The organism is Peribacillus alkalitolerans (assembly GCF_010882125.1).
Classification (GTDB): Bacteria; Bacillota; Bacilli; order Bacillales; family DSM-1321; genus Bacillus_BN; species Bacillus_BN alkalitolerans.
Genome location: NZ_JAAGVZ010000007.1, coordinates 57,421 through 115,091 on the forward strand (window position 1 = coordinate 57,421; position 57,671 = coordinate 115,091).

Genomic DNA, 57,671 nt, shown 5'->3' on the forward strand with positions numbered 1-57,671 from the left:
AAAAGCTGGCAGTGGCTTTAAATGTTCAAAAGGACAAGATTTATAAACAAATAACTTTACAAGAGGTAAATGTACGAATTAAAGAAGGTAGAAAGATATCTCATGAAAAAGCGAAAGAAATAAAAGCTTTGGAACTAAAAGGTGTATATATTGCCGAGGATTCTAAACGACATTACCCTTACGGTGAATATTTATCCCATGTTCTAGGATTTACAGGCATCGATAATCAGGGGTTAATGGGGATCGAATTATCCTATGACGAGCAATTAAAAGGTGAAAAAGGCTATGTTCAGTTCTATTCCGATGCGAAAGGAAAAAGAATGGAGAATATGGCAGATGATTATGTAGCTCCTAAAGACGGAGCTAATTTAAAACTGACAATCGACAGCAAAATCCAAACGATCATGGAAAGGGAATTGGATATTGCTGAAGCTACCTATAATCCAGATGGTATCATTGGAATCGCGATGAATCCTAATAATGGTGAAATCCTTGCTATGAGCAGTAGACCGACCTTCCATCCGTCAAAATATCAAAATGTACCTCAAGAGATATACAATCGGAACCTTCCTGTTTGGAGTACCTATGAGCCTGGATCGACATTCAAAATTATTACGCTTGCTGCAGCCTTGGAAGAAAAAAAGGTTAGCCTAGAGCATGATCATTTTTACGATTCAGGTCGTGTAGAAGTAGCGGGTGCATCCCTTCGCTGTTGGAAGAGGGGTGGTCATGGAAGCCAAACCTTTCTAGAAGTTGTTCAAAACTCATGCAATCCTGGTTTTGTTGAATTAGGTAACCGTGTAGGGAAAGAAAAACTATTCGAATACATTAAAGACTTCGGTTTTGGTCAAAAGACAGGTATTGACTTACAAGGAGAAGGTACAGGTATCATGTTCGATATGAAGCGAGTAGGCCCAGTTGAGCATGCCACCACTGCATTCGGTCAAGGTGTATCAGTGACTCCGATTCAGCAAGTGGCAGCTGTTTCGGCAGCCGTAAATGGTGGTACACTTTATACGCCATATATTGCTAAGGAGTTAGTAGACTCAAAAACTGGGGAAGTTCTGATGAGAAAAACACCAGAAGCGAAAAGAAAAGTCATTTCCGAGGAAACTTCAAAAAAAATACGCTTGGCTTTGGAGTCAGTGGTTGCAAAAGGTTCGGGTAAAGGAGCCTATATCGATTCCTATCGTGTAGGTGGGAAGACCGGAACGGCTCAAAAAGTTAAAGACGGTCGGTATATGGAAAATAACCACATAGTTTCTTTCATTGGATTTGCCCCTGCTGATGATCCTCAAGTCGTCATATATATTGCGGTTGATAATCCAAAAGGAACTGTTCAATTTGGTGGGGTCGTAGCTGCTCCAATCGTTGGTAATATCATGGAGGATTCCTTACATGCATTAGGGGTTAAGCCTCGAAAAAACCAAATTGAAAAAGAAACTACTTGGCTAGATCCTATCATGGTGGAAGTGCCGGAGATGGTAGGCATGACTACAAAACAACTACAGACTCAATTATATTCCTTGAAATTAGATATTGCAGGAAGTGGTACAAAGGTGGTTAAACAAGCCCCAGAAGCAGGTGTTAAAGTGAAGGAAGGTTCGACAATAAGAATATATCTTGGCGATGAATAATAATCAGTATAGAATAGTACTCGAATGTAAAAGCGGCTGATTGTAAACCAGCCGCTTTGTTTCAATTTATGAACCCAGGGGAATGTAAAATGTTAGTGCGGGATTAAATATGTTACTCCTATCACATAGCACTCTGACTATTTTTGGGGTAAAATATAGAATGTACGAAAGTGCCCATGTTGAAAGGAATTGAAAGAATGAAGTTACATACGTTATTAAAAGCCCTTCCTTCGTTTAAGGATGAGATTGTTGAAAATCCAGATATCATTTCTGTTGAAAACGACAATCGAAAGATAAAAGAGGGCAGCTTATTTATTTGTATTAAAGGGTATACAGTTGATGGGCATCAATTTGCCGCTGATGCAGTTAAAAAAGGTGCTGTGGCAGTTGTTGCAGAAAGACCAGTGGAAGTGGATGTCCCTGTCATTATCGTTAAAGATACGATGAGAACAATGGCTATACTTGCAGATACGTTCTATCACCATCCAACCCAAAGATTACGTCTAATTGGAATAACAGGAACGAATGGAAAGACTACGACCAGTCACTTGATTGAAAAGATCTTCAATGATCATCATCAGAAAACTGGCTTAATCGGTACTATGTATACAAAGATTGGTGAGAGTATTAAAGAAACAAAAAATACGACACCAGATAGCGTTACATTACAGAAAATCTTTGCAGAAATGATCGATGAACAAGTAGAAACAGCTATTATGGAAGTATCTTCACATGCTTTAGAGCTAGGGAGAGTCCATGGCTGTGATTATGATATAGCAGTGTTTACAAATTTAACCCAGGACCACCTAGATTTCCATAAAACAATGGAACGGTATAAGTTTGCAAAATCGCTTCTTTTTTCCCAGCTTGGTAACACATTTGTGGATGGAAGGCAAAAATTTGCTGTCTTGAATGCTGATGATCCTGCATCAGAAGATTTCAAAAAATGGACTGCTGCACATGTCTTGACGTACGGAATAGATAATGATGCAGATGTATTGGCTAAAAACATATTGATTACTTCTAGTGGTACACAATTTTCGTTGGTTACACCATTTGGTGAGTTAGACGTAAGAATGAAACTTATCGGTAAATTTAGCGTCTATAATGTACTGGCGGCTATTTCTGTGTCAATATGCTCTGGTTTACCCCTTGCTTCAATTGTGCAATCGATTGAAGATGTAAAAGGAGTGTCAGGGAGATTCGAAGCAGTGGATGCTGGTCAAGATTTTTCAGTAATTGTAGATTATGCCCATACGCCCGATAGTTTGGAAAATGTACTTCGTACTGTTAAGGACTTTGCGAAAAACCGCATCACAGTAATTGTTGGATGTGGAGGGGACAGAGATAAAACAAAGCGTCCATTAATGGCACAAATCGCATGTGAATTTGCAGATAAAGCAATCTTCACATCCGACAATCCAAGAAGTGAGGATCCACTAGAGATTCTGAAGGATATGGAAGCCGGAGTACAAGGAAAGCCTTATCAGCTGATTCCTGACAGAAAAGATGCCATATTCCATGCCATCAATGGAGCTCAAACAGGAGAAGTCATTGTCATTGCAGGGAAAGGCCATGAAACCTATCAACAAATAGGCGATAAAATTTTTGACTTCGATGATAGAGTCGTTTCATTAGAAGCCATAAAGAATAAAAAATCTAAATAAATATTACAAAATAGAACGAGTGTGAAAATTACATGTATATAGAGATTATGAATGAACAAAACAATAGATTTGCAGCTGTGGAGAAAGGTGGGGAATTACTATGTTAGAACAAGTGATGTTTTTTACAATCATTGCTGGATTCCTCATTACAGTGTTACTTTCTCCTATTTTCATCCCCTTTCTAAGGCGGTTGAAATTCGGTCAAAGCATAAGGGAGGAAGGGCCTAAATCCCATCAGAAAAAGTCGGGTACCCCAACCATGGGTGGTATCGTCATCTTAATATCAGTAACGGTATCGACATTAGTGATGATTGGGAAGTTTTCTGAACCTTCCACTAAAATGTACCTATTACTCCTTGTTACATTAGGATTTGGTTTATTAGGATTTTTAGATGATTTCATTAAAGTCGTTTTGAAGCGGAATTTGGGTTTGACTTCACTACAGAAATTGATAGGTCAAATTATTATAGCAATTATTTTTTATTGGATTTATAAGGATACTGAAGGGTTTTTACCTCATATTGGGATTCCAGGCACTGATCTAGAATTCAATATTGGATGGCTTTATGTCGTATTCATCATTTTTTGGCAAGTGGGCTTTTCAAATGCAGTCAACTTGACTGATGGGTTGGATGGATTAGTTTCGGGTACTGCCGCAATCGCATTTGGTGCCTATGCTGTGTTAGCTTGGAATCAAGCGCAATACGATGTAGCACTCTTTTCAGTTGCTGTTGTAGGTGCAGTTTTAGGTTTCTTAGTATTTAATGCTCACCCAGCAAAAGTATTCATGGGTGATACTGGTTCCCTAGCTTTAGGGGGAGCATTAGCTACCGTAGCACTATTAACAGATTTAGAATTATTACTTGTGATAATCGGTGGTGTATTCGTCATCGAAACTCTTTCCGTTATGTTACAAGTTGCTTCATTTAAAATGACAGGAAAACGCATTTTCAAAATGAGCCCCTTGCACCATCATTATGAATTAGTAGGGTGGTCTGAGTGGAGGGTCGTCGTTACATTCTGGACAGTCGGCCTATTATTTGCTGTTTTAGGAATCTATTTAGAGGTGTGGTTATAATTGAAAGAAACTACTAAATTTCTACGAAAAAAAGTATTGGTACTAGGTCTGGCAAAGAGTGGGGTATCTGCTGCTTCACTTTTACATAAGTTAGGTGCTTTTGTGACAGTAAATGATAAAAAGCCTATTTCTGAAAATCCTGAAGCTCAAGGTCTGCTTGAGCAAGGGATAAAAGTGATTTGTGGTGATCATCCAATCGAACTGTTGGACGAAGGGTTTCAATTTATCGTTAAGAATCCAGGTATCCCTTATACCAATCCGTTGGTTGATGGCGCAATCAAAAAGGGAATTCCAGTTTATACGGAAGTGGAATTAGCTTATCTAATAAGTAAAGCTCCGTTTATAGGAATTACTGGGACGAATGGTAAAACAACCACGACCACTTTAATTCATGAAATGTTGGAACGGGGAGGAAAGAACCCATTAATTGCAGGTAACATTGGGACTGTTGCTTCAGGTGTAGCTGAAACGGCAGAATCATACAACAATATTGTCATCGAACTTTCTTCTTTTCAATTAATGGGAATTGAAGAATTCAGACCTTCCATTGCTGTATTAACCAACCTTTATGATGCCCACTTAGATTATCATTCCAGCAAGCAGGAATATGCACAGGCTAAAGGGAAAATAACGGTAAACCAGACAGAAGAAGATTATGTTGTGTATAATGCCGACCAATCAGATGTCAGGGAACTAGTAATCCATTCAAAAGCAGAGCATGTACCATTTTCAACAGAAACCATTTTAGAAAATGGGGCATATGTACAAGAAGGCTATGTGATGTTCCGTGGAGAAAAGATCTTATCTGTAAGGGATATTGCATTGCCCGGAAAACATAATCTTGAGAATATCTTAGCTGCAGTTGCAGTCAGTAAATTAAAAGGCGTTGACAATAGAGCTATTTTAGAAGTGCTGCAAACCTTCCATGGTGTAAAGCACAGACTTCAATATGTAGCAACGATTGCGGATCGTAAATTCTTTAATGATTCCAAGGCTACTAATATACTAGCAGCTACAAAAGCCCTTACTTCATTTGAGGAACCCGTGATCCTACTAGCAGGTGGCCTTGACCGTGGAAATGAATTTGATGAACTCAAGCCTGCTTTAGCACATGTAAAAGCAATTGTTACATTTGGCCAGACTGCAAAAAAAATTGAGAGAGTAGCAAAAGAAGTAGGAATAACGAACATAAAATATGTCGATAATGTTGAAAAGGCTGTTCCAGTCGCTTTCGAACTTTCTGATCCAGGGGATATAATTCTCTTATCACCAGCTTGTGCAAGCTGGGATCAGTATAAAACTTTTGAAGTTCGGGGAGACATGTTTATGGAGGCTGTGCATAAACTGAACTAAGAGCTTGTATTAGAAGACGGACGAACGTCCGGGGCAGCAACAGTTACTAGAGACTAAACAGTTAAAACATGTCTCTTATTCATTCAACAAGAAGGCAACCAAGATAGAGAAGCTGACCCAGCAGTGTTTAAATCCCACATACCATCAGAGTAGATTAGTCTTTGATGGATCAGGTGTTTCTACATTGTGTTGTGTCCGCTTCTTTTTGTTTTTTCTTATACTTAGAACAAGCTCTAATCTAGACTAGAGGTGTAACGGTCGTGCCCTTAAAAAAATCAAACCCAGATTTTATATTAATCATCGTCACTTTGTCCTTACTATCGATCGGACTAATCATGGTCTATAGCGCTTCCGCAATATGGGCTACCTACAAATTTGACGATTCCTTCTTTTTTGCGAAAAGGCAAGTCCTCTTTGCAGGTGTTGGTATACTGGCGATGTTTTTTATCATGAACATTGACTATTGGACTTGGCGGACTTGGGCAAAGGTGATTATCATCATCTGTTTTATCTTACTAGTCCTAGTTTTAATACCCGGCATTGGGGTTTGGAGAAATGGTTCTAGAAGCTGGATTGGAATAGGAGCTTTTGCAATCCAACCTTCTGAATTCATGAAGTTGGCCATGATTGCTTTTCTGGCAAAATTCCTTTCTGAAAGGCAAAAGTACATTACCTCATTTAAGAAAGGGCTAGTTCCTTCGCTTTCTTTAGTATTTTTAGCATTTGGAATGATTATGTTACAACCGGATTTAGGAACTGGAACAGTTATGGTTGGAACATGTGTAGTCATGATCTTTATCTCGGGTGCCAGAATTAGTCACTTCGTAGGATTAGGATTAATTGGGGTTGTAGGTTTTATTGGACTAATCATATCAGCCCCATATAGGATAAAGAGGATTACATCATTTTTAGATCCGTGGGAAGATCCGCTTGGTAGTGGTTTTCAAATGATCCAATCGTTATTGGCCATTGGACCTGGGGGGCTATTCGGGCTAGGACTAGGGCAAAGTAGACAAAAATTCTTCTACTTGCCCGAACCTCAGACGGATTTCATATTCGCCATATTGTCAGAAGAACTTGGTTTTATTGGTGGTTCTTTCGTTATCTTATTGTTTGCCTTATTGTTATGGCGTGGAATTCGCATTGCTCTTGGTGCCCCCGACTTATATGGTAGTTTTTTAGCGGTAGGAATCATTGCGATGGTAGCGATTCAAGTAATGATTAACATTGGGGTTGTAACTGGATTAATACCGGTTACTGGAATCACATTACCATTCTTAAGCTACGGGGGATCATCCTTGACTCTTATGCTGATGGCGGTTGGGGTATTATTAAATATCAGCAGGTATGCCAGATATTAATGGAACCCAATAATTAAAGAATTCAGCCTCCTAAGAGGGTGACTCAAAAGGTTGCTTAAGTCGACTTTTTGAGCACTCTTTTTTCTTTTGGCTATGATACTAAGATCTTTTTCCAGAAAATTATCTTTTTAATTAGTCCTATATTTTAGTTAATAAAGACTTTTCTAGTTCCAAATGTCAAAGACTATCTTCTCTTGTATTAAACTTTTCGATGGTATATTGATATAACTTGTTAGCTTGTGACTTCTTCATTATTTTTGTCATACCACTAGTAGGAATCTAAGAATAAAGTGGAATAATAATACGGTTTAGAATATAGTAGAAGAGGGTAAATCCTAGTTTGCATGGGTGTTATCTATCATGTTCCAGACGTTATTGTCCTATATTTCAGATAAAGAAGAATACGTCTATTAAAGAGGTAGTTCATTATTTCAGGGGTGACAAAATGAGAATCGTTGTTAGCGGTGGTGGAACAGGTGGCCATATTTATCCAGCACTTGCATTAATTAGAGAAATTCAAAAAAAACATAGTGATTGTACGTTTTTATATATCGGTACTGAACAAGGTCTTGAAAGTAAACTTGTTCCTATGGAAAATATTACCTTTAAATCGATACATATAACAGGGTTTAAACGTAAGCTCTCTTTTGATAATATAAAAACCATTGTCCGCTTTGTTAAAGGTGTTTCTGATTGTAAAAAAATGCTAAAGGATTTCGGTGCGGATGTAGTGATTGGAACAGGTGGCTATGTATGTGGTCCGGTTGTATATGCAGCTGCGAAATTAGGTATTCCAACTATCATACACGAGCAAAATAGTGTACCAGGACTTACCAATAAATTTTTAAGTAAATATGTGTCCAAGATTGCCATTTGTTTTGAAGAGGCAAGGAAATATTTCCCTAAAGAAAAGACTGTTTTAACTGGAAATCCTCGTGCTTCTGAAGTATTGGATCAAGATGGTATTAAAGGTATGGAATCCGTTGGATTGGATCCTAATCGAGCAACGGTGCTTATCGTTGGAGGTAGCAGAGGGGCACGTCCAATTAATGAGGCAGTGTTAAAGGTAATGGCAGAATTAGGTGAAAAACCGTATCAAGTTCTCTACGTTACTGGCGATGTTCATTATGAAGCGGTCGCAAAAGAAATTGATCTAATTGGAAATCCCGAAAATGTAATTATCAAGCCCTTTGTCCACAATATGCCAGAAATATTGGCTGGGGTTGATTTAACTGTTGCGCGTGCAGGTGCAACAACATTAGCGGAATTGACAGCACTAGGCATTCCAAGTATTTTGATTCCAAGTCCGTACGTAACGAATAACCATCAAGAAAAAAATGCCCGTGCATTATCCGAACACGGAGCTGCAAAATTGATATTAGAACAAGACTTAACAGGGAAACAATTGGTTACTACCATTGATTCCATCCTAATGAATAATGAAGAATTAAATCAAATGAAGGAAGCGGCTAGAGCCCAAGGCATTCCAGATGCAGCAGATAGGGTGCATTCTTTGATTAAAGAAATCAGTAAATAGATTTGAATACGCGCGTTTCTTAAAAAGAATGAATATCATATCCTAACTTTCGAAAAGATTAGGGGAGGTTACTATGAAAGAAGTAATTATAGAATTAAAAGAATTAGAAGTAGGCAAGGTATTAGAAAACGAGCCTTTAGCCAGCCATACTACAATGAAAATCGGAGGACCAGCGGATCTATTGGTCGAACCCTCCTCGATTGAAAACTTAGAAAAAACCATGAAAGTCATCAAAAAATATAATCTTAAATGGCGTGCTATTGGCCGTGGCTCCAACCTTTTAGTTTCAGACGAAGGAATAGAAGGTGTCGTAATAAAATTAAGTGCTGGGCTTGACCAACTTGAAATAAATGAAAATCAAATCCGAGTAGGGGGAGGGTTTTCATTAGTTAGTCTTGCTACCCAAATAAGTAAAAAAGGCCTTTCAGGCTTAGAGTTTGCAGGTGGTATCCCAGGTTCAGTAGGTGGGGCTGTCTATATGAATGCAGGGGCACATGGCTCTGATATTTCCAAAATCCTTGTAAAAGCACATGTCCTTTTTGAAGACGGTAATTTACAGTGGTTAGCGAATGAAGAAATGGAATTCTCCTACCGTACTTCTGTCCTTCAAAAGAACCGTCCAGGTATTGTTATAGAAGCAATCTTTGAACTTCAACCAGGAAATAGAGAAGAAATCGTTGCTAAAATTCAGGCAAATAAGATGTATCGAAAAGACACGCAACCGTATAACTTCCCGTGTGCTGGAAGTATATTTCGTAATCCGCTACCACAATATGCTGGAAGACTTGTTGAAGATGCCGGTCTTAAAGGACATCGAATTGGGGGAGCGATGATTTCTGAAATGCATGGGAATTTTATCGTCAATGCTGGTGGGGCTACTTCTGAAGATGTATTAGCCTTAATTCAGCATGTCAAAGATGTAATTTTAGAAAAATACGGTGTTGAAATGGAAACTGAAGTAGAAATTATTGGTAGAAAGGCTAATTAATGACCAAGAAAATTTCGAATTGTGTTACAATATATAAACCTAGAGCTAAGAATTACCTAGGTATTGCCTAAATAAAGCCTAGAAATAGGCTTTATTTTTTACCAAGGGTGCTTTACGTAAAGTTTGTTCCATTATAGTGTAATTTAACAATAACTATCTGAGTTGATTGTAGCGGACGGCACTTGACTCCTCGAAAATGCATTCGCTTTTCCTTCGTGCGGTATTTATTCGAGGAAGCTTATTCAATGTCATTCGGGAAAGGGAGGGAAGTAGGAGACCCCACAGGCGGTAACGCCGAGGAGGCCCTATCCCTCCCAGCGGAAAGCAAGTGCCTCTCGCTGCATTCAACGGACAAATTTTATAGTCTTAAAACAACAATCTATGTAAAAAGAACTTTTAATAAAAAGCACGAATCATTGAAGAGGTGTCAAGGGTGGAAAGAGGAACAATTGTATCAATAGAAGAACGGATTCCTAAATTGAAGCAAATGCGTAAAAAAAAGGCGAATAGAAGGTTGATTGGATTATTGGCTTTTTTCTTTTTATTGATTATTTGCGTTCTGTACTTTATTTCCCCCTTAAGCCAGATCAAGCATATCGTGGTAAAGGGAAACAAGTATATCCATGACGAAAAAATCATAGAACTTTCTGGAATACAAAAGAATGATAGTATGTGGAAAGTGGATAAAGAAAAAAGTGTGGAGAAAATAAAGAAATTCCCTGAAATTAAAGCTGCATCAGTTAAAGTGACGCTCCCAAATACAGTTGAAATCACAGTTGAAGAATATAAAAGAGTGGCGTACTTAGTTAAGGATTCAAAGTTTTATCCTGTGCTTTCTAGCGGAGAGATATTACCTGTCCTGAAAAATGGAGATATTCCAGTATATGCGCCAGTATTAATTGGTTTTGTCAAAGGACTGGAATTGAATCAAATCATAGAAGAATTGGACAAGCTACCAGAAGAAATTTCAAATTCTATTTCTGAAGTGTATTTTGAACCTAAAGAAACTGATAAATATCATATAAGAATTTATATGAATGACGGATATGAAGTGCTGGCCTCTTCACGAACCCTTTCTGAAAAATTAGTCCACTATCCATACATTGTCAATCAATTAGATCCAAAAGTAAAAGGGGTTATTGATTTAGAAGTAGGCTCCTATTTTAGGGCTTATGGAGTGGAAGAACCGACGTTAGAAGGTGAGGAAAAAACAGAAGGTGAACAGAAGAATCAAGAGGAGGGTGATGAAGAGACCAATGAAAGTGATGAGTAAACATGTTATTCTTTCAATCGTCTTCCTAGTTTTAGGTTTTATGATCGCATTTTCGTATAAAATGACAAATAGAGATGAAACTCCTAAGAAATTGGTTGATAGAAGCTGGGAAAGAGAGTATGAACTTCGACAGCAACTGATTAACCAGGAAGAAAAAAATAGGAAGTTACAAAACGAAATATTGAAAAAACAAGAAAAAATCACTGCGATTGAACAAGATTTAGCGAAGGAAAAGCAAGTGTTCTTCAATATGGCTGAGGATACCGAAAAATATAGGATGTTCCTTGGGAAAGTGAAAGTAAAAGGAACAGGTGTAGAGGTTGTACTTTCAGATGGAGAATATGATCCATCCACTGAAAACATTAATAATTATATTGTTCATGAGCATCATGTGTTCAGTGTAATTAACGAATTATATATATCTGGAGCAACTGCCATAGCCATCAATGGTCAAAGGCTAGATCATAAATCCTATATCGTCTGTAATGGACCTGTCATTACTGTGGATGGGAATCAGCATCCTGCTCCTTTCGTTATTACAGCGATTGGGGAGCCAGATGTATTAACTCAAGCCCTTAATTTAAATGGCGGAGTTAAAGATCAGCTTTTAAATGAAAACATCATTTTTTCTATGGAAAAGAAAGATGAAATCGTACTTGAACCAATTATTGGGAGTTAATATTGCTTTGACAGAAGGCTGGTGTGGTTGTGACTAGGAAAAACAAAATTGGATTTACGGCAGTCACCATCATTATTGGGTTTATGCTAGCCATTCAATTTGAAACAATCAATGAAGAACCCATCATTCGTGATACGCGTGATACTTGGGAATTAAGATCTGACTTGCTGAATGAACAACAGCTTCAATCTAATTTAATCAAAGAAGCAAGAAATCTTGATGAAAAATTGGCCAGCTATGAAACAGAAAGAACGCAAAGCAAAGAACAGATCTTGCGTGAAACATTGCTTGAGTTGAAAAAGGAAGTCGGACTGACTAGTGTTGAAGGTAAAGGGATAATAATGACAATCGAGCCTATTGCAGAAGAACTATCCTTTAATACAAATGACACGAATATTTCCCCGGATATGTTGAGACGACTTATTAATGAATTAAATATGTATGGTGCTTTAAATATCTCTTTAAATGGTCAAAGGATTATAAATACATCTGTCATACGTGATATCAATGGGGTAACAAAGGTGGATGGATACCCATTGAATAGGTTCCCGATTGAGATAAAGGTTTTAAGTGATCAACCTGGAAAACTATACGACAGGATTAAAGTAGCACAAGTGGTTGAGGATTTCTTCATAGATAATTTGACGATTACTATTTCCTCTCCGCAAGAAAATGTGAAAATACCAGCTTATCAGGATAGCATCCGGATTAAAAACATGGAGACAGTTACTGAACTAAAAGGAGGGGATTCTTGATGTGGCTTCCTATTTTTGGGTTATTGATTGGAGTTTTTTTAGGACTCATGTCAGATTTTAGTATCCCGACAGAATACAGTAATTATCTCTCAATTGCAGTGTTAGCGGCACTGGATACGTTATTCGGGGGAATAAGGGCTCATTTGCAAAATATCTATGATGAAAAAGTTTTTGTTTCTGGTTTTTTCTTCAATATTGTATTGGCAGCAAGTTTAGCTTTTCTAGGGGTTCATCTTGGTGTAGACTTGTATTTAGCGGCAGTTTTTGCTTTTGGAGTAAGGCTTTTCCAAAACATCGCTGTGATTCGTAGAATCTTGATTTCTAAATGGTCAGAACCTTCCAGACATACAAATTGAAAAATTCCATAGTTCTTTATAAATATCCTTGTATTTTAAAAAAATTTTTCTTATTTAAAAAGGGAAAAAAGGGGCTATGACGAATAGTTTTTGTATAGTATTCTGTGTATAACTATACTATTCTTCTAAAACTTCATGAAGAGTTATAAATAATAGTCTTATAATAATTGTTATAGAGGTTAAATCGATTTTGGGGAGGTGCCACGGTATGAACAACAATGAAATTTATGTAAGTCTTGACATCGGTACATCCAATGTAAAAGTCATCATTGGAGAAATGGTCAATGACACTTTAAATATCCTTGGCGTAGGGAATGTAAAATCTGAAGGATTACGTAAAGGTTCTATTGTAGACATCGATGAAACGGTTCATTCAATCCAAAAGGCTGTTGAACAAGCAGAGCGTATGGTTGGTATGGAAATTAGAAGAGTTGTCGTTGGAATCAGTGGCAACCATGTAATGCTTCATCCGTGCCATGGTGTTGTGGCAGTCTCTAGTGATAATAAGGAAATTACCGAACAGGACGTTGCACGTGTAAGGGATGCTGCTGAACTTATGACATTGCCTGCAGACAGAGAGATTATTGATGTCATTCCTGTTTATTATAAAGTGGACGAGCTGGATGAGATTAATGATCCAAGAGGAATGATTGGTGTTAGACTCGAGATGCGAGGCATAGTACTTACTGGATTACGTACCATTTTACATAATACCTTACGCTGTGTAGAGAAGGCAGGATTAGAAATTGCTGAAATAGCACTTCAACCAATGGCAGCCGGTTCCCTTGTCCTTTCAAAGGATGAAAAAGAACTCGGCGTTGCGATGATCGATATCGGTGGAGGCAGTACAACACTTGCTCTCTTCGAAGGTGGCCATTTAGCGGCAACCACTGTCATACCAATTGGTGGAGATACAATTACAAAAGATTTATCCATCGTTCTTCGTTCAACGATGGAGAATGCCGAAAAGATAAAAATTAAACATGGACATGCTTTCTATGATGAAGCGTCTGAAGATGAAATGTTCAACGTTCCTATCATTGGCAGCGATCAAATGCAGCCTTGCAATCAATTAATGCTTTCTGAAATCATTGAAGCTAGGATGACCGAGATATTTGATCTAGTCCAAGACGAATTGTTGAAACATGGTTATCACGATTCTGTCCCTGGGGGATTCGTACTTACAGGTGGCGTAGTAAAAATGCCTGGAACTCTTGAATTGGCACAATACATCTTCCAAAATCGAGTTCGAACAGCAGAGCCAAATTACATAGGTGTTAGAGAATCTCAATACACTACAGCAGTAGGGTTAATAAAACACGCTTGTAAAAAAGCTAGATTCCAAGGAATTTCTCTTAGTAACTCCTCGGTTGTTGCACCTCTGCCTGTGAAAAACGAAAAACATCCAGTAAAACAATCAGAGCAGAATCAAGTAAAAGAAAAAACAGAAAAGAAATCAGGCGAACAAGGAAAACTCAAAAAATTAGTACGATATTTCTTTGAATAACAACCATAAAGGAATTATGTATAAACTAGGAGGATTATTATGTTAGAGTTCGATTCTAATTTAGACCAATTAGCTACCATAAAAGTTATCGGGGTTGGCGGTGGAGGAAACAACGCAGTCAACCGAATGATTGAGCATGGTGTACAAGGTGTAGAATTTATTGCGGTGAATACGGATGCACAAGCATTGAATTTATCCAAAGCCGAAGTGAAAATGCAAATCGGTGGTAAACTTACTAGAGGGCTTGGTGCAGGGGCAAACCCTGAAGTTGGTAAAAAAGCTGCTGAAGAAAGTAAAGAACAAATTGAAGAAGCGCTTCGTGGAGCAGATATGGTATTCGTAACTGCTGGTATGGGTGGCGGAACTGGTACTGGAGCTGCTCCTGTCATTGCCCAAATCGCAAGAGATCTTGGAGCATTGACTGTAGGTGTAGTTACACGACCTTTCACTTTCGAAGGTAGAAAACGTGCAACTCAAGCACAAGGCGGAATTTCTTCCATGAAAGAATCAGTTGATACACTGATTGTCATACCAAATGACCGACTATTAGAAATTGTTGATAAAAGCACACCGATGCTTGAAGCGTTCCGTGAGGCTGATAACGTTCTACGTCAGGGTGTACAAGGTATCTCAGATTTGATTGCAGTACCTGGTTTGATCAACCTTGACTTTGCGGACGTTAAGACAATCATGTCGAATAAAGGTTCTGCATTGATGGGTATTGGTGTAGCATCTGGAGAAAATCGTGCGGCTGAAGCTGCGAAGAAGGCTATTTCAAGTCCACTACTTGAGACGTCTATTGATGGGGCACAAGGTGTGTTAATGAACATCACTGGTGGAACAAACTTGAGCTTATTCGAAGTGCAAGAAGCAGCTGATATTGTTGCAACCGCTTCAGACCAAGAAGTAAACATGATTTTCGGTTCTGTTATCAATGAATCATTGAAGGATGAAATCATTGTTACAGTAATCGCTACAGGTTTCAATGAAACGGAAGCTCCCCTTAGTAGACCGGTTCGTCCGAGCTTCGGTCAACAACAACAGCAGCAACGTACAGTTCAACCAACAACAACAACCGTAAAACGTGAAGTGAAAAGAGAAGAGCCTGTCGAAGTCCAACGCGGTGGAAACTCTGCAGATGATACTTTAGACATTCCTACTTTCCTTCGTAATAGAAATAGACGTAGATAAAATCAAAGAGGATGACCCATTGGGCATCCTCTTTTTAATATGAGTGGTAAAAAAATAACAATCTTTTAGAAAGGCTCTTTTCGCATAGATAGTCGTTTGTTTATATACTAAAAAATTTGTCCGTTGATTTCCGCTCCAGGACACTTGCTTTCCGCGGGGAGGGTGGGAGCCTCCTCGGCGTTACCGCCTGTGGGGTCTCCCACTTCCCTCTACTTCCCGCAGGAGTCAAGTGCCCTCCGCTTCAATCAACTCAGACTTTTACCATTAATTAACTAAAAATCAACAAAGTTTACGAAAACAGCATTTAGAAAAGAGCCTTTTGATATTTATATTTTTCCCTCTTAAACTCTCCTTTAAGAATAGAACATACAGCGGCATCACAAAAACGTCCTTTTTCAAATGCAGACTTCCGTAAGGTACCTTCATATATAAATCCAGCCTTCTCCAAACTACCTTTAGAAGCGATATTTTCAGGATCATAATATGCCTCAATCCTGAATAAGCCCATTTCATCAAATCCGTATTGTAACACCTTTTCCAAAACCTCTGTAATCACTCCTCTGCGCCAATATGCAGGAGTAACTTCATACCCAATTTCAGCTTTAAAATGTTCCTTTGACCAGTTGTGATATCCACAACTTCCAATTAGTTGGTTGCTTTCTTTTAAAGCAATTCCCCACCTATATCCTTGATGATCCTCAAAGCGTTTGTCCCAACGTTTAATCAATTCAATGGCTTGTTCAATGTTTGTAAATGATTCTAAATCATAATATTTGGTTACTTCATCTTTAGAAAAATACTCAAAGATTTCCTGTGCATCACTTTCCTCTATTTTACGTAGTATAAATCTCTCTGTATGTAAAACGGGAAAATTGATTTTTTTAGTTGTAGAAATATTCATAAGTCTATCCTTTCAAATTTTTAATATCTATTTAAATATTCCATAGTATCTCTAATTATCCTTTTCACTGAAATAATAAAGGCTCTTTTCTAAAAGGTTGATGTTTTTTTATTGGTTTTGTTAAAGGAAACGATTAATAACCAGTGGAAGGTGCGAGATCCTCTTAAATGCATTCGCATTTCCTTCGTACGGTGTTTATCTGAGGATGCTTATTCAATGTCCTGCGGGATGCAGCTGGACAGGTGAGATTCCACAGGCGTAAATTGCCGAGGAGGCTCACAGCCCGCCCCTCGGAAAGTGAGCATCCTCTCTCTGCAATCAACCACGCTATTGTAAAATAGCAACAAAGTTTACGAAAACAGCAAAACTAAAAATGAATGACTAAATAAAGCATAGATTTGGGTATGTAAAGCGAAAAAATTTGACAAATAACGTGAAAAAAACTGAAAAATTCTGAGGGAATCGTTACAAATAGTGACACACTTCCCGATGAAGGGTGCGCTATACTTTTTTGTAACAGTAGGAGGAGCGAAGGGAGGATTTTCACTCTATTGTATGTAGATTTAATTTGGACATTGAATGTATTGTTTGATTGTCTTCTTCTCTATTGGACTTCAATCCTTCTGAAAAAACCAATTAAGAAAACCAGGATACTTATAGGAGGCCTTTTAGGGTCTATCATCATCGTATTGATGTTTAGTCCTTATTATGCCTTAGCGAATTCAGTCCTAATAAAAATACTCTTCTCAATTCTGATGATTATCGTAACATTTGGATTTACTAGAATTAAAACCCTTGCAAAACAATTGATGATGTTTTATATGGTTACATTCCTTTCAGGAGGTATTCTGTTAGGAGTCCATTTCTTATTCCAATATGAATTGAATGTTTCACATGCGACGATGTTATATGGTCCCAAAACTTTTGGAGACCCAATTAGTTGGATGTTTGTATGTATAGGCTTTCCTATCGGCTGGCATTTTTCCAAAAAGAATCTAGAGAACCTTGAAATGACATCAATAGTCTATGATCAGATGGTCAAAGTCATCGTAAAGATAAAAGATTATGAAAGTGAATGGATGGGGCTCATCGACAGTGGAAATCAATTATACGATCCTATTTCAGGGTCACCCGTTATGATTATCTCGATTGGTAACGCGATGGACGCACTTCCAATCCCATTGAAAACCCTTATGGACCGTCAAGAAGAAATTTTGTCAGAAGGAAAATTCATCGAAACGGATTGGTCGGAAAGAATACGGCTGATTCCTTGTAAAGTGGTTGGAAATGACCATGGAATGCTCCTGGGATTACGACCCGATTGGATAAAAATTGTTAAAGGAGAAAATCTTTATACAGTTCGAAAAGGATTAATATCCTTTACTTTCCAACAACTCTCATCTGACCGATCATATGATGCCATCGTGCATCCCCATATGCTAACAGGTGTATCGGAAAAATCAGCTTCATAAACAAAAAATGCTTTAGTAATCTATACTCTCTTTTTTTAGAATTAGAAGGAGGAACATACCATGAAAAAAATTATTTTCAAGATAAAGTTTTATTGGAATAAGCTCCTACTCAAAATGGGATTAAAGACGGACGAAGTATTCTATATTGGTGGGAGTGAGGCTTTACCACCTCCTTTGAGCAAGGAAGAAGAAGAAATCTTAATCAATAAGCTTCCTAAAGGTGATGAAACCGCAAGAACCATGCTTATTGAGCGGAATTTAAGATTAGTAGTTTACATAGCAAGGAAGTTCGAAAATACAGGTATCAATATTGAAGATTTAATAAGTATTGGAACAATCGGACTTATTAAAGCTGTTAATACATTCAATCCTGAGAAAAAAATAAAATTGGCGACTTATGCTTCCAGATGTATAGAAAACGAAATATTGATGTATTTAAGAAGGAACAATAAAATTCGTTCAGAAGTATCCTTTGATGAGCCATTAAATATTGATTGGGATGGGAATGAACTTTTACTATCAGATGTGCTAGGTACAGAGGAAGATATTATCACTAAAGACTTAGAGGCGAATGTAGATAAAAAATTACTGACAAAAGCATTGCATCAGCTAAGTGATCGTGAAAAACAAATTATGGAACTTCGTTTTGGATTGATAGGCGGGGAAGAAAAAACCCAAAAGGATGTTGCGGATATGCTCGGGATTTCCCAGTCATATATTTCGCGTCTTGAAAAAAGAATTATAAAACGTCTTCGAAAAGAATTTAATAAAATGGTGTAAAAAATTTTTCTAAGAAAGTAATTGATAAATAAGGATTTCTTCTTCCATACATTCACATTCAGGTGTCATGTAATGGAAGGATGTGCATATTTTTCCCTCCGCAGGAGATACTGTATTTTGTACAGCAGCCCTGTAAGGAGGGAATAATTTTGTCTCGTAATAAAGTAGAAATCTGCGGTGTGGATACTTCAAAGTTGCCAGTCCTCAAAAATGAGGAGATGAGAAAGTTATTCAAGGAAATGCAGGAGGGTGACATTTCTGCAAGAGAAAAGCTTGTTAATGGGAATTTAAGACTTGTCTTAAGCGTCATCCAACGCTTTAATAACCGAGGAGAGTTTGTAGATGATCTATTTCAAGTAGGCTGTATAGGTCTAATGAAAAGTATAGATAATTTTGATCTCAGTCAGAATGTAAAATTTTCTACGTATGCTGTACCAATGATTATTGGAGAAATAAGAAGATATCTACGTGATAATAATCCAATTAGAGTATCTCGTTCTCTAAGGGATATTGCTTATAAGGCCCTTCAGGTGAAGGAAAAACTTATGAGCGAAACCTCCAGAGAGCCTACAGCTGAAGAAATTGCAAAAGTTCTTGAAGTCACTCATGAAGAAATTGTCTTTGCTTTGGATGCTATACAAGATCCTGTATCGCTATTTGAACCCATTTATAATGATGGTGGTGACCCAATCTATGTGATGGATCAACTAAGTGATGAAAAAAATAAAGACAGTTATTGGATTGATGAAATAGCTCTTAAAGAAGGTATGCGTAGATTGAATGAACGTGAGAAACTTATCATACGGAAACGATTCTTCCAAGGAAAAACTCAAATGGAAGTCGCTGACGAGATTGGAATATCTCAAGCTCAAGTATCCCGATTAGAAAAAGCAGCTATTAAACAAATGAATAAGAATATACAACAATAATATTTTAGGCCGAACCACTTAACTGAGGTTTGGCCTTTTAATGTTTTATTTCATTCTCCATAATAACTAGCCTCACATGATACGTATGAATGAAGCATATATTGAAAAAAAGGTGTTGGGGTGATGTAAAGTGGTAAGAATCTCGGAATTCCAAGTGAAAGACATCGTTAATATTGGTGATGGAAAGAGATTAGGGACCATAGTTGACCTAGATATCGATGCGGCAACTGGAAAAATAGCTGCAATCATTGTCTCGGGCTCAGGAAAATTATTAGGTTTGTTTGCTAGGGAAGAAGATATGGTCATTCCGTGGAATAAAATAAAAAAGATCGGGACTGATGTTGTACTAGTTGAATATACTGGGAATTACACTTCCGTGCCAAAAGAATAGGAATTATACCTGTCGGTCGAATTGTATTAGGAAAATATGGTACACTGTGGGAAAGCTAACAGTAAAGGGTCGATAGAATGTCTGATATATTCTCTCCGTTTACCGAACGGATATTAATGATTAATAAGTGGACTAGTCAATATGAAGGGCTTGTGGCTGGATTTACCACTAAAAATGGCGGCGTAAGTCTTGAAGAGTTTTCAACGTTAAATACAGGATTTCATGTGAAGGATAATAATCATGCAGTAATTCGAAATAGGGAACTTATAGCAAAAGATGTAGCATTCCCTACTTCTTCATGGGTTGGATGCGAACAAACGCATGAAGTGAACATTTTAAAAATCGAAAACCATCATAAAAATAGAGGTGCCCTTGACTATGAAAGTGCCTTAAAGGGCATTGATGGTATATATACAAAAGAGTCAGGAATATTATTGACACTATGCTATGCAGACTGTGTGCCACTCTATTTTTTAGCCCCTCAGCATAAAATGATAGGCATCGCACACGCAGGATGGAAAGGGACTGTTGGTGGCATTGCTGAAAACATGGTTGAATGTTTTAAAAAAGAAGGGATAGCGCCATCTGACATTACGGTTGTAATTGGCCCCTCTATTTGTGGAGATTGCTATGTAGTAGATGACAAAGTCTTACAATATGTGCAAAATAAAGTGGAAGATGAAGTCGAAAAACCATATAATCAAATTAGTGAAGGTCAATATAAGCTTGACTTAAGACTACTGAATGCTCAAATTTTAAGAAAAGCGAATGTGAGAATTATTGAAGTGACCAGCCTTTGCACAAGTTGCCATGAAAATCTTTTTTTCTCTCACCGGAGAGATAAAGGGAAAACAGGCAGGTTAATGAGTTTTATTGGCTGGAAGGAGGACTCGTCGTCTTGAAAGTGTCAGACAACCTAGTACATATACAAAAGAGAATTGACAAAGTTTGCAATAAAATCGGCAGGAATTCAAATGAAGTAAAGATCATTGCAGTCACTAAATATGTTTCGATTGAGAGAGCTGCAGAAGCCATTGAGGCTGGTATCAATCATCTAGGTGAAAACAGGGATGATGGGTTAGTTTCCAAATATGAGACCTTAGGCAATAAATCTGTCTGGCATTTTATTGGGTCATTACAGACAAGGAAAGTAAAGAATATCATAGATATTGCGGATTATATCCACTCACTTGATAGAATTTCATTAGCCGATGAAATCCAGAAAAGAGCATCTCAGATAATGAAATGTCTGATTCAAGTGAATGTAGTAGGTGAGGAATCCAAGCATGGGTTATCACCTGAGGAAGCTTTAATGTTTGTACAGGCTTTACGTGAAAAAAATTACGATAAAATAGAGATTGCTGGATTAATGACTATGGCACCTTATACTGATGATGTGTCATTGATAAGGAAATGTTTTAAAGGGTTAAAGGATTTACAGCAACAAATTCAGGAAATGGATATTCCCTCGATGCCCTGCACAGAGCTTTCCATGGGAATGTCCAATGATTATGAAATAGCCATTGAAGAAGGTGCCACGATGATCCGTATTGGAACAGCACTCGTGGGAAATGAATCTTAAGGAGGTAGCCAAGCCATGATATCTAAATTTAAATCATTTTTTGCACTAGAAGATGAATATGAGTATAAAGAAGAAATTGTAGAAGAAAAAGAAGTAGAACAGAAACCTGTGAAGGCTACTAATATGAAAAAACAAACTTCTCCTCAGGGTGGAGGACAGAATGTTGTGAGTATCCAAAGCTTACAGAAATCTTCAAAGGTCGTATTATTAGAGCCGAGAGTATATTCAGATTCTCAGGAAATAGCTGACCATTTAAAAAATAAAAAAGCTGTAGTTGTAAACCTGCAGAGAATATCTCACGATCAGGCAAAGAGAATTGTAGATTTTTTAAGTGGTACTGTCTATGCCATCGGTGGAGATATTTCTAAGATTGGTCCAAATATTTTCCTTTGTACGCCTGATAATGTAGATGTTACCGGTACAATCACAGGTGTTGGCTATGAAGAAGAATATGAAGATTCGAGGTGGTAATAGTTAATGTCAGTTTTGCTAAATGTCATTTATTATTTACTTGAGATGTATTCATGGGGTTTAATAATCTATATTTTAATGTCATGGTTCCCAAATGCTAGAGAATCTTCATTTGGTCAAATCTTGGCTCGTATATGTGAACCTTATTTAGAGGTTTTTCGTCGGTTCATCCCACCAATCGGAATGATCGATATCTCGCCAATTGTTGCAATTGTTGTACTGAACTTTTCACAAAGAGGTCTCATCGCACTATTTGCATGGATGATGTAATTTACAAAAGGGAAGGCTCCAAATTGGGGCCTTTTTATACTTTATGAAAGTATATTGATGAAAGGATTTATAGACATTTATGAGCATTTATCAACATTTTAGAGCCGAAGAGAAAGAATTCATCGATCAAGTAATGGAATGGAAAGAATACGTTACATCGACTTACACCCATAAATTAACAGATTTCCTGGACCCAAGGGAACAACAAATCGTTCAATCATTAATTGGAAAAGATGATGAGGTACGTGTCATATTTTATGGTGGATCCGAAAACTCGGAGAGAAAACGAGCAATCATATATCCAGATTATTTTCAACCTGAAATTGAAGACTTTGCCATTACAGTTTTTGAAGTGAAATATCCTAAGAAATTTGTAACTCTTGAACATCGACAGGTTCTTGGGACCATTATGTCACTTGGTTTAAAAAGGGAAAAGTTCGGGGATGTCATTTTACAGGGTGAAAGAGTCCAATTTATTGCGGCTGCTGAAATTGAGAGTTACGTTGAAAATAATCTAGACAAAGTTGGAAAAGCGGGAATCTCATTAGAAAAAATACCTGTAAATTCAGTCTTACAATCGGTGCAGCAATGGCAAGAGCTCGTATTTACCGCTTCTTCCATGAGGCTAGATGTATTAATTTCATCCATAACCAATCTTTCAAGGCAAAAGTCCCAGATGCTAATTGAAGGAAAAAGGGTTAAAGTAAATCATAAATTGATCGAAAGTACGTCATTTGAGTGTGGAGAAGGGGATGTATTTTCCGTTCGTGGATTTGGGAGGTTCAAGATTTTATCGATAGAAGGTAAGACAAAGAAAGATAAATGGCGAATTCAGGCAGGAAAACAAAAATAATTAAAGAATTTGGAGGATTTACAAATCTCCTGTCGAAAAGTAGTATAATACTATATATATAGAATATTGTTTGGAGGTGCGGTTATGCCATTAACTCCGCTGGATATACATAACAAGGAATTCAATAAAGGATTCCGAGGATATGACGAAGATGAAGTAAACGAATTCTTGGATCAAATTATCAAAGATTATGAATTAATATTACGTGAAAAGAAAGAATTAGAAGAAAAGCTTAATGATGTCCACGAGAGACTAGGACATTTTACTAATATTGAGGAAACGCTCAATAAATCGATCGTGATTGCACAAGAAGCTGGTGAAGAAGTAAAAAGGAACGCACAAAAGGAAGCGAAGTTAATCCTTAAAGAAGCGGAAAAAAATGCAGATCGCATAGTGAATGATTCCCTTTCAAAAGCAAGAAGAATTGCACTTGAAATAGAGGAACTTAAAAAGCAATCGAAAGTTTTCCGTACTAGGTTCAAAATGCTGATAGAAGCCCAATTGGACTTATTAAAAAATGATGATTGGGATCACTTAATGGAATTCGAAATCGATGCAACTGAATTAGAATTCGAAGAAAAGTAATCAGCATGCGTGGATTTTTTAAAGAATCCAATCGCCTTCTTGACTCTTTGCCAACTGTTAGCATATAATTTCAACAAGAATCTTTTACTTATCATATCTAAAATCATGACCATGATGGGGACAGTACAATTACTCAAGTCTTACCTTAGCGAGTCGGGGATGGTGAAAGCCCGATATAAGCGAGAAATTGGAAAATCACCCCGGAGTTTCCTGCTGAACAGTTTATAAAGTCAGTAAGCAGGGCGTCACATCCGCGTTAAGGATGCTCAGAGTGGATATTTTCATTATGAAGATATTTATTAGGGTGGTACCACGGGAACAAAGCCTTCTCGTCCCTTTTTAGGGATTAGAAGGCTTTTTTTATTTCTCTCCGTAACTAATCCATTTAATGATAAGTAACAAATTAGGAGGAATGTAACATGGAATTAAAAGATACTCTTTTAATGCCGAAAACTGAATTCCCAATGCGTGGGAATTTGCCAAAAAGAGAGCCTGAAATGCAAGAGCAATGGGAAACGATGAATATCTACCAAAAGGTACAGGAACATACTAAAGGAAAACCAATGTTCGTTCTACATGACGGACCTCCATATGCAAATGGAGATATCCATATGGGGCATGCCTTAAATAAAATCCTAAAAGATTTCATTGTTCGTTTTAAATCAATGAGCGGATTCAATGCACCTTATGTCCCTGGATGGGATACTCATGGTTTACCGATTGAAACGGCTTTGACAAAAAATAAAAAAGTAAACAGAAAAGAAATGAGCGTTGCGGAATTCCGTAAGCTTTGTGAAGAATATGCTTATGAGCAAATCAATAATCAACGTGGTCAATTTAAACGTCTTGGAGTACGTGGAGATTGGGAAAACCCATATATCACTTTAAAGCCAGAATACGAAGCACAGCAAATTAAAGTGTTCGGTGAAATGGCGAAAAAGGGCTACATTTATAAAGGTTTAAAACCAGTTTACTGGTCTCCGTCAAGTGAGTCAGCTTTAGCCGAAGCAGAGATTGAATACCATGACAAACGTTCTGCATCCATTTATGTAGGATTTGAAGTGACAAATGGAAATGGAGTTCTTGAAGAAGGGACTCAAATCGTAATTTGGACGACGACACCATGGACGATTCCAGCCAACCTTGGCATTGCGCTTCATCCTGATTTGGAATATGTAGTCGTAGAAGCAAATGACAAGAAATATCTTGTAGCCAATGAGTTGCTTGAAGCTGTCAAAAAGGCAGTAGGATGGGAAGAGGCGAACGTTCTTAAGTCTGTTCAAGGTAGTGACTTGGAAAGAGTCGTTGCGAAACACCCACTTTACGACCGCGAATCCCTAGTAGTACTTGGTGACCACGTTACAACAGAGGCAGGAACTGGCTGTGTCCATACGGCTCCAGGTCACGGGGAAGATGACTTCATCGTAGGACAGAAATATGATCTAGGTGTACTTTGCCCAGTTGATGAAAAGGGCTATATGACTAATGAAGCTCCTGGTTTTGAAGGACAATTCTACGATGAAGCCAACAAGCCAATCACAGAAAAATTAAAAGAAGCAGATGCTCTACTTGCGCTTTCATTCATTACACACTCCTACCCACATGACTGGAGAACAAAAAAACCAACAATCTTCCGTGCTACTGCTCAATGGTTTGCTTCCATTAAAGATTTCCGTGTAGATTTGTTAAAAGCAGTAGAGGAAACAAAATGGGTTCCTGCATGGGGAGAAACAAGATTGTTCAATATGGTCAGAGATCGTGGAGATTGGTGTATTTCTCGTCAACGTGCATGGGGAGTGCCAATTCCAGTGTTCTTTGCTGAGAATGGCGATCCAATCATCAATGATGAAACGATTGATCACGTATCTAATCTGTTCCGTGAGCATGGCTCAAATGTATGGTTCGAAAGAGAAGCCAAAGATTTATTACCTGAAGGATTCACACATCCAGGAAGTCCTAATGGTAAGTTCACTAAAGAAACAGATATCATGGATGTTTGGTTCGATTCTGGATCATCCCATCAGTCCGTTTTAGAAGAGAGAGAAGACCTACAGCGACCGGCAGACCTTTATTTAGAAGGATCAGACCAATACCGAGGTTGGTTTAATTCATCCCTTTCTACAGCTGTGGCGGTAACTGGTAAAGCTCCTTACAAAGGCGTTTTAAGCCATGGTTTCGTGCTAGATGGTGAAGGCCGTAAAATGAGTAAATCATTAGGTAACGTAGTTGTACCAGAAAAAGTCATGAACCAACTAGGTGCTGACATCTTAAGGCTGTGGGTAGCATCTGTAGATTATCAATCTGACGTTCGCGTTTCTGATGCAATCCTAAAGCAAGTAGCAGAAGTATATCGTAAAATCCGTAATACTTTCCGTTTCTTGTTAGGAACACTTGATGGCTTCAATCCAGAAGTTGACAGGGTTGAGTACAACAGCTTACGTGAAGTGGATCAATTTATGTTGGTTAAACTAAATAAGCTAATTAAAAACGTGAAAAATGGTTATGAAAACTATGAATTCGCTAGCATCTATCATCAAATCAATAATTTCTGCACATTGGACCTAAGTGCATTCTACTTGGATTACGCTAAAGATATCCTTTATTGCGAAGCACCAAATAGTCCAGAAAGAAGAGCGATTCAGACTGTTTTATTTGATACATTGCTTTCATTAACAAAATTAGTTTCACCAATCCTATCACATACAGCTGATGAAGTTTGGGCATTTGTACCGAACGTTAAAGAAGAAAGTGTTCAATTAACAGAAATGCCTACTTATACTGAATTGCCTAATGCTGAAGTGCTTGAAAACAAATGGAATGCGTTCATGAAGCTTCGTGATGATGTGTTGAAGGCGCTAGAAGAAGCACGTAATCAAAAAGTGATTGGGAAATCATTAAATGCGAAAGTAACACTTTACTTAAAAGATTCTTCAAAAGAACTATTAGCAAGCATCCATGAAAGTCTTGAGCAATTATTCATTGTGTCGGCTGTTGAAGTGGCAGGTACGATGGAAGAGGCTCCTGAAAGTGCATTAAAATTGGAAAATGCTGCGATTGTAGTAAGTAAGGCGGACGGTGAAATCTGTGAACGTTGCTGGAACGTATCTACAGAAGTAGGAAATGATCAAAATCATCCTACTCTTTGCCCTCGTTGTGCTACAGTAGTTAAAGAACAATATCCAGAAGTAACTCAATAATAGATCATAGAGGATGATCCGTTTTGGATCGTCCTCTTTTCTTATAGTTGAAATTGATAATATTCAAAAAGGGCTGTTTTGTAGTTGCGTTTTTAGTGTAATTTAACTTTAATAATCTGAGTTGATTGTAGCGGAGGGCACTTGACTCCTGCGGGAATAAGAGGGAAGTGGGAGACCCCACAGGCGGTAACGCCGAGGAGGCTCCCACCCTCCCTGCGGAAAGCAAGTGCCTCTCGCTGCAATCAACGGACAAACTTTAACAACCACTATGTAAACAGAGTCTTCAAAAAAGAGACTACATTTTTCACATAAAGGGTAGTAACGTACCATAGTATCTTCATTGTATTTAAATTTTAGGATATGCTACAATTCAAGGGTACATATGAGTATAGAGTTGGGGGAAGCTTGAGTGTATTATTACATAATTGCATTACTTGTGATTGCTTTAGATCAATGGACAAAATGGTTAATAGTGAAAAAAATGGAGCTTGGAGAAAGCGTTGAAGTAATAGGAAATTTCTTGTACATTACTTCCCATCGCAATCGTGGGGCCGCATGGGGGATTTTGCAAGGTCAAATGTGGTTTTTTTATATTATTACAGTGATCGTAATTATTGGCCTTGTCTATTACATCCAAAAGATGGGCCGTGAGCATTATATGTTAGGAGTAGCATTGAGCTTAATGCTTGGAGGGGCAATAGGTAATTTTATTGATCGATTATTTCGTAAAGAAGTTGTCGATTTTGTTAATACTTACCCGTTCGGATACGACTTTCCAGTGTTTAACATAGCGGATGCTGCTTTGTGTGTAGGGGTCGCTATGCTCATGATCTACATGTTATTTGAAGAAAAGTTGAAAAAGGAGAGAAGTAATGAATAAACAGCAATTCACCATAGAAGAACAACAGGCAGGAGACAGACTGGATAAAACGCTCTCTACATTGAATGATGAATGGTCACGTACCCAAATTCAAATATGGATAAAAGATGGTAACGTTAAGGTTAATGGCGCTTCTGTCAAAACGAACTATAAGGCAGCGACTGGAGATGAGGTAGTGATCGAAATCCCAGAGCCTGAGGCACTTGATGTTGTACCCGAGGAAATGGACCTTGATATTTATTATGAGGATTCAGACGTATTAGTAGTCAATAAACCGAAAGGCATGGTTGTACATCCTGCGCCAGGTCATACGACTGGAACTCTTGTAAATGGATTGATGGCTCATTGTAAAGACCTTTCAGGTATCAACGGTGTCATGAGGCCCGGGATTGTCCATCGTATAGATAAGGATACATCAGGACTATTAATGGTCGCAAAAAATGACCTAGCACATGAAAACCTTGTTCAGCAATTGGTGGACAAGACGGTTAAGCGTAAATATAAAGCCATTGTACATGGAAATATCCCACATGATTATGGGACCATAGATGCGCCGATTGGTAGAGATAAAAAAGATCGTCAAAGTATGACAGTTACGGAGGAAAACTCCAAAAATGCAGTGACCCATTTTCAGGTGTTAGAACGTTTTAATGATTTCACCTATGTTGAATGTCAATTGGAAACTGGGCGTACTCATCAAATTAGAGTCCACATGAAATACATTGGTTATCCTTTGGCAGGAGATCCTAAATATGGTCCGCGAAAAACTCTCGATTTAGATGGACAAGCTTTGCATGCGGGCATTCTTGGATTCACTCATCCAAGGACGAAGGAATTCATAGAGTTCGAAGCGCCGGTACCTGCCTATTTCGATGAATTGCTAGATAAACTTCGAAATAATCGTTGACAATTGGGCTAGTGAACATGTATGATAACTATAGTTGAATAAGAACCTTTAACACAGTCCAGAGAGACTGAGAAGGAAACGGATGATGGATATTCTTTAGGAATATCAGTTTGAACACGCCATCTTTGTATCCTCTCGTCATGGACGAGAGGATTTTCTTCGTTTCTGGGTATATGTAAAGAAAGGGAGGCACAATTATGGACGAAAAAGCACTAGTTCTTGATGAACAAGCTATACGAAGAGCATTAACTAGAATTGCTCATGAAATCATCGAGAAAAATAAAGGAATTGAAGACTGTGTCCTCATAGGAATCCGCACAAGAGGGATTTTTCTTGCAGAAAGATTGTCAGAAAGAATTAAGCAGATTGAAGGCAAGAACATCCAAGTTGGTGAATTGGATATCACACTTTATCGTGATGACTTAAGCACAAAAACAAATGATGGCCAACCTGTTGTAAAAGGATCTGATATCCCTGCAGAAATTACGAATAAAAAAGTGATTTTAGTAGATGATGTTCTTTTTACAGGAAGAACCGTAAGGGCGGCAATGGATGCATTAGTCGATATGGGAAGACCATCCCAAATCCAATTGGCAGTCCTAGTTGACCGTGGTCATCGGGAATTACCGATTCGGGCGGATTATGTTGGGAAAAATATTCCAACTTCTCAATCGGAAAAAATCGTAGTGAAATTAATGGAAGTTGATCAATTGGATCAAGTAAGTATATTTGATAGATAAGATAGACCCTTTTAATGGTAGTCCCGAGAGGCTAAAAAGGGGGGAAGGTGCGATGAAGCACCTTTGTAAGTAGAATTCTGCATGAATGAAGAATTCTACTCTCCTCCAGTAGCCCTCGCATAGACGAGGGTTTTTAATTGGAAAAATTAGATAAACTCTAGGAGGAGAATAATATGGAACAAGTAAAAAGAGATGTTGTTCTGGATGTACAAGAAGTACCAAAAACTGCACAGTGGATTACCTTAAGTTTACAGCACTTATTCGCTATGTTCGGAGCTACTGTATTAGTGCCATTCTTGGTTGGATTAAGCCCAGGTGTTGCATTAGTATCTAGTGGACTTGGAACACTATCATACTTATTGATTACAAAAGGACAGATTCCAGCATACTTAGGATCTTCCTTCGCTTTCATCGCACCAATCATCGCTGCAAAATCGATGGGTGGACCTGAAGCTGCAATGTTCGGTTGCTTTTTAGCAGGTATCGTATACGGAATAGTTGCATTACTAATAAAAAGTATCGGCATAAAATGGCTGATGAAAATACTACCTCCAGTAGTAGTCGGCCCAGTCATCATGGTAATTGGTTTAGGATTAGCGGGTACAGCAGTCAATATGGCCATGTATGCAAACCCTGGAGCTCCAGCTGGAGAATTGGTGTACAGTAACACACATATTCTAGTTGCACTAGTAACATTAGGGGTAACAATTATTTGCTCGATTTTTGCAAAAGGGTTTTTGAAGCTGATCCCGATTTTAATCGGAATCATCGCTGGATATCTTACAGGGCTTGCAGTAGGAATCGTCGATTTATCAGGAATCAAAGAAGCTGCTTGGTTCCAAATGCCAGATTTCATCATACCATTTGCAACATACACTCCTGTTATCTCTTGGGAAGTTGCAGCAATCATGCTTCCAGTAGCAATAGTAACTCTTTCTGAGCACATCGGACATCAGATGGTATTAAGTAAAGTAATAGGAAGAGATGTAATTACAAAACCAGGTCTTCACCGATCCATCTTAGGAGATGGAGCTGGTATTGTAATCGGATCTTTCATCGGAGGACCACCATTGACATCTTACGGTGAAAACATCGGTGTACTGGCAATCACAAGAGCATTCAGCGTTTATGTAATAGGGGGAGCAGCAGTAACGGCAATCTGCTTCGGATTCATTGGGAAAATATCTGCACTGATCTCTTCTATCCCTTCGGCAGTCATGGGTGGTATCTCCATCCTTCTGTTCGGGATCATCGCATCTAGCGGATTAAGAATGATGATTGATAGCAGAGTAGATTTCGGAAATAACAGAAACTTGATCATTGCATCGGTCATCCTAGTAATAGGAATTGGTGGTGCATTCATTAAACTTTCAGATACAATCTCTTTATCAGGTATGGCACTGGCTGCGATTGTAGGTGTAGTATTGAATCTAGTACTACCAGGTAAAGAAGAAGTAAAAAATATGTTTGACCAAGAAAAGAAAAAAGCTGCATAATGTTCACCTTTTAATGGAAGTCCAGAGAGGCTTAAAAGGGTGTTGGATATGAATATGTGTGGAACAGGAGTCGTGTACCCTATAAAGGGGAGGACGCTCTAATTTCACACATACTCAATCCATAAAACACCCTGAGCCAACTATGGCCAGGGTGTTTTTTATAGAAAAAACGAATAAAGGAGTTCTCTTATGAAACATTTGCTTACGACAAATGAATTGGAAATCGATGATATCCTTCAAATACTGCTGGATGCACAAGCCTTCTCTGAAGGGGAGACTTGGCAGTTACCTTCTCAAGAATTCGTCGCAAATCTGTTTTATGAAAACAGTACTAGGACGAAAAGTAGCTTTGAAGTAGCAGAAAGGAAACTTGGATTATCAGTGGTACCGTTTGAAGTTTCGACTTCGAGTGTCCAAAAAGGAGAGACTCTGTATGACACAGTCAAAACGCTTGAGTCAATTGGAGTTGGAGCAGTCATTATCCGTCATTATGAGGATGCTTACTTTGAACAATTATTATCAGGGATTAATATCCCAATCATTAATGCGGGGGACGGATGTGGTCATCACCCCACTCAAAGTCTCCTGGATCTATTAACCATTAAACAAGAGTTTGGTGGATTTGAAGGATTAAAAATTGCCATTATCGGTGATATCAGCCATAGCAGAGTAGCAAGGTCGAATGCGGTGGCACTTGAAAGACTTGGTGCAAAGATAGTATTTTCGGGGCCGCGTGAATGGTTTGATGAATCAATAGGAAATTACGAAAGCATTGATAGTGCAATAGAAACTTCAGATGTTGTAATGCTGCTTAGAATACAACATGAAAGACATGATCAAGGGATGTCTTGGTCAAAAGAAGAATATTTACAAATGTACGGACTTACGAAAGAAAGAGAACAAAGAATGAAACATGGTTCCATCATCATGCATCCGGCACCGGTAAATAGGGACGTCGAGATTGATGGTGATTTAATAGAATGTCCTCGCTCAAGGATATTTAAACAAATGCAAAATGGTGTGTTTGTTAGAATGGCTGTATTAAAAAGAGCATTTGAACTAAACAAAGGAGGAATTATCCATGGCAATCGTAATCAAAAATGGACTATTACTAACTGAGGATGGGACTAAGATCGAGCAGGATTTGAAAATTGAAGGTCAATTCATTACTGAAATAGCCGACCAGATTGACCACAATGGACATGAGCTTGTAGATGCCAAAGGATTATTGATATCTCCTGGATTTGTAGACTTACACGTGCATTTAAGAGAGCCTGGTGGCGAGAAAAAGGAAACGATTGAAACGGGAACACTTGCTGCGGCACGAGGAGGATTTACAACAATCGCAGCCATGCCTAATACACGTCCAGTCCCAGACTCTAAAGAAACATTAGTATGGTTGAATCGTAGAATCCAAGAGACTGGACACGTAAGAGTACTTCCTTATGGTTCGATAACAATAAGGGAGCTTGGCCAGGAACTTACGAATTTTAAAGAGTTAAAAGAAGCAGGCGCTTTCGCGTTCACCGATGATGGAGTAGGAGTCCAGTCAGCTAGCATGATGCTATCAGCTATGAAAAAAGCGGCTGAAATCAATATGCCAATCGTGGCGCACTGTGAAGAAAATACATTAATCAATAAAGGATCTGTACATGAAGGTACATTTTCAGAGAAAAATGGTTTAAATGGAATTCCTTCGGTTTGCGAAGCGGTACATATCGCGAGGGATGTTCTTTTAGCAGAAGCAGCAGGCTGTCATTATCATGTATGTCACATTAGTACGAAAGAGTCAGTCAGGGTTGTAAGAGATGCTAAAAAGGCTGGGATACGCGTGACAGCCGAGGTTACACCTCATCATTTATTGCTATGCGATGAAGACATCCCAGGCATGGATACAAATTATAAAATGAATCCACCATTACGTGGAAAACAGGATCAATTGGCACTGATTGAAGGGCTACTTGATGGCACTATCGATTTTATTGCCACCGATCACGCTCCGCATACATCAGAGGAAAAAGCGGAAGGAATGACTTTGGCGCCTTTCGGTATCGTAGGATTAGAAACAGCATTCCCACTTATGTATACGCACTTTGTAGAGACTGGAAAGCTGTCTTTGAAGTCTTTGATTGAATTCATGGCAGAAAAGCCTGCTGAGGCATTCGGACTTCCGTATGGAACGCTTCAAGTAGGAAGTATGGCAGACATTACACTAATCGATTTAGAAACAGAAGATAAAATTGATCCTGCAACATTTGCTTCTAAAGGGAAGAATACACCATTTACAGGATGGTCTTGTAAAGGATGGCCAGTGATGACAATGTCAGAAGGCAAAATGGTTTGGCAAAAGGAAAGGGTGAAGGCATGATGAAAAGACAGCTGATATTAGAAGATGGAACAGTATTTATCGGAAAAGCTTTTGGTGCAGAGGTAGAGAAGATTGGTGAAGTGGTATTCAACACGGGTATGACTGGTTACCAAGAAATTCTCTCAGATCCTTCCTACTGTGGGCAAATTGTGACATTAACTTATCCGTTAGTCGGTAATTACGGAATCAATCGTGACGATTTTGAATCAATCATTCCAGCCATTCACGGCTTTGTCGTTAAAGAAGTAGCCGATTTCCCGTCGAACTGGAGAAATGAGCTTTCCTTAGACGAATACTTTAAAATGAAAGGCATTCCTGGGATAAGTGGAATAGATACGAGAAAGCTTACTAGAATCATTCGCCAACACGGTACATTAAAGGGCGCGATTTGTAGCATTGAAAAACAACCTGAAGAAGTAGTTGAACAATTAAAAGCAACGGTTTTGCCGAATGATCAAGTAAGGAAAGTGTCAACGAAAACTGCTTATCCAAGTCCAGGAAGAGGTCGTCGTGTTGTCTTGGTAGATTACGGAATGAAGCACGGAATCCTTAGAGAATTGAACAAACGTGACTGCGATGTGGTAGTGGTTCCTTATAATGTAACCGCACAAGAAATCCTGCAACTTAGTCCAGATGGAATTATGCTTTCGAACGGACCTGGAGACCCAAAAGATGTACCACAAGCGTTAGAAATGATTAACGGTGTGGTAGGAAAGGTTCCGTTATTTGGAATCTGCCTAGGCCACCAACTATTTGCACTGGCTAATGGGGCTAACACTGAAAGACTGAAATTCGGACATCGTGGATCTAACCACCCAGTTAAAGATTTAAGAACGGGCAAAGTTGCCATAACATCTCAAAACCACGGATATTCAGTAGAAGAAGACTCAATCTTGAATACTGACCTTGAAATTACGCATATTGCAATTAATGATGGAACGATTGAAGGATTAAGACATAAACAGTATCCAGCGTTTACTGTCCAATACCATCCAGAAGCATCACCTGGACCAGAGGATGCAAACGGATTATTTGATGAATTCATGGAAATGATTGAAGCTGCTAAAAAGGAAGGGGAACCATTATGCCAAAACGTACAGATATAAAAAGCATCCTAGTGATTGGATCAGGCCCTATCGTTATCGGCCAAGCCGCAGAATTTGATTATGCAGGTACACAGGCTTGTATCGCATTAAAAGAAGAAGGCTACCGAGTAATCCTTGTCAACTCTAACCCAGCTACCATCATGACAGATACAGAAATCGCTGATGCAGTCTACATTGAGCCATTAACACTAGAGTTTGTCAGCAAGATTATCCGTAAAGAACGTCCAGATGCATTAGTTCCGACGCTAGGTGGTCAAACCGGACTGAACTTAGCAGTAGAATTAGCGAACAGTGGAGTATTGGATGAGTGCAACGTAGAAATCCTTGGAACAAAGCTTTCTGCAATCCAGCAAGCAGAGGATCGTGATTTATTCCGAACTCTTATGAATGAATTAGGTGAACCTGTACCGGATAGCATGATTATCCACTCTTTAGAGGAAGCCTATCAATTTGTTGAAGAAATTGGCTACCCAGTTATCGTAAGACCAGCATTTACACTTGGAGGAACAGGTGGGGGAATCTGTTCGGACGAAGAAGAATTGATTGAGATTGTCACAGGCGGGTTAAAAAGCAGCCCGGTACATCAATGCTTATTAGAAAAAAGCATTGCAGGGTTTAAGGAAATTGAATACGAAGTGATGCGTGATTCCAATGACAATGCGATTGTGGTTTGTAATATGGAAAACATCGATCCAGTAGGTATCCATACAGGGGACTCAATTGTTGTGGCACCAAGCCAGACATTAAGTGACCGTGAATACCAATTATTACGAAATGCATCTTTGAAAATCATCCGTGCATTGAAAATTGAAGGTGGTTGTAACGTCCAAATCGCTTTAGATCCTTATAGCTTTAACTACTATATTATCGAGGTAAATCCTCGTGTGAGCCGCTCATCTGCGTTAGCTTCCAAAGCGACTGGTTATCCAATCGCGAAATTGGCTGCAAAGATCGCAGTTGGTTTGACACTCGATGAAATGATGAACCCGGTAACAGGGAAAACTTATGCAAGCTTTGAACCAGCGCTTGATTATGTAGTATCAAAAATCCCTCGCTGGCCGTTTGATAAGTTCGAATCTGCAAATAGACACCTTGGGACACAAATGAAAGCCACAGGAGAAGTCATGGCAATCGGGCGTACTTTAGAAGAATCATTACTAAAGGCTGTACGTTCGCTTGAATCAGGAATCTATCATCTTGGACTAAAAGATTCCGAGAAAATAAGTAATGAGATCATTGAAAAAAGAATCCGTAAAGCTGGTGACGAGCGACTATTCTATATCGGTGAGGCAATTAGAAGAGGGGTAACACTAGAGGAAATCCATGAGTGGAGCCAGATTGATTACTTCTTCCTGAAAAAGTTTGAAAATATCATTACACTTGAAAATGGATTACAAACAAATCCTTTCGACTTGGAAGTGGCTAAGCTTGCAAAGGAACGTGGCTTCTCAGATAAAACAATCGCGAAGCTTTGGGAAAGCACTGAAAGAGAAGTTTACGAATGGAGAAAAGAACAACATGTAATGCCAGTTTATAAAATGGTTGATACATGTTCCGCAGAGTTCGAATCAGAAACACCATACTTTTATGGTACGTATGAAGACGAAAATGAATCCATTGTCACTGAACGAAAAAGTGTTGTAGTACTTGGATCAGGTCCAATAAGAATTGGTCAAGGTGTTGAATTCGATTACGCGACAGTCCACTCTGTATGGGCGATAAAAGAAGCTGGGTATGAAGCGATCATCATCAACAATAACCCAGAAACAGTATCTACTGATTTCAGTATTTCTGATAAATTGTACTTCGAACCACTAACAATTGAAGATGTCATGCATATCATTGACTTAGAAAAGCCTGAGGGAGTAGTGGTTCAGTTCGGTGGTCAGACGGCTATCAATCTTGCTGCTCAATTAGTAGAACGTGGAGTGAAGATCCTAGGAACGACTCTTGAGGACTTAGATCGTGCCGAAAACCGTGATAAATTTGAGCAAACATTGACAGGGCTTGGAGTGCCACAACCAAAAGGAAAAACTGCTACTTCAGTTGAGGAAGCTGTCATCATTGCAGAAGAAATCGGCTATCCAGTACTAGTTCGACCTTCATATGTACTTGGAGGAAGAGCGATGGAGATCGTCTACCAACAAGCAGAGTTATTGCACTACATGGAACATGCAGTAAAGATTAACCCAGACCACCCTGTGCTAATAGATCGTTATCTGATTGGTAAAGAAATAGAAGTGGATGCGATCTGTGACGGTAAAGATGTTGTAATCCCTGGAATCATGGAGCATATCGAACGAGCAGGCGTACACTCTGGTGACTCGATTGCCGTATATCCTCCGCAAAATCTTTCAGATGAAATCAAAGAAAAGATTGTAGAGTACACGATCAAAATGGCAAAAGGCTTAAATATCATCGGGTTATTGAACATCCAATATGTTATTTCAAAAGGAGAGGTCTTCGTACTAGAAGTAAATCCTCGTTCTAGTAGAACGGTTCCTTTCCTAAGCAAAATAACAAATGTGCCAATGGCAAACCTGGCTACTAAGGTCATCATGGGACAAAGCCTGGCGCAACAAGGCTATTCGACAGGATTGATCGAAGAGAAAAAAGGGGTATACGTTAAAGTTCCAGTATTCTCCTTTGCAAAACTAAGACGTGTTGATATCACGCTCGGACCAGAGATGAAGTCAACAGGTGAAGTCATGGGGAAAGACACAACTCTTGAAAAAGCATTATATAAAGGATTAGTTGCTTCAGGAATCCAAATAAAAGAGTACGGCAGTGTCCTTCTAACTATCGCAGATAAAGACAAGGATGAAGCTTTACTCTTGGCAAAAAGATTCCATAACATCGGTTACCAGCTAATTGCTACGAGTGGGACTGCTGCTCTACTTCAAGAGAGAAACATTCCTGTAAGAGTGGTAAATAAAATTGGTGCCGAATCAAATACATTATTAGATGTAATCAGAAACGGTGAAGCCCAGTTTGTTATCAATACTTTGACAAAAGGAAAACAACCAGAGCGTGACGGTTTCCGTATCCGTAGGGAATCAGTAGAAAACGGTATTCCTTGCTTGACTTCACTGGATACAGCAGAAGCGATTTTACGAGTGATTGAATCCATGACTTTCTCAGCCGAAGCAATGAAACCAGCAACAGATACAAAAGAGGCGGTGCATTCATGATTTTAAATGAGCGGATGACAGTCGTTTCTCAAGAAAGAGTAGCAACAAACATTTACGAGCTTACCTTACAAGGTGAGCTCGTAACAGAGATGAAGCAACCAGGTCAATTCGTTCATCTTAAAGTCGCAGATGGATTCGAACCATTACTTAGAAGACCAATCAGCATTTGCTCCATCGATCATGAGAGAAACCAATTTACAATGATTTATCGTGCAGAAGGCAGAGGGACACAATTGCTTTCTAGTAAACGAATTGGTGACGAAGTGGATGTTCTAGGCCCATTAGGAAATGGTTTTCCAGTAAATGCAATAGAGGCTGGAGGAACAGCTCTATTAGTAGGAGGGGGAATCGGAGTCCCTCCTCTATATGAGCTATCTTCTCGATTAGTAGAAAAAGGCATTAAAGTGATTCATGTACTAGGTTTCCAGTCTGGTGAATATGCGTTTTATTTGGAAAAGTTCAAAGAGCTCGGACAAACTTATGTGGCTACAGTGGATGGAAGTTGTGGGACAAAAGGATTTGTCACAGATGTGATCAAGGAAAATGACCTACAGTTCGATGTATTATATAGCTGTGGACCAACCCCTATGTTAAAAGCACTAGAAGAAACATACGGTGATAAAGAAGTCTACCTCTCTTTAGAGGAAAGAATGGGCTGTGGAATTGGGGCATGCTTCGCGTGTGTCTGCCATACACAAGATGATCCAACTGGATATAGCTATAAAAAAGTATGTAGTGATGGGCCAGTATTCCGTTCAGGGGAGGTTGTACTATGAGCGTTTTAGGAATAGAACTACCAGGGCTTTCGTTAAAAAACCCTATCATGCCCGCATCGGGATGCTTTGGATTTGGTAGAGAATTCAGCGGGTTATATGATTTAAATAAACTTGGTTCCATCATGATCAAAGCTACGACGGCTGAACCAAGATTCGGAAACCCAACTCCTCGTGTAGCAGAAACACATGCAGGGATGCTTAATGCAATTGGACTTCAAAACCCTGGATTGGAAAAAGTGATCGAAAGCGAGCTTAAATGGCTAAGTCAATTTGATGTGCCGATCATTGCTAATGTAGCAGGATCGATGGAAGAAGATTATATAGAAGTAGCAAAAGAAATTTCAAAAGTAAACAATGTACATGCACTAGAGCTTAATATTTCATGCCCAAATGTGAAACAGGGAGGCATTGCTTTTGGAACTAATCCTGAAACGGCTAAACGACTAACCAAGCTAGTGAAGGAAGTTTCACAAGTACCCGTTTATGTAAAGCTTTCTCCAAATGTCACGAATATCGTTGAAATGGCAAAAGCCGTAGAAGATGGAGGAGCGGATGGATTAACCATGATCAATACACTACTTGGTATGCGCTTGGATATGAGAACAGCAAAGCCTATCCTTGCCAATAAAACTGGTGGACTTTCTGGTCCTGCCATTAAACCAGTAGCAATTCGGATGGTTTATGAAGTCAGCCAACAGGTTAACATTCCGATTATTGGGATGGGTGGGGTAACTACAACAGAGGATGTTATCGAGTTTTTATATGCTGGTGCAAGTGCAGTGGCTGTAGGGACCGCCAATTTTGTAGATCCATATATCTGTCCGAAGATTATTGATGAATTGCCTTCTCTCGTAAAAGAGTTAGGATACGACCATATTTCTGAATGTATCGGAAGGAGCTGGGGAAAGCATGAACAAATCACTTATCATCGCGCTTGATTTTCCAAATGCTGATCAAACAATATCCTTTCTTGAATGTTTCAAAGATGAGAAACTTTTTGTGAAGGTAGGTATGGAGCTTTTTTATCAAGAGGGTCCTAGTATCATTCGAAAAATAAAAGCACTCGGACATAGTATCTTCCTTGATTTAAAACTACACGATATTCCTAATACAGTAAAACAGGCCATGAAAGGCTTGGCGACTCTTGAAATCGATTTAATTAATGTCCATGCAGCAGGTGGAAAAGAAATGATGAGGTCAGCGTTGGAAGGACTTATTGAAGGAACTCCAAAAGGAAAATCGAGACCTCAATTAATAGCAGTAACCCAATTGACCAGTACATCTGAAGAACAAATGCAAATCGAACAACAAATTGGTCTTACATTGGAACAATCAGTCCTACACTATGCCTCACTTGCAAAAGAAGCCGGCCTAGATGGAGTGGTTTGCTCGACACATGAAGTGAAAAGCATTCATGAATTACTAGGCAATGATTTTCTAACAGTGACCCCAGGCATCCGTTTGGCTTCTGACAATGCCAATGACCAGAAGCGTATTGCGACACCTGAGAAAGCTAGGTTGTTAGGTACAAACGCAATAGTTGTAGGAAGATCGATTACAAAGAGCATTTCACCGTCAGATTCCTATCAAGAAATCCGTAAATCCTGGGAGGGTGTTACTTTATGAAAACAATCATCGCTGAACAATTATTAACTATTAAGGCAGTATTCCTTCAGCCGAACGAACCATTTACATGGTCCTCTGGAATTAAATCTCCAATTTACTGTGATAATCGCTTAACACTTTCCTATCCAAATGTGCGTAAAACAATCGCAAAAGGATTACAAGAACTGATCGAAATCAACTTTCCCGAAGTAGACCTAATTGCTGGAACAGCAACTGCTGGAATTCCACACGCTGCTTGGGTGAGTGATTTGATGGAATTACCTATGTGCTATGTTCGTTCAAAAGCTAAAGGTCACGGAAAAGGAAATCAAATTGAAGGAAAGGCTTTAGCTGGACAAAAAGTAGTGGTGGTTGAGGATTTGATTTCAACCGGTGGCAGTGCAATCACCGCAGTAGAAGCACTAAAGGAAGCTGGTTGTGAGGTTTTAGGCGTCGTTAGTATCTTCACCTATGAACTTCAAAAAGGAAAGGAAATGCTTAGCAATGCGGGGATCATCAATCATTCTCTATCCAATTATTCAACCTTGATCGAAGTTGCAGAGGAAAAGGGCTACATAACTAAGCAGGATATTGAAAAGCTTACAAAATGGCGCCTTAACCCATCAGATGAAAGTTGGATGGACGATTCAATAAGTGAAGTAAAATAGTAAGATTGATAATAAGATTATTCTGAGAGACACTATTTTAGTGTCTCTCTTTCTTTTTTAGCCTTTTTATCGTTTTAATAGACATTCGACTAAGCTTGTCCTGTGTTTAAACATGATGAAAGAATTAAGAAGAGGGTACTACTAAATATAAAAAAAGGACTGATCCTCTAAAAAGCTGAACGCTTTCGGATTAGTCCTTTTTATTGTTCTCATTTCTTTAATGCCCTTACAACATCTGGATTTGGTGTTACATAAACAGTCTGTTGATTATCATATATTACAAAACCAGGTTTGGATCCATTCGGTTTTTTTACATGGCGAATCTTAGTGTAATCGACAGGTACTGAACTTGATTCTTTAGCTTTGCTAAAATATGCTGCCAAAATGGCTGCTTCTCTAATCGTTTCATGGCTAGGTGATTCATTTCTTATTACGACATGTGAGCCTGGAATATCCTTTGTATGGAACCAAATCTCATCACGGTTTGCTAGTTTGTTTGTTAAATATTCATTCTGCTTATTATTTTTTCCTACCAAAATTTCGTCACCGGTGCTTGAAATATATTTTTCTAGCTGTGGTTTCGTATTTGTATTTTTCTTAGGGCCTTTTCTTTGTCGTTGTTTAATATAACCGCCCTCTGTCAACTCTTCCCGTATTTCTTCGATATCTCGCGGAGAAGCGGAATCAAGTTGTTGTAATAATGCATCAAAATAAGAGACTTCCTCTTCTGCGATTCTGATTTGTTCTTTTACTATATCAATCGAGTTTTTCGATTTTTGATAGCGAGTAAAATATTTTTGTGCATTGTCAGATGGTCCTTTTAGAGGGTCAAGTGGAATCATTACATAGGTTTCATCTTCTTCATAATAATTCACTACTGTTACTTCTTTCATCCCTTTTTGGAGCTGATACATATTTGCTGTGATCAATTCACCATAAAGCTGAAGCTGATCGGCATTCTTACTTTCTTCTAGTGTCTTTTCGAGTTTACCAATTTTCTTTTCATTTTTTTCTTTTTCGTTCAAGATGAAACGTTCTAAATCTTGAGCTTGTTGTTTGATTCGATCGCGGTCAGCTTTTCCGAAATAATATCGGTCCAGCATCTCACTTAATGTTGGGTATGTCATTTTCGAACCGTTAAATTGATTTAATGATAGAAAGTAAAAGGATTCTTTTCTGTCATGTTCCATAATGGAAGGGACATAAGCGGATACTTTCACTTCTTCCATAATGTTCATAAAAGTTTTCGGTACAGTCTCCCTGTTTGCTAGTCCAGAACGAGAGATGATTTCCTTTGCAAGCATAGGAGAAACACCTGCGAATTGTTGGACTAATTGCTTGTCCAGTTTTCCAGAATTAAAATCGATTTTTCGTAAAATATCTTCCTCTTCAACTGTTAGAGGATTCTGCTTATCTTGTTCTGGTGGATATTTGTAATCCTGTCCTGGAAGGATGGCTCGATAACTATTGACTGCATAGGAAACATGCTTGATGCTATCAAGAATCATTCCTCTTTCTTTGTCTATTAAAATGATATTGCTGTGGCGCCCCATGATTTCAACGATAAGTTGTTTGTATGAAATATCCCCGATTTCATTGCGTCCTTTTATTTCAAAGATAATGATGCGATCTAATTCCTTTTGAACAATATCTTCTATTATGTAACCCTCAAGATGCTTTCGTAACAACATGCAGAACATAGGAGGTTCTTTTGGATTATCGGGTGTTTCATCCGTCAACTGGATTCTTGCATAGCTAGGGTGAGCAGAAATCAGTAATTTATGGTTCTTACCGTTTGCTCGAACAATCATTAATAATTCATTTTTAAAAGGCTGATTTATCTTACTGATTCTTCCACCTTTAAGGTTAGTAGATAATTCTTCAACCATTGCTCTCGTAAAAAGTCCATCAAAAGACATAATGAGTTCTTCCTTTTCTAATCAAAAATGAGTGAAGTTTATTATACACAGAGCGCGTTCTTATACTCAAACAAGGCGCTTCCGCTTTTCTTAATGTCTAGCTCCGACGTACAGGATGTACTAGTGCCGACAATGCCACAGGACGTGGCGAACTTAGTCGGCCTCGAGGTCACAAGCCAAGCTCCCTACGGAAGGAAAAGACGCCTTCCTACGGGAGCTCGTCTTGTGCTTGTCGGACTACCACAGGATGTGGTGGCGTCAGCGTTCGCCACAGGACGTGGCGGATTTTAGTTGACGTTCCCTTCTTACAAGGCGCTTCCGCTTTTCTTAATAAGTATAGCATTTTTATGGACGAGTCTGAATAAGCATGATGGAAGAGGGACAACTCTTTTTGCACTATCTGAAAGTATATCTTACGGTAGATTTGAAGTAAATCGAAGTTAGAGCCGTAAGTTGGAAGATAGTATTAGTGCAACTAGGCAATCGCCGGCGCTATAGCTTGGCGCTAGCCAAGTTTTCTAAAGATGGGAGAGGGAAAGGACATGCTGGACAAAAATTTCCGTGAAATGAAAACGGAGGAAATCGAACACTCGCTTCAAACGAGTAAACAGCTTGGACTAGAGAAAAAGGAAGTCCAAAAAAGGCTAAAAGAATTTGGATACAATGAGCTTCAAGAAGGCGAGAAGCAATCAGCACTTCTATTATTTTTCGCACAGTTCAAGGACTTTATGGTGCTTGTACTTTTGGCAGCAACTCTGATTTCTGGTCTTCTTGGAGAATACATAGATGCCATTGCCATTATCGCCATAGTCATCGTGAATGGATTTTTAGGTTTTTTTCAAGAAAGAAAAGCGGAAAAATCCCTTGATGCATTAAAGGAAATGGCTGCTCCACAAGTGCATGCCCTGAGGGATGGAGAATGGCAAAAAATTCCTTCCAAGGAACTGGTGCTTGGAGATGTTATCCGTTTTGCTAGTGGAGATCGTATAGGAGCAGATTTACGTATTATCGAAGCGAATAGTCTTGAAATTGAAGAATCGGCCTTAACGGGGGAATCAGTCCCTGTTACAAAAATGGCGTCCCCTAACTATCAACCAGTAGATAGCATAGGGGATGAGGAAAATCTGGCTTTCATGGGAACGATGGTTACCCGTGGGCATGGTATGGGTATTGTCATCTCCACAGGTATGGGCACAGCTATGGGGAAAATTGCAGATATGCTACAGTCTGCCCAATCTACAACGACACCATTGCAACATAGATTGGAGCAATTAGGAAAAATCTTGATTACAACGGCGCTGTTATTGACTGCATTAGTTGTCATCATCGGAGTATTCCGAGGAAATGATTTATATACAATGGTTCTCGCAGGCGTTTCCTTGGCTGTAGCCGCCATTCCTGAGGGTCTGCCAGCCATAGTAACAGTGGCACTATCTCTTGGTGTTCAAAGGATGATTAAGCAAAATGCCATTGTAAGGAAGCTTCCGGCAGTTGAAACATTAGGCTGTGCGTCGGTAATTTGTTCAGATAAAACGGGAACAATGACTCAAAATAAAATGACTGTGACTCACATATGGAATGGTGGGCAAACATGGTCGGTGACTGGTAGTGGGAATGAAACAAATGGATCGTTTTTAAGAGGCCAAGAGGAAATCTCACCAACTAAAGATAATACACTTCAACAAATATTAACGTTTGGATTACTTTGTAACCATGCAGACGTTGTGGAAAGAGAAGGAAAAGTGGTTATTGATGGAGACCCCACAGAAGGTGCATTGGCCATTGCAGCATTAAAGGCAGGAATCACGCGTCGATCCCTTCACGAAAAGTTTGAGGTTGTAAAGGAATTTCCGTTCGATTCAACTAGAAAGATGATGAGTGTTATCGTAAAGGATAAAAATGGTCGTCAATTTGTCGTGACTAAAGGGGCACCCGATGTCCTGGTTTCCAAAACAGAATCCATCCTTTGGGGCGACAAACTTCAATATTTAACAGGAGAAATGAAAAGTACCGTACAAAATGCCATTGATGGATTGGCTGAACAGGCTTTGAGAACCATTGCGATTGCTTATAAACCTCTATCTGGAAATACGGATATCCTTAAAGAACAAGAAGCTGAAACCAATTTAATCTTTATTGGGCTACAAGGGATGATTGATCCGCCGCGACCTGAAGTGAAGCAAGCAGTTAAAGAGTGCCGTGATGCTGGAATTAAAACAGTGATGATTACTGGTGATCATGCAATTACTGCAAAGGCGATTGCCAGTCAACTCGGGATATTACGTGGCAAAGAAAAAGTCATTGAGGGGAAAATGCTCGCTGACATGGAAGTGAGTGATTTGGAGGAAATCGTCGAGGACGTAAGTGTTTTTGCAAGGGTTTCTCCTGAGCACAAGTTAAAGATTGTAAAAGCTTTACAGAATAAAGGACATATTGTTGCCATGACGGGTGATGGTGTGAACGACGCACCTGCCATCAAAACTGCTGATATTGGTATCGCCATGGGTATTACAGGAACTGATGTTGCGAAGGAAGCTTCTTCTTTGATTTTACTGGACGATAATTTTGCCACAATTAAAGCCGCCATCAAAGAAGGGCGAAATATATATGAAAATATTCGAAAATTCATTCGATATTTGTTAGCTTCAAATGTTGGTGAAATTCTTGTTATGTTCTTCGCGATGATTATGGCACTCCCATTGCCGCTAGTACCAATCCAGATTCTTTGGGTCAATTTGGTGACAGACGGGCTTCCTGCAATGGCACTTGGTTTAGATCAACCAGAAGACAATGTCATGAAAAGAGGTCCGCGTCATCCTAAAGAAGGCGTTTTTGCAAGAGGTCTAGGATGGAAAATTATTTCTAGAGGCTTTCTGATTGGTTTATCTACAATTCTAGCTTTCATCACCGTCTATAAATCGAATCCTGATCAACTTGTTTATGCACAAACAGTGGCATTTGCAACACTTGTATTAGCGCAACTCATACATGTGTTTGATTGTCGAAGCGAAAAATCCATTTTCTCTAGAAACCCTTTTGGAAATAAGTATCTGGTCTGGGCTGTTTTATCTTCCTTACTTCTAATGCTTGTCGTGATTTATTATACACCTCTACAAGGGGTGTTCCACACGGTTCCTATTGCGTTGCGTGATTGGCTATTAATAGTAGGAATGGCTTCACTTCCAACTTTTTTATTAGCAGGATCATTTTTAATAAGAAAAACAAAATGATTTGTGTTATAATTCGAAAGGTAGTAGAGTGTCCTCTATTACCTTTTTATTTTGTACTATCTAAGTGCAAGCTACGAAGTAATCCGACATAGAAGTCCAAATAGGTGGATAGTATAAGTGGAACTAGTCAATAACCGGTGTTAAGTGTTTGGTGCTGTCTAAGTATTCTATATAGATGTTTTGAGAACAAGCCTATGCTGAGAGTCGACTTGGCATAATCGCATTTCTTATTGAAATGGAAGTGACTACATGGTAGTAAGCATGACTGGATATGGTCGTGGGACTAGGGAACAGGACAATGTAAAGGTAATTGTTGAAGTTAAAACGGTTAACCACCGTTTTTTAGAATGTTCTTTCCGAATGCCGCGCCAATTGCTAGTTTTAGAAGATAAATTGAAAAAAACGATGCATACATATATTAATAGAGGCAGGGCAGAAGTTTACGTTACCGTTGAAGGAGAAGGACTCATTAATCGAAGACTTCAATTAGATTGGAAGCTACTGCATCAATTCATGGAAGAGATGGAAAAAGTCAATGAAGCTTTTTCACTGAATCAAAAGCCATCACTGAAGGAAATTACTGCAATTGAAAACATTATTTCTGTTGAGGAATTCCAAACTGATAATAATATTATTGAAGACTTGATAATTGAATCATTGAAGGATGCTTGCAAAACTTTAAAAGTTATGCGTGAAGAAGAGGGTGCAGAGCTAAAAAAGGATTTACATTTCCAAATGAAGAATATTTGGAGTTCTACTGAAAAAATTCGTGAATTCGCGCCTAATGTTCTTGCTAGTTATAGGGAACGACTTAAACAAAAAATGGTAGAATATGCGAATGGACTAATTGATGAAACACGTCTTTTAAATGAAGTTGCCATATTTGCTGATAAAGCAGACATCAATGAAGAAATAACCAGGCTTCAAAGCCATGTAAGCCAGTTTGAAAAAACAATGGATGATCATGGACCGATAGGTAGAAAACTGGATTTTATTGTGCAGGAAATGAACCGGGAAGTTAACACGATTGGTTCAAAGGCGAATGATGCTTCAATAACAACTTTCGTAGTTGAAATGAAAAGTTCGTTGGAAAAAATGAAAGAACAAGTCCAGAACATCGAGTGAAGGTTTATATTAACTGATGGAAGGCCACAATAGATAGAGAGAACTGGGGGACCAACATGTCAATTAAACTGATAAATATAGGATTCGGTAATATAGTATCTGCTAACCGAATCATTTCCATTGTAAGTCCTGAATCCGCTCCAATAAAAAGAATCATTCAGGATGCAAGGGATCGAGGATCTTTAATTGATGCTACTTATGGACGGAGAACTAGAGCAGTAATTATAATGGATAGTGATCATGTTATATTATCTGCCGTTCAACCTGAGACGGTTGCTGCTCGATTAAGTGACCGTGATGATAGTGTAGAGGAAGGGTAGGATATAAAGAGAATGTATAAAGAAAAAGGATTGTTGATCGTTTTATCCGGACCATCTGGTGTTGGAAAAGGAACTGTAAGGAAAGAAATTTTTTCTCAAAATGATGCGAAATTTGAATATTCGATTTCTATGACCACAAGAAAGCCACGTGAAGGCGAAGTGGATGGTGTCGATTATTTCTTTAAATCCAGAGAAGAGTTCGAGCACCTAATTGAACAAGGAAAATTACTGGAATATGCAGAGTTCGTTGGTAATTATTACGGAACTCCAGTTGATTATGTTAGAGAAACGATAGAAAATGGAAGAGATGTATTCCTTGAGATTGAAGTACAAGGTGCACGCCAGGTTCGTGAAAAATTCCCTGAAGCCCTATTTATTTTCCTTGCACCACCAAGTCTTTCAGAACTTAGGAATCGTATCGTCACAAGAGGCACTGAGACTGAAGACATCATTTCTAAAAGGCTCCAAACCGCTAAAGAAGAAATCGAAATGATGGACTTATACGATTATGTTGTAGAAAATGATGAAGTAAAATTGGCTTGTGAAAGAATCAAGAGCATCGTCGTAGCAGAGCATTGTAATCGCGAAAGAATAGCAAAACGTTATCAAATTATGTTGGAGGCTGAATAATCCATGTTATATCCATCTATTGATTCATTATTGAATAAAATTGACTCAAAGTACTCTCTAGTTTCTGTCGCAGCGAAAAGAGCTCGACAAATGCAAGGGAACAATCATTCAAAACTATCAAAGCCAGTGTCTCATAAAAACGTAGGTAAAGCTCTAGAAGAAATCCATGCTGGTGTATTAACCTATACACATACTCCAGGATCAGAAGAAGATTGATGCGAAAACCTTGTCATTTTGACAAGGTTTTCTTATACTTTTCGGAATAAATGTAGTAATGAAGTATTTTGACTTACAGGCTAATATTTGGAAAAAAGTATAGTGCAACTACGCCTCTGTTCTCGCCAATCGGCGAGTTTTCTAGCACTTTAATGATTTATAAATTGGCAGCAAGGAAGTATGTCGACGTAGGGGCCAATTTTAGGAAAAAAGTATAAGTGCAACTACGCCTCTGTCTTCGCCTTTAGGCTCGCCAATCGGCGAGTTTTCTAATGTAATTTGAAATAGATGAAAAAAAAACGGAATTCCTTCATAATGAAATGGAGATGCCTTTAGAAAAAGAAGGTAACAGTGTTTGTTTACATAGATGAGATCGGTAAATTGTAATGGAGGAATTATCATGTTGAAAGATAAAAAGATTCTGCTTTGTGTAACAGGAGGGATTGCTGTTTTTAAGGCAGCCGCTCTTACAAGCAAACTTGTCCAGGAAGGTGCCCATGTTAAGGTGATAATGAGTGAATCGGCCACGAAATTTGTTACCCCTTTGACATTTCAAGCACTATCTAGAAACGATGTGTATACAGACACATTCGATGAAAAAGACTCTAAGGTCATTGCCCATATTGACTTGGCAGATTGGCCAGATTTAATCATAGTAGCTCCTGCAACTGCCAATACCATCGGGAAATTGGCAAATGGAATTGCAGATGACATGATTACTACAACTTTGCTGGCTTCTACGAGCACAGTTTGGATTGCTCCTGCCATGAACGTACATATGTACGTTCATCCTGCTGTTATCCGAAACATGGAGAGATTAAGAAAATTCGGATACGGATTTATAGAACCAGGTGAAGGCTATTTAGCTTGCGGTTATGTAGGAAAAGGACGCTTAGAAGAACCCGAAACAATTGTAGAGAAAGTGAAAAAACATTTTTCTACCTTAAAGGACAAGCCTTTCTTGAATAAAAGAATCCTTGTCACAGCGGGTCCTACAAGGGAAAAAATAGACCCCATCCGCTTTATTACAAATCATTCTACAGGGAAAATGGGATATGCCATAGCTGAAACTGCTATGAAATTAGGAGCTGAAGTAACACTAGTATCTGGCCCAGTTTCCATTACCCCGCCTGTTGGTGTGAAGGTAGTGAACGTAGAAAGTGCCCATGATATGTATGAAGCCGTAATTTCAAGGGCAATGGACCAAGATATCATTGTTAAGACAGCTGCAGTATCTGATTATAGACCTAAAAATGTCCATGATCAAAAGATGAAGAAAAAAGAGGGAGATTCATCGATTGAGTTAGAAAGAACAAAAGATATATTAATGGAATTAGGGAAAGTAAAACAAAATCAAATATTGATTGGATTCGCAGCTGAAACAGAGAATGTGGATGAGTATGCTCTAGGTAAGTTAGAGCGGAAGAATGCGGATATGATTGTAGCCAACAATGTTACAGTAGAAGGTGCAGGATTTGGAACGGATACGAATATTGTTACAGTCTATACACGTGATGGAAGGAAAATAGAACTCCCTCAACAATCCAAGTCAGATATTGCGGAAAAGATCTTGCTTTTGGCTAAAGAATCTCTCGGGGAAGAGCTTGCATGAATATCGCAAAAGTAATTGTGGATGTTCCAGCTAAACAGATTGATCGGGAATTCGACTATCATATTCCCGAAAAATGGCTTGGCATGATTAAGCCCGGGATGAGAGTCGCAGTCCCTTTTGGCCCTAGGATGATACAAGGTTTTGTGACAGGGGTAACAGAGCAATCATCGTTTGAGAAGCTTAAACCTATACATGAACTATTAGATATAGAGCCTGTTCTGAACCAGGAACTTATGGATTTGGCAGATTGGTTGACGGATGAAACTCTTTGTTACCGAATATCCGCTTTTCAAGTAATGCTTCCAGCAGCACTTAAAGCTAAATATAAAAAAAAATTGCGTCTTTCGAATCCTGATTCATTATCCATTTTACATCCGTTTGTAAAAGAAGCCTTTTCTTTAAAAGATGAATTGGATTGGCAGGATGTGATGAATAGTAACAATGCAAAATTGTTCCTTTCAGAAGTAAATAACGGTACTATAAAGGTCCATTATGAAGTCAAGGATCAACTGAATAAAAAGACTGTCCGCCTAGTAGAACCAAGAATATCGACGGATAAACTGGAAGAGCAAATAATGCAATTATCCAAAAATGCCATAAAACAAAAGAGCGTCCTTCAACATTTCATCCTAGACCCTAGAAGTATCGTTCAAAGTGAATTGCTTTCTAAAACGGGTGCGACTTCCTCCAGCATTTCCAGTTTAGTAGAGAAAGGCATTCTTTTTGTCAAGGATTCAGAAGTATATCGTGACCCCTATGAAAATAGGGAATTTCAAAAAAGTAAGCCATTTGCTCTTACTCCAGAACAATCCAACGCGATTGGTCCCATTAAAGAATGTATATCGAAGGATGAGCATGATATTTTTCTTCTGTACGGAGTAACAGGTAGCGGCAAAACCGAAGTTTACTTACAGTCCATTGTTGATGTCCTTTCTAAAGGTGAACAGGCAATCATGCTAGTCCCTGAAATTTCATTAACCCCTCAGATGGTGAAACGTTTTAAAGAACGTTTTGGAAATGAAGTTGCGGTTCTTCATAGTGGTCTTTCCATTGGTGAAAAATACGATGAGTGGCGAAAAATCTATCGTGATGAAGTAAGTGTAGTAGTAGGGGCTCGTTCAGCCATCTTTGCTCCTTTTAGAAAGCTAGGTTTAATCATCATTGATGAAGAGCATGAATCGAGCTATAAACAGGAAGATAATCCTAGATATCATGCTAGGGATGTGGCCATAAAAAGAGGTGTGACCCATCAATGTCCAGTAATCCTTGGAAGTGCGACTCCAACACTTGAAACCTTTGCCCGTGCAAAGAAAAATCGATATCAATTACTATCGCTTACTAAAAGAATGAATCAACAAGCCTTACCTAGTGTTAAAATTGTGGATATGAGAGAAGAGTTACGAAGTGGTAATCGATCTGTGTTTTCTGCAGATTTATTGACGAAAATCAGAGATCGAATTGAAAAGAAAGAACAAATTGTCTTATTTCTTAATAAAAGAGGCCATTCTAGCTTTGTCATGTGCAGAAGCTGTGGTGCCGTATGTAACTGTCCAAATTGTGAAATCTCGTTGACATATCATAAATCCTCCCATCAATTGAAGTGCCATTATTGTGCATATGAAGATGCTATGCCAACCCAATGTCCAGACTGTCAGAGTGATGCGATTCGTTACTTTGGAACAGGTACACAGAAGGTTGAAGAGGAATTGGCGAAAATCATGCCTGAAGCAAGAGTGATTCGGATGGATGTGGATACGACCACAAGGAAAGGTTCACATGAACGATTATTGCAGGCCTTTCAAGATGGTCAAGCAGATATATTACTAGGAACTCAAATGATTGCAAAAGGCCTCGATTTCCCTAACATAACATTGGTTGGTGTCTTGTCGGCTGATACAATGCTTCATCTTCCCGATTTCAGGTCCTCGGAAAAGACATTCCAACTATTAACCCAGGTTAGCGGGCGTGCAGGAAGGCACCACCTGCCGGGTGAAGTAATCATACAAACTTATACACCTGAGCATTACTCTATTATTTTGGCATCCATGCAGGATTATGATCAATTTTTTGGACAAGAGATGATAATTCGAAGGCAAAATATGTATCCACCCTATTATTATCTCGCGCTAATGACCATATCGCATGAAGACTTAATGAAAACTGTCTCAGTAACAGAGCATATTACAAAACATTTAAAGAATCGCTTATCTCAGCAGTCCGTCATTCTTGGTCCAGTTGCATCCCCGATCCCTCGGATCAATAATAGATATCGGTATCAATGTTTGGTAAAATACAAACTAGAACCGGCTTTAAAGGACAGCTTAAAAAATTTGCTGGATCATTATCAGCAAGATATGGCTTCTAGAGGCTTACAAATCATGGTGGATCTGAATCCCCAAATCATGATGTAGTCAAAACCCTCACCAATGACGAAACGTTCTATAAATCGGGTGAGGGTATTCATATTTATCAACAAATAGAATTGGCATGGAGGGCTTGGAATGGCAGTATTACCAATCGTTACATTTCCAGATAAAATATTGGAACAAAAATGTGATAAAGTGACAGCTTTTGATGGTAAATTGGCAAAGCTGTTAAATAATATGTACGACACAATGATCGAAGCGGATGGAGTGGGACTAGCCGCTCCTCAAATTGGTCTTAAGAAACAAATCGCCATAGTAGATATTGGTGATGAAAGCGGCACTTTAGAAATGATTAATCCTGAAATCCTTGAGTCAAAAGGAGAACAAACTGGTCCAGAAGGATGTTTAAGCTTCCCTGGGATATTTGGAGAAGTAAACCGCCCGTACTTTGTTAAAATAAGAGCATTTGACAGAAAAGGTCGAGAATATGAACTTGAAGCAGAGGACTTCTTTGCAAGAGCCATACAGCATGAAATCGATCATCTGAACGGAGTGCTTTTTACGAAAAAAGTTTCAAAGTACTTATCGGAAGAAGAATTGGAAAGGTATGAAGAGGCATGACAAAAATAGTATTCATGGGAACACCAGACTTTTCAGTGCCAGTTTTACAACGAATCATTGAAGACGGATATGACGTAATCGGAGTGGTTACCCAACCGGATCGACCTGTAGGACGGAAAAAAGTAATGACACCTCCTCCTGTTAAAACAGAAGCACTTCGCCACAATATTCCAGTTTTCCAACCTGAAAAGATTCGTGAGAGAGAAGAATTGGACAAGATATTGGCTTTACAACCGGATTTAATCGTGACAGCTGCTTTTGGGCAGATTTTACCTAAAGAATTGTTGGATGCACCTAAATTCGGATGTATAAATGTACATGCTTCCCTTTTGCCTGAATTAAGAGGTGGAGCCCCTATCCACTATTCAATCCTACAAGGTAAGGAAAAAACAGGCATTACCATTATGTATATGGTGGAAAAACTAGACGCGGGCGATATTCTAACCCAAGTTGAGGTGGAGATCGAGGAAAATGACAATGTAGGGACACTACATGATAAATTAAGTGCAGCAGGATCATCGTTATTATTAGAGACATTGCCCAAATTATTAAACGGTGAATTGGATTCCATACCACAGGATGATTCAAAGGCAACTTTCGCTTCTAATATAAAAAGAGAACAAGAAAAAATTGATTGGCATAAAACTGGGGAAGCTATTTACAACCATGTCAGAGGATTAAATCCTTGGCCTGTGGCTTATACGGAGCTTGATGGATCCGTTATAAAAGTGTGGAAAGCTGAAAAAGTGATTGAAATGAAAAAGTCTGCAGCCACTCCAGGTGAAGTGGTAGAGGTTGTGGAAGAAGGCATCATCGTCTCAACAGGAAATGACACATGTATAAAAATTACAGAACTTCAGCCAAGCGGTAAGAAAAAAATGTCTGCCGGAGACTATTTACGAGGAGCAAACAACCCATTCAAGGTTGGAGTGCAATTGGGTGACCAATAAATGAGGAAAACGAAATTAACAGTACGTGAGCTAGCACTTGATTTACTTGAATCTGTGGAGAAAAACCAATCTTATAGTAACTTATTGTTAAACAATTATATTAATAAGAATGAATTATCTTCATTGGATGCAGGACTACTCACAGAAATTACGTATGGTACCATTCAACGGAAATTTACGCTCGATTATTATTTGAAACCGTTTGTCCAGAACAGTAAAAAAGTACAAAGCTGGGTATTAAACCTACTGAGACTTTCTTTATACCAAATGATTTATTTAGAAAAAGTGCCTGATCACGCGATATTATTTGAAGCGGTGGAAATCGCCAAAAAGAGAGGGCATAAAGGAATAACCTCAATGGTGAATGGTGTTTTACGTAACGTTCAAAGAAAAGGAGTTCCTTCTTTAGATGAAATAGAAGACCCAATCGAACGAATTTCGATTGCGACAAGCCATCCATTATGGCTTGTGGAACGTTGGGTGGATCAGTTCGGTTTAGAAAAAACAGAAATGATGTGTGAAACGAATTTGACTGCTCCATTACAAACTGCTAGGGTTAACCTTACTTTAATCAATCGTGAACGTGCCATTGAAGATTTGATGTCAGAGGGGTTTGAGGTTAACGAAAGCCAAATAGTCCCTGAAGGAATCGTTTGTTTAAAAGGTAATCTTGCCCATTCTAATGCTTATAAGCTTGGGCACATTTCCATACAAGATGAAAGTTCAATGCTTGTCGCATATGCCCTAGGTGCTCACCAGCAGGAAAAGATCCTTGATTGTTGTGCGGCCCCAGGAGGAAAAACAACACACATTGCAGAAAAAATGGATGGGAAAGGCGCTGTTTTAGCACTTGACTTACATGAGCATAAAGTAAAGCTAATACAAGAACAGGCACAGCGTTTACACCTGAAAAATGTGGCAACACAAGCGTTGGATAGCCGCAAAGCATCCAATCACTTTGACAAAGACTCCTTCAATCGCATATTGGTGGACGCACCGTGCTCTGGATTCGGTGTCATGCGAAGGAAACCGGATTTAAAATATACTAAGAGTGAAGGGGACGTAGCGAATCTTGCACGGATCCAAAATGATTTGCTTCATTCTGTAGCTCCACTATTAAAAAAAGGTGGGACCCTTGTCTATAGTACATGTACAGTCGATCAAGCCGAAAATGAAGCAGCAGCTGCACGCTTCTTAAAAGACCATCCTGATTTCGAAGCAGATCTATCGATGGTTGAAAGGTTGCCAGAATCGGTTAAGCCTTTTGTATCAAACCATATGCTTCAAATATTCCCACAAGATTTTGGCAGCGATGGTTTCTTTATCAGTTGCTTTAGAAAGAAGGTTTAAAATGGAAACTACTAACAAGAAAAATACTTCAAATACAAAACAAGACCTTAAAACGTCCGTTTATTCTTTGGAACTGCATGAACTTAAAGATTGGCTTAGCGAAAATGGGGAGAAACCTTTCCGTGCTGATCAAATATTTGACTGGCTCTATAAGAAGAGAGCTGTGTCATTTGAGGAAATGTCTAATCTAGCTAAGGGATTGCGTGATAAATTGGAACAAAGTTTTACCTTAACGACATTAAAAACTTTGATTCAACAGACTTCAAGTGATGGCACAATTAAATTCTTATTTGAATTGCATGATGGGTATTCAATTGAAACAGTTTTAATGCGACATGAATATGGTAATTCAATATGTGTCACTACACAGGTTGGCTGCAGAATCGGTTGTACATTCTGTGCTTCAACTTTAGGTGGATTAAAAAGAAACCTAGAAGCAGGAGAAATCGTTGCTCAAGTCGTAAAAGTACAGAAGGCACTTGATGAAACAGAAGAACGTGTAAGCTCCATTGTCATTATGGGGATTGGTGAGCCATTTGATAACTATGATGAAATGCTTTCATTCTTAAAAATTGTCAACCATGAAAAAGCGTTAAACATTGGTGCTAGGCATATCACTGTTTCAACAAGCGGCATAATTCCAAAGATTTATCAATTTGCAGATGAAAATATGCAAATTAATTTCGCTATTTCTCTTCATGCTGCTAATTCTGAGTTAAGAAGCAAGTTAATGCCGATTAATCGTGCTTATAAACTGCCTGACTTAATGGAAGCTGTACGCTATTATACAAATAAGACAGGTAGAAGGGTCAGCTTCGAATATGGACTTTTCGGAGGAGAAAACGATACGGTCGAGCATGCGGAAGAGCTGGCAAAATTAATTAAAGGGCTGAAATGCCATGTGAATTTAATTCCAGTTAATTATGTTCCTGAACGCAACTATGTGAGAACACCTCGAGAGCAGATTTTTGCATTTGAAAAAACGTTAAAACAACATGGCATCAATGTAACGATTCGACGTGAACAAGGTCACGATATCGATGCCGCATGTGGACAGCTTCGTGCAAAGGAGCGAAAAGAAGAGACGAGGTGAACGTATGAAAGCCGTTTTTAGAACGGATCGCGGTAAAGTACGCAAGCATAATGAAGATAACGGTGGAGTCTTTATGAACCAGGAGGGGACAATTTTTGCTATCGTGGCAGATGGAATGGGAGGCCACCGTGCTGGTGATGTCGCTAGTACTTTAGCTGTTACGAAAATGAAGGAAGCATGGGATGAAAAAAGCTCTGCTTCCACTCCTGATGAAGAAGAGAAATGGTTAGAAAAATCCATCAATGAAGTCAATACCTTCCTATACAAACATGCTGAAGAAAATAGTGAATGTAAAGGGATGGGGACGACTGTTGTTGCTGCAATTTGTTCAGATAAATTTGTTACTATTGCCCATATTGGTGATAGTCGTATTTATCTGCTAAACGAATCGGGGTTTAAACAGTTGACAGAGGACCATACACTCGTGAATGTTCTTGTTAAGTCCGGTCAAATTAGTAAGGAAGATGCCGAACATCACCCAAGGAAGAACGTAATTTTACGTGCTCTAGGGACGGAGCAACAAGTGGAAATGGATATAAAGACTATCGTATTTGAAGAAGGGGATATGTTACTCCTTTGTTCAGACGGTCTATCCAATAAGGTCGCGGACGATGAGATGGAACGTATCATTACCTCCGATGAGACTTTAGATCAGAAAGCAGACTACTTTATAAAACTAGCAAATGAATATGGTGGAGAAGATAACATAACCCTCATACTACTAGAATTCGACAATGAAAGCGAAAGAGGGTGATTCATATGTTAATTGGTAAGAGAATATACGGCCGTTACAAAATCATAGAAATGGTTGGCGGTGGCGGTATGGCCAACGTATACCTTGCACAAGATATGATCCTTGAAAGAGAAGTAGCCCTCAAAATTCTTAGGATGGATTTTTCAAATGATGAAGAATTTATTCGTAGATTTAATAGGGAGGCTCAATCAGCTACAAGTCTCGCTCATCCTAACATTGTCAGCATTTATGATGTTGGAGAAGAGGATAACATCTATTTTATCGTCATGGAGTATGTAAGAGGCCTTACCTTAAAACAATACATACAAAAAAACCACCCAATACCTGTTGAAAAAACGTTGGATATCATGAGCCAGATTACTGCCGCTATCTCCCATGCCCATCAAAACGGTATTATTCATAGGGATATAAAGCCTCAAAATATATTAATAGATGATCATGGAAATGTGAAAATTACTGACTTTGGCATAGCAATGGCATTAAGTGCGACTAGTATTACCCAAACTAATGCAGTATTAGGGTCTGTCCATTATTTATCTCCAGAACAAGCTAGAGGTGGAATGGCGAATAAAAAATCAGACATCTATTCCCTAGGTATCGTGATGTTCGAGCTTTTAACTGGTCGATTGCCTTTTTCGGGAGAATCTGCTGTTTCTATTGCATTAAAACATTTGCAATCAGAAACTCCGTCTCCCAGAAGATGGAATCCCTCGACCCCGCAAAGTATGGAAAATATTGTGTTAAAAGCTACTGCAAAAGATTCTTTTCACCGTTATGATAGTGTTGAAGAAATGCGTGAAGATATTAGGACTTCCTTAACGCCTGAGAGGATGAGGGAAAAGCCATTCATTATCCCGTTCGATGATGATGCTACTAAAGCAATACCAATCATAACATCGGATTCTCACAAGCCTCCAAGAGATGAGACTATCATT

Annotated in this window: 52 protein-coding genes and 1 other annotated feature (2 of these 53 only partly in view); of the genes, 50 read left to right on the forward strand and 2 right to left on the reverse strand. The window is 38.8% G+C overall.

Annotated features, from left to right (window positions below; translation table 11 throughout):
* The 13 genes from G3O09_RS10320 to ftsZ all read left to right on the forward strand — a co-directional run.
* Nucleotides 1-1,637 carry the 3' portion of a stage V sporulation protein D gene (locus tag G3O09_RS10320; RefSeq protein ID WP_163101408.1) on the forward strand. Its footprint begins 280 nt before the window's first position, so the window shows 1,637 of its 1,917 coding nt (coding positions 281-1,917); its start codon lies off the left edge, out of view; its stop codon occupies nt 1,635-1,637.
* Between the two features lie 197 nt (nt 1,638-1,834).
* Nucleotides 1,835-3,304, forward strand: a complete 1,470-nt coding sequence (locus G3O09_RS10325) for a UDP-N-acetylmuramoyl-L-alanyl-D-glutamate--2,6-diaminopimelate ligase (protein WP_163101409.1) — start codon at nt 1,835-1,837, stop codon at nt 3,302-3,304.
* Between the two features lie 100 nt (nt 3,305-3,404).
* Entirely contained in the window at nt 3,405-4,382 is a 978-nt protein-coding gene (mraY, locus tag G3O09_RS10330) for a phospho-N-acetylmuramoyl-pentapeptide-transferase (protein ID WP_163101410.1), read from the forward strand.
* Nucleotides 4,383-5,735: a UDP-N-acetylmuramoyl-L-alanine--D-glutamate ligase gene (murD, locus tag G3O09_RS10335; RefSeq protein WP_163101411.1), complete on the forward strand. Its 1,353-nt coding sequence runs from the start codon at nt 4,383-4,385 to the stop codon at nt 5,733-5,735.
* Between the two features lie 260 nt (nt 5,736-5,995).
* Nucleotides 5,996-7,096, forward strand: a complete 1,101-nt coding sequence (spoVE, locus tag G3O09_RS10340; protein WP_163101412.1) for a stage V sporulation protein E — start codon at nt 5,996-5,998, stop codon at nt 7,094-7,096.
* Between the two features lie 445 nt (nt 7,097-7,541).
* Complete coding sequence (gene murG, locus G3O09_RS10345) at nt 7,542-8,633, forward strand: undecaprenyldiphospho-muramoylpentapeptide beta-N-acetylglucosaminyltransferase (RefSeq protein WP_163101413.1); 1,092 nt, start codon at nt 7,542-7,544, stop codon at nt 8,631-8,633.
* 73 nt (nt 8,634-8,706) lie between these two features.
* The gene (murB, locus tag G3O09_RS10350) at nt 8,707-9,621 is read left to right on the forward strand and encodes a UDP-N-acetylmuramate dehydrogenase (protein ID WP_163101414.1); all 915 of its coding nucleotides are present in this window, start codon (nt 8,707-8,709) and stop codon (nt 9,619-9,621) included.
* Between the two features lie 433 nt (nt 9,622-10,054).
* Nucleotides 10,055-10,894: a cell division protein FtsQ/DivIB gene (locus G3O09_RS10355; RefSeq protein WP_163101415.1), complete on the forward strand. Its 840-nt coding sequence runs from the start codon at nt 10,055-10,057 to the stop codon at nt 10,892-10,894.
* Nucleotides 10,866-11,573: a DUF881 domain-containing protein gene (locus tag G3O09_RS10360; RefSeq protein WP_163101416.1), complete on the forward strand. Its 708-nt coding sequence runs from the start codon at nt 10,866-10,868 to the stop codon at nt 11,571-11,573. Before G3O09_RS10355 ends, G3O09_RS10360 begins: the two co-directional genes overlap by 29 nt.
* Before the next feature lie 29 nt (nt 11,574-11,602).
* Entirely contained in the window at nt 11,603-12,328 is a 726-nt protein-coding gene (locus G3O09_RS10365; protein WP_240338402.1) for a DUF881 domain-containing protein, read from the forward strand.
* On the forward strand, nt 12,328-12,684 hold the full coding sequence (locus G3O09_RS10370) for a small basic family protein (protein WP_163101417.1): 357 nt from the start codon (nt 12,328-12,330) through the stop codon (nt 12,682-12,684). The genes G3O09_RS10365 and G3O09_RS10370 overlap by 1 nt, the downstream gene beginning before the upstream one ends.
* A 208-nt stretch (nt 12,685-12,892) precedes the next feature.
* Nucleotides 12,893-14,191 (forward strand): cell division protein FtsA, encoded by a 1,299-nt coding sequence (gene ftsA / locus G3O09_RS10375; RefSeq protein WP_163101418.1) that lies wholly within the window; start codon nt 12,893-12,895, stop codon nt 14,189-14,191.
* Nucleotides 14,192-14,230: 39 nt separating this feature from the next.
* Nucleotides 14,231-15,382: a cell division protein FtsZ gene (gene ftsZ / locus G3O09_RS10380; RefSeq protein WP_163101419.1), complete on the forward strand. Its 1,152-nt coding sequence runs from the start codon at nt 14,231-14,233 to the stop codon at nt 15,380-15,382.
* A 304-nt stretch (nt 15,383-15,686) separates the two neighbouring features.
* Here ftsZ and G3O09_RS10385 read toward each other — a convergent pair whose 3' ends face one another.
* Nucleotides 15,687-16,283, reverse strand: coding sequence for a GNAT family N-acetyltransferase (locus G3O09_RS10385; RefSeq protein WP_205439642.1), 597 nt, complete (start codon nt 16,281-16,283; stop codon nt 15,687-15,689).
* A gap of 551 nt (nt 16,284-16,834) precedes the next feature.
* Between G3O09_RS10385 and spoIIGA the strand changes: the two genes are divergently transcribed.
* From spoIIGA to pyrE, 23 genes are all read left to right on the forward strand, one after another.
* Nucleotides 16,835-17,755, forward strand: a complete 921-nt coding sequence (gene spoIIGA, locus G3O09_RS10390) for a sigma-E processing peptidase SpoIIGA (protein WP_163101420.1) — start codon at nt 16,835-16,837, stop codon at nt 17,753-17,755.
* A 60-nt stretch (nt 17,756-17,815) separates the two neighbouring features.
* Complete coding sequence (gene sigE / locus G3O09_RS10395) at nt 17,816-18,535, forward strand: RNA polymerase sporulation sigma factor SigE (RefSeq protein WP_163101421.1); 720 nt, start codon at nt 17,816-17,818, stop codon at nt 18,533-18,535.
* 149 nt (nt 18,536-18,684) lie between these two features.
* On the forward strand, nt 18,685-19,464 hold the full coding sequence (sigG, locus tag G3O09_RS10400) for an RNA polymerase sporulation sigma factor SigG (protein WP_115509728.1): 780 nt from the start codon (nt 18,685-18,687) through the stop codon (nt 19,462-19,464).
* Between the two features lie 130 nt (nt 19,465-19,594).
* Nucleotides 19,595-19,855, forward strand: coding sequence for a YlmC/YmxH family sporulation protein (locus tag G3O09_RS10405; protein ID WP_163101422.1), 261 nt, complete (start codon nt 19,595-19,597; stop codon nt 19,853-19,855).
* A gap of 77 nt (nt 19,856-19,932) precedes the next feature.
* Nucleotides 19,933-20,757 carry a peptidoglycan editing factor PgeF gene (gene pgeF / locus G3O09_RS10410; RefSeq protein ID WP_163101423.1) on the forward strand — a complete coding sequence of 275 codons (825 nt, stop codon included), beginning with the start codon at nt 19,933-19,935 and terminating at the stop codon, nt 20,755-20,757.
* Complete coding sequence (locus G3O09_RS10415) at nt 20,754-21,437, forward strand: YggS family pyridoxal phosphate-dependent enzyme (RefSeq protein ID WP_163101424.1); 684 nt, start codon at nt 20,754-20,756, stop codon at nt 21,435-21,437. The genes pgeF and G3O09_RS10415 overlap by 4 nt, the downstream gene beginning before the upstream one ends.
* Nucleotides 21,438-21,452: 15 nt before the next feature.
* On the forward strand, nt 21,453-21,908 hold the full coding sequence (locus tag G3O09_RS10420) for a cell division protein SepF (protein ID WP_163101425.1): 456 nt from the start codon (nt 21,453-21,455) through the stop codon (nt 21,906-21,908).
* Nucleotides 21,909-21,914: 6 nt separating this feature from the next.
* Nucleotides 21,915-22,178, forward strand: coding sequence for a YggT family protein (locus G3O09_RS10425; protein WP_163101426.1), 264 nt, complete (start codon nt 21,915-21,917; stop codon nt 22,176-22,178).
* A gap of 79 nt (nt 22,179-22,257) precedes the next feature.
* Nucleotides 22,258-23,031, forward strand: coding sequence for a YlmH family RNA-binding protein (locus G3O09_RS10430; RefSeq protein WP_163101427.1), 774 nt, complete (start codon nt 22,258-22,260; stop codon nt 23,029-23,031).
* Nucleotides 23,032-23,115: 84 nt separating this feature from the next.
* Nucleotides 23,116-23,616: a DivIVA domain-containing protein gene (locus G3O09_RS10435; protein ID WP_163101428.1), complete on the forward strand. Its 501-nt coding sequence runs from the start codon at nt 23,116-23,118 to the stop codon at nt 23,614-23,616.
* A 102-nt stretch (nt 23,617-23,718) separates the two neighbouring features.
* Nucleotides 23,719-23,956: a binding site (T-box leader), on the forward strand.
* Between the two features lie 79 nt (nt 23,957-24,035).
* Nucleotides 24,036-26,813: an isoleucine--tRNA ligase gene (ileS, locus tag G3O09_RS10440; RefSeq protein WP_163101429.1), complete on the forward strand. Its 2,778-nt coding sequence runs from the start codon at nt 24,036-24,038 to the stop codon at nt 26,811-26,813.
* Between the two features lie 409 nt (nt 26,814-27,222).
* Complete coding sequence (gene lspA / locus G3O09_RS10445; protein ID WP_163101430.1) at nt 27,223-27,693, forward strand: signal peptidase II; 471 nt, start codon at nt 27,223-27,225, stop codon at nt 27,691-27,693.
* Entirely contained in the window at nt 27,686-28,600 is a 915-nt protein-coding gene (locus G3O09_RS10450; RefSeq protein ID WP_163101431.1) for an RluA family pseudouridine synthase, read from the forward strand. The genes lspA and G3O09_RS10450 overlap by 8 nt, the downstream gene beginning before the upstream one ends.
* A gap of 197 nt (nt 28,601-28,797) precedes the next feature.
* Nucleotides 28,798-29,340 carry a bifunctional pyr operon transcriptional regulator/uracil phosphoribosyltransferase PyrR gene (gene pyrR, locus G3O09_RS10455; RefSeq protein WP_163101432.1) on the forward strand — a complete coding sequence of 181 codons (543 nt, stop codon included), beginning with the start codon at nt 28,798-28,800 and terminating at the stop codon, nt 29,338-29,340.
* A gap of 173 nt (nt 29,341-29,513) precedes the next feature.
* Complete coding sequence (locus tag G3O09_RS10460) at nt 29,514-30,836, forward strand: solute carrier family 23 protein (protein WP_163101433.1); 1,323 nt, start codon at nt 29,514-29,516, stop codon at nt 30,834-30,836.
* Nucleotides 30,837-31,025: 189 nt separating this feature from the next.
* Nucleotides 31,026-31,955, forward strand: coding sequence for an aspartate carbamoyltransferase catalytic subunit (locus G3O09_RS10465; protein WP_163101434.1), 930 nt, complete (start codon nt 31,026-31,028; stop codon nt 31,953-31,955).
* Complete coding sequence (locus G3O09_RS10470; protein WP_163101435.1) at nt 31,918-33,204, forward strand: dihydroorotase; 1,287 nt, start codon at nt 31,918-31,920, stop codon at nt 33,202-33,204. The genes G3O09_RS10465 and G3O09_RS10470 overlap by 38 nt, the downstream gene beginning before the upstream one ends.
* The gene (locus G3O09_RS10475; RefSeq protein ID WP_163101558.1) at nt 33,204-34,310 is read left to right on the forward strand and encodes a carbamoyl phosphate synthase small subunit; all 1,107 of its coding nucleotides are present in this window, start codon (nt 33,204-33,206) and stop codon (nt 34,308-34,310) included. The genes G3O09_RS10470 and G3O09_RS10475 overlap by 1 nt, the downstream gene beginning before the upstream one ends.
* A complete protein-coding gene (carB, locus tag G3O09_RS10480) occupies nt 34,289-37,501 on the forward strand; it encodes a carbamoyl-phosphate synthase large subunit (RefSeq protein WP_163101436.1) in 3,213 nt (1,070 codons plus the stop codon). The genes G3O09_RS10475 and carB overlap by 22 nt, the downstream gene beginning before the upstream one ends.
* Nucleotides 37,498-38,277 carry a dihydroorotate dehydrogenase electron transfer subunit gene (locus tag G3O09_RS10485; RefSeq protein WP_163101437.1) on the forward strand — a complete coding sequence of 260 codons (780 nt, stop codon included), beginning with the start codon at nt 37,498-37,500 and terminating at the stop codon, nt 38,275-38,277. Before carB ends, G3O09_RS10485 begins: the two co-directional genes overlap by 4 nt.
* A complete protein-coding gene (locus G3O09_RS10490) occupies nt 38,274-39,215 on the forward strand; it encodes a dihydroorotate dehydrogenase (protein WP_163101438.1) in 942 nt (313 codons plus the stop codon). The genes G3O09_RS10485 and G3O09_RS10490 overlap by 4 nt, the downstream gene beginning before the upstream one ends.
* Nucleotides 39,187-39,903 carry an orotidine-5'-phosphate decarboxylase gene (gene pyrF, locus G3O09_RS10495; RefSeq protein WP_163101439.1) on the forward strand — a complete coding sequence of 239 codons (717 nt, stop codon included), beginning with the start codon at nt 39,187-39,189 and terminating at the stop codon, nt 39,901-39,903. Before G3O09_RS10490 ends, pyrF begins: the two co-directional genes overlap by 29 nt.
* Entirely contained in the window at nt 39,900-40,550 is a 651-nt protein-coding gene (gene pyrE, locus G3O09_RS10500) for an orotate phosphoribosyltransferase (protein WP_163101440.1), read from the forward strand. Before pyrF ends, pyrE begins: the two co-directional genes overlap by 4 nt.
* A gap of 209 nt (nt 40,551-40,759) precedes the next feature.
* Here pyrE and G3O09_RS10505 read toward each other — a convergent pair whose 3' ends face one another.
* Nucleotides 40,760-42,469, reverse strand: coding sequence for an Rqc2 family fibronectin-binding protein (locus G3O09_RS10505; RefSeq protein WP_163101441.1), 1,710 nt, complete (start codon nt 42,467-42,469; stop codon nt 40,760-40,762).
* Nucleotides 42,470-42,562: 93 nt separating this feature from the next.
* On the opposite strand from G3O09_RS10505, the gene G3O09_RS10510 reads away from it, so the two are divergent.
* The 14 genes from G3O09_RS10510 to pknB all read left to right on the forward strand — a co-directional run.
* The gene (locus G3O09_RS10510) at nt 42,563-42,760 is read left to right on the forward strand and encodes a hypothetical protein (RefSeq protein WP_163101442.1); all 198 of its coding nucleotides are present in this window, start codon (nt 42,563-42,565) and stop codon (nt 42,758-42,760) included.
* A gap of 251 nt (nt 42,761-43,011) precedes the next feature.
* On the forward strand, nt 43,012-45,699 hold the full coding sequence (locus G3O09_RS10515) for a calcium-translocating P-type ATPase, SERCA-type (RefSeq protein ID WP_205439643.1): 2,688 nt from the start codon (nt 43,012-43,014) through the stop codon (nt 45,697-45,699).
* 249 nt (nt 45,700-45,948) lie between these two features.
* Complete coding sequence (locus tag G3O09_RS10520) at nt 45,949-46,824, forward strand: YicC/YloC family endoribonuclease (protein ID WP_163101443.1); 876 nt, start codon at nt 45,949-45,951, stop codon at nt 46,822-46,824.
* A gap of 56 nt (nt 46,825-46,880) precedes the next feature.
* The gene (remA, locus tag G3O09_RS10525; RefSeq protein WP_163101444.1) at nt 46,881-47,144 is read left to right on the forward strand and encodes an extracellular matrix/biofilm regulator RemA; all 264 of its coding nucleotides are present in this window, start codon (nt 46,881-46,883) and stop codon (nt 47,142-47,144) included.
* Between the two features lie 12 nt (nt 47,145-47,156).
* Nucleotides 47,157-47,774, forward strand: coding sequence for a guanylate kinase (gmk, locus tag G3O09_RS10530; RefSeq protein ID WP_163101445.1), 618 nt, complete (start codon nt 47,157-47,159; stop codon nt 47,772-47,774).
* Nucleotides 47,775-47,777: 3 nt separating this feature from the next.
* Nucleotides 47,778-47,990, forward strand: coding sequence for a DNA-directed RNA polymerase subunit omega (gene rpoZ, locus G3O09_RS10535; protein WP_163101446.1), 213 nt, complete (start codon nt 47,778-47,780; stop codon nt 47,988-47,990).
* Nucleotides 47,991-48,390: 400 nt separating this feature from the next.
* Entirely contained in the window at nt 48,391-49,602 is a 1,212-nt protein-coding gene (coaBC, locus tag G3O09_RS10540) for a bifunctional phosphopantothenoylcysteine decarboxylase/phosphopantothenate--cysteine ligase CoaBC (RefSeq protein WP_163101447.1), read from the forward strand.
* The gene (gene priA, locus G3O09_RS10545) at nt 49,599-52,013 is read left to right on the forward strand and encodes a primosomal protein N' (RefSeq protein ID WP_163101448.1); all 2,415 of its coding nucleotides are present in this window, start codon (nt 49,599-49,601) and stop codon (nt 52,011-52,013) included. Before coaBC ends, priA begins: the two co-directional genes overlap by 4 nt.
* A 90-nt stretch (nt 52,014-52,103) precedes the next feature.
* Nucleotides 52,104-52,589 carry a peptide deformylase gene (gene def / locus G3O09_RS10550; RefSeq protein WP_163101449.1) on the forward strand — a complete coding sequence of 162 codons (486 nt, stop codon included), beginning with the start codon at nt 52,104-52,106 and terminating at the stop codon, nt 52,587-52,589.
* Nucleotides 52,586-53,539 carry a methionyl-tRNA formyltransferase gene (fmt, locus tag G3O09_RS10555; protein ID WP_163101450.1) on the forward strand — a complete coding sequence of 318 codons (954 nt, stop codon included), beginning with the start codon at nt 52,586-52,588 and terminating at the stop codon, nt 53,537-53,539. The genes def and fmt overlap by 4 nt, the downstream gene beginning before the upstream one ends.
* Nucleotides 53,540-54,889 (forward strand): 16S rRNA (cytosine(967)-C(5))-methyltransferase RsmB, encoded by a 1,350-nt coding sequence (gene rsmB / locus G3O09_RS10560; RefSeq protein ID WP_163101451.1) that lies wholly within the window; start codon nt 53,540-53,542, stop codon nt 54,887-54,889. It abuts the gene before it with no gap.
* A 1-nt stretch (nt 54,890) separates the two neighbouring features.
* Nucleotides 54,891-55,982 (forward strand): dual-specificity RNA methyltransferase RlmN, encoded by a 1,092-nt coding sequence (gene rlmN, locus G3O09_RS10565; protein WP_163101452.1) that lies wholly within the window; start codon nt 54,891-54,893, stop codon nt 55,980-55,982.
* 4 nt (nt 55,983-55,986) lie between these two features.
* Nucleotides 55,987-56,736, forward strand: coding sequence for a Stp1/IreP family PP2C-type Ser/Thr phosphatase (locus tag G3O09_RS10570; protein ID WP_163101453.1), 750 nt, complete (start codon nt 55,987-55,989; stop codon nt 56,734-56,736).
* Between the two features lie 5 nt (nt 56,737-56,741).
* Nucleotides 56,742-57,671 carry the 5' end (the start) of a Stk1 family PASTA domain-containing Ser/Thr kinase gene (gene pknB / locus G3O09_RS10575; RefSeq protein ID WP_163101454.1) on the forward strand. Its footprint extends 1,080 nt past the window's final position, so the window shows 930 of its 2,010 coding nt (coding positions 1-930); its start codon is at nt 56,742-56,744; the stop codon falls past the right edge of the window.

Coding starts and splice junctions, on each gene's coding strand:
- G3O09_RS10325 (WP_163101409.1), top strand. CDS start 1,835: ATGAAGTTACATACGTTATTAAAAGCCCTTCCTTCGTTTAAGGATGAG.
- mraY (WP_163101410.1), top strand. CDS start 3,405: ATGTTAGAACAAGTGATGTTTTTTACAATCATTGCTGGATTCCTCATT.
- murG (WP_163101413.1), top strand. CDS start 7,542: ATGAGAATCGTTGTTAGCGGTGGTGGAACAGGTGGCCATATTTATCCA.
- murB (WP_163101414.1), top strand. CDS start 8,707: ATGAAAGAAGTAATTATAGAATTAAAAGAATTAGAAGTAGGCAAGGTA.
- G3O09_RS10360 (WP_163101416.1), top strand. CDS start 10,866: ATGAAGAGACCAATGAAAGTGATGAGTAAACATGTTATTCTTTCAATC.
- G3O09_RS10370 (WP_163101417.1), top strand. CDS start 12,328: ATGTGGCTTCCTATTTTTGGGTTATTGATTGGAGTTTTTTTAGGACTC.
- ftsA (WP_163101418.1), top strand. CDS start 12,893: ATGAACAACAATGAAATTTATGTAAGTCTTGACATCGGTACATCCAAT.
- ftsZ (WP_163101419.1), top strand. CDS start 14,231: ATGTTAGAGTTCGATTCTAATTTAGACCAATTAGCTACCATAAAAGTT.
- G3O09_RS10385 (WP_205439642.1), bottom strand. CDS start 16,283: ATGAATATTTCTACAACTAAAAAAATCAATTTTCCCGTTTTACATACA.
- sigE (WP_163101421.1), top strand. CDS start 17,816: ATGAAAAAAATTATTTTCAAGATAAAGTTTTATTGGAATAAGCTCCTA.
- pgeF (WP_163101423.1), top strand. CDS start 19,933: ATGTCTGATATATTCTCTCCGTTTACCGAACGGATATTAATGATTAAT.
- G3O09_RS10420 (WP_163101425.1), top strand. CDS start 21,453: ATGATATCTAAATTTAAATCATTTTTTGCACTAGAAGATGAATATGAG.
- G3O09_RS10425 (WP_163101426.1), top strand. CDS start 21,915: ATGTCAGTTTTGCTAAATGTCATTTATTATTTACTTGAGATGTATTCA.
- G3O09_RS10430 (WP_163101427.1), top strand. CDS start 22,258: ATGAGCATTTATCAACATTTTAGAGCCGAAGAGAAAGAATTCATCGAT.
- G3O09_RS10435 (WP_163101428.1), top strand. CDS start 23,116: ATGCCATTAACTCCGCTGGATATACATAACAAGGAATTCAATAAAGGA.
- ileS (WP_163101429.1), top strand. CDS start 24,036: ATGGAATTAAAAGATACTCTTTTAATGCCGAAAACTGAATTCCCAATG.
- G3O09_RS10450 (WP_163101431.1), top strand. CDS start 27,686: ATGAATAAACAGCAATTCACCATAGAAGAACAACAGGCAGGAGACAGA.
- pyrR (WP_163101432.1), top strand. CDS start 28,798: ATGGACGAAAAAGCACTAGTTCTTGATGAACAAGCTATACGAAGAGCA.
- G3O09_RS10460 (WP_163101433.1), top strand. CDS start 29,514: ATGGAACAAGTAAAAAGAGATGTTGTTCTGGATGTACAAGAAGTACCA.
- G3O09_RS10465 (WP_163101434.1), top strand. CDS start 31,026: ATGAAACATTTGCTTACGACAAATGAATTGGAAATCGATGATATCCTT.
- G3O09_RS10470 (WP_163101435.1), top strand. CDS start 31,918: ATGGCAATCGTAATCAAAAATGGACTATTACTAACTGAGGATGGGACT.
- G3O09_RS10475 (WP_163101558.1), top strand. CDS start 33,204: ATGAAAAGACAGCTGATATTAGAAGATGGAACAGTATTTATCGGAAAA.
- carB (WP_163101436.1), top strand. CDS start 34,289: ATGCCAAAACGTACAGATATAAAAAGCATCCTAGTGATTGGATCAGGC.
- G3O09_RS10485 (WP_163101437.1), top strand. CDS start 37,498: ATGATTTTAAATGAGCGGATGACAGTCGTTTCTCAAGAAAGAGTAGCA.
- G3O09_RS10490 (WP_163101438.1), top strand. CDS start 38,274: ATGAGCGTTTTAGGAATAGAACTACCAGGGCTTTCGTTAAAAAACCCT.
- pyrF (WP_163101439.1), top strand. CDS start 39,187: ATGAACAAATCACTTATCATCGCGCTTGATTTTCCAAATGCTGATCAA.
- pyrE (WP_163101440.1), top strand. CDS start 39,900: ATGAAAACAATCATCGCTGAACAATTATTAACTATTAAGGCAGTATTC.
- G3O09_RS10505 (WP_163101441.1), bottom strand. CDS start 42,469: ATGTCTTTTGATGGACTTTTTACGAGAGCAATGGTTGAAGAATTATCT.
- G3O09_RS10510 (WP_163101442.1), top strand. CDS start 42,563: ATGTCTAGCTCCGACGTACAGGATGTACTAGTGCCGACAATGCCACAG.
- G3O09_RS10515 (WP_205439643.1), top strand. CDS start 43,012: ATGCTGGACAAAAATTTCCGTGAAATGAAAACGGAGGAAATCGAACAC.
- G3O09_RS10520 (WP_163101443.1), top strand. CDS start 45,949: ATGGTAGTAAGCATGACTGGATATGGTCGTGGGACTAGGGAACAGGAC.
- remA (WP_163101444.1), top strand. CDS start 46,881: ATGTCAATTAAACTGATAAATATAGGATTCGGTAATATAGTATCTGCT.
- gmk (WP_163101445.1), top strand. CDS start 47,157: ATGTATAAAGAAAAAGGATTGTTGATCGTTTTATCCGGACCATCTGGT.
- rpoZ (WP_163101446.1), top strand. CDS start 47,778: ATGTTATATCCATCTATTGATTCATTATTGAATAAAATTGACTCAAAG.
- coaBC (WP_163101447.1), top strand. CDS start 48,391: ATGTTGAAAGATAAAAAGATTCTGCTTTGTGTAACAGGAGGGATTGCT.
- priA (WP_163101448.1), top strand. CDS start 49,599: ATGAATATCGCAAAAGTAATTGTGGATGTTCCAGCTAAACAGATTGAT.
- def (WP_163101449.1), top strand. CDS start 52,104: ATGGCAGTATTACCAATCGTTACATTTCCAGATAAAATATTGGAACAA.
- fmt (WP_163101450.1), top strand. CDS start 52,586: ATGACAAAAATAGTATTCATGGGAACACCAGACTTTTCAGTGCCAGTT.
- rsmB (WP_163101451.1), top strand. CDS start 53,540: ATGAGGAAAACGAAATTAACAGTACGTGAGCTAGCACTTGATTTACTT.
- rlmN (WP_163101452.1), top strand. CDS start 54,891: ATGGAAACTACTAACAAGAAAAATACTTCAAATACAAAACAAGACCTT.
- G3O09_RS10570 (WP_163101453.1), top strand. CDS start 55,987: ATGAAAGCCGTTTTTAGAACGGATCGCGGTAAAGTACGCAAGCATAAT.